Genomic DNA, 47490 nt, shown 5'->3' with positions numbered 1-47490 from the left:
GGTAAATCACTGCCATTTTCAACTGGGTTAGTTTCGTGATGCCTTTTTTCCTGACTCGTAGGAGGTTATCCTCAAAACTTTTTCCAATTTACACGAATCAGGGACTTGACATCATACCGCTGGACTTTATATTTGCATGCACATGCATACATTATAAGATTTGCAATTATACTTGTCAAATGCTCACTATGTTTCAACTAAGACGGGATTCGATTGTGCAGGAGTAGCTATCTGACCTCTTGTGATTGATGATTCAACTAACGGGATACGATAGTGCAATCACCACCCGTATAAGAGGCGGTTTCTTTTGCTCGAAAATCAGCATTAAACAATAACAGATCCTAAATAATAATAGAAGACACCTTGGAGTGATTTCATCACTCCAAGGTGTCTTCATTTTACGCAATGTGGGCAAAATGTGGGCAATCAGTGTTGCCCCGAGGAGGAACCCTTGCTACGCAAGGGCTCAGCCCTCAGTTTACATCATGCCGCCCATACCGCCCATGCCGCCCATGTCAGGCATCGCTGCGCCGCCTTTGTTTTCTTCTGGCTTGTCGGCAACGACTGCTTCCGTTGTTAAGAACATCGAAGCGACGGAAGCGGAGTTTTGCAGTGCGGAACGAGTTACTTTCGCAGGGTCCACGATACCTGTTGCGATCATGTCTACCCACTCGCCCGTTGCTGCATTGTAACCTGTACCAGCTTTTTCTGTTTTCAGACGCTCTACGATAACGGATCCTTCAACGCCTGCGTTGAAAGCAATCGTGCGAACTGGTGCTTCCAGAGCTTTCAGGATAATGTTCACGCCTGTTTTCTCGTCGCCTTCAGCGGAGACGGAAGCTACCGCGTTGTATACGTTCATCAGCGCCGTACCACCGCCGGCTACAATACCTTCTTCTACAGCTGCGCGTGTGGAGTTGAGCGCATCCTCAATGCGAAGCTTGCGTTCTTTCAATTCGGTTTCAGTCGCAGCACCTACACGAATAACCGCTACGCCGCCGGACAATTTAGCCAGACGCTCTTGCAGCTTTTCTTTGTCGAATTCGGAAGTGGTTTCTTCCAATTGTGTACGGATTTGAGTGACGCGAGCGGAAATATCTTGAGGATCTCCGGAACCGTCAACGATAATCGTATTTTCTTTCGTAATACGAACTTGACGAGCGTTACCCAATTGCTCTACTGTCGTAGATTTCAATTCCAATCCTAACTCTTCGGTGATCACTTGACCGCCAGTTAAAGCGGCAATGTCGCCAAGCATTGCTTTTCTGCGATCGCCAAAACCAGGAGCTTTAACAGCTACGCAGTTGAACGTACCGCGAAGTTTATTCAGCACGAGTGTTGGCAATGCTTCACCATCCACATCTTCAGCGATGATCAGAAGCGCTCTACCTTGTTGAACGACTTTCTCCAATACAGGAAGAATGTCTTGGATGCTGGAAATCTTCTTATCCGTAATCAGGATATATGGATTTTCCAATACAGCTTCCATCTTATCGGAATCTGTCACCATGTAAGGAGAGATATATCCGCGATCGAACTGCATTCCTTCAACGACTTCAAGCTCCGTAACGAAGCCTTTGGATTCTTCTACCGTGATGACACCGTCGTTGCCAACCTTCTCCATGGCTTCTGCGATCAGCTCGCCAACTTCCTCATCCGCAGCAGAGATTGCAGCAACTTGAGCGATGCTTTGCTTGCCTTCGATCGGCTTGGCGATTTTTTGCAGCTCTTCTACAGCAGCTCTTACCGCTTTTTCAATCCCTTTGCGGATTACCATTGGATTCGCGCCAGCCGTTACGTTTTTCAAGCCTTCACGAATCATCGCTTGAGCTAATACGGTAGCCGTTGTTGTTCCGTCCCCAGCTACATCGTTCGTTTTCGTCGCTACTTCTTTAACAAGCTGTGCACCCATGTTTTCGAATGCATCTTCCAGCTCGATTTCCTTCGCGATCGTTACACCGTCATTCGTGATCAGCGGGCTGCCGAATTTCTTTTCCAGCACCACGTTGCGTCCTTTAGGACCCAGTGTTACTTTAACGGCATCTGCCAAAGCATCTACACCGCGCAGCATAGATCTACGAGCTTCTTCACTAAACTTAATTACTTTTGCCATGAATTTGAACCTCCCTGTATATTTAACGTTACGAATTCAATTCACTTGGTTGAAGCGTCTTTTCTTACGCAAGTACTGCTAGAATATCACTTTCGCGCATGATCAAAAGCTCTTTGCCTTCGTATTTCACTTCAGTTCCGGCATACTTAGAGAAAATCACGCGGTCTCCTTCTTTCACTTCAAGAGCAATACGTTCTCCGTCTTTCAGAGTACCGCTCCCTACGGCAACTACTTTCCCTTCTTGAGGTTTTTCTTTTGCCGTATCTGGAAGTACGATTCCGCTTGCGGTCGTTTCCTCCTTAGCAATAGGCTCGATGACTACGCGATCGCCCAAAGGTTTGATCATTGAAAATGCGCCTCCTTAGTGGATTTGTTATTATTATAGGTTGTAGGTAAATATGTGTTGTTAGCACTATCATCACTTGAGTGCTAACAACAATTATTATATTACTGATTTTACAAGTAGAATGCAAGAGGTTCACTCGCATTTTGGACAATTTTTTATACATTTTTTTCTTCTTTTTTTGCACGCCTCCATCATTGTATCCACCCGCAGCGCAAACCATTCATTGAATTAAAAAAAACCCCCTCCCTTATGCCGCAATCATGACATCTGAGAAAGAGCCTATTCAACTTATTCAGCCAGCTCCCGCTGGGCATCCATCGCAAGCTGCTTCCGGTACAGCCTCGCGGACAGCCAGATGCTTAATTCATACAGCAGAATCAGCGGGACGGCAACCGATAATGCAGAAATAAAATCAGGCGGCGTAATCACGGTGCCTAAAATCACCATGAGCAAATAAGCGATTCTGCGAAATTTTCTAAGCACGAACGGATTTAATATGCGAATCTTCGTCAAAAACAAAATCACAATCGGAAGCTCGAACACGATGGTAATCGGAATTAATATGTTGAACATAAATGAAAAATACTGCGATATCCCATACGTCTCCGTCAGCCCCATACTCTCCGTAATAGACGAAGAGAAATAAAAGGCCATCGGAAAAACAATGAAATACCCAAAAGCTATGCCAAGCAAACAAAGAACGACAGCTGCCGGAATATAGCCTACGGTCGCCTTCCGTTCATGAGGTTCCAATCCTGGTTTGGCAAACCCCCAAAGCTGATATAATGCGAAAGGAAGCGTGATCAGCAGCGCAAACAAAAAAGAAACGTTCATATAGATACGCAGCGAATCCCAGGGAGAGAATACGTTCCACTCAATCTTAGACGCCGGCTCAACACTTTTCAAATAGGTGATGATCGGATTTGCCAACAGCAGACCCGCAACCATCGTAATGACTAACACGATCACGATGCGTACGATTCTCTTCCTCAATTCGGTCAAATGCTCCACAAACGACATACCTTGCGGATGTTCCATACTTTCAACACCAACCTGACGAAAAATCGACTCCCTTATTCAGGGAGTCTTCTAGATTCTTGTTTGGATTCCATTTGCCCAGCCGGCTGAGCTTCCTGAACTTGTGCCTGCTGCGGCTTCACCTTAGCTGCATCATCGTCATCTTCAAATACGTCTTTTGCGCCTTTTTTGAATTCTTTGATTGTCTTTCCGAATGCTTTTCCCAGTTCGGGTAATTTATTCGGTCCGAACAGCAAGAGCGCCACAATCAAAATCAATATTAATCCAGGTACGCCAATACTGCCTAATCCCATACGTCTTCTTTCCTTTCTGATTATATATTTTATGTGTGATTTTCAGGTTAAGCCGAGTACTCCTGTCCTCTGCTGCTAATCGCCGACATCGCAAGCGGCAGCTGCGGCAGTATAACATTTAAGCTTTCGTGCACGGATTTGGGGCTTCCCGGTAAATTAATTATCAATGTTTTCCCCCGAATCCCCGATATCCCTCGATTAAACATCGGATGAAAGCTGGATTGGTCCGTCCGAGCCCGAATCAATTCGGAAAAGCCTGGGGCCAACCGATCCACCACCTTGGCTGTCGCTTCAGGCGTCACTTCCCTTGGGGTCAATCCAATGCCACCGGATGTCAAGATGAGGTCGGCTTTATAATAATCGCTCATCTCAATCAGCGCTGCCATAATTTCATCCATCGCCTGCGGCACCACTCTGTAATCTACAACTTCCCCGCTCATCTCTTCTTCTATCAATTCGCGAATGACTTGAGCGCTGGTGTCTTCCGCTTCTCCTTTAGAAACAAAATCACTAATACTCAGTATGGCCACATTCCACATCATTCGCACTCCTCCATCTCTACAATTTTGGGCTTGGTTTCAGCAGGATGCAAGACATCGGAAATATTCTTTTAAAATGCTTCTCTCACAACTGGCTTGGTTTTATTTTTTCTTCAGCTGGACACGGCTGCTTTTTGTTATGACAGCTTTATATATTGTACTTGATTTTGTCAAGCGATACTACATGATCTCGCACGTGATCCAACAATATTGTGAATTTTTCGCATACTGAAAGACTTGCCAGTCATGCGGCGACAGCAGACCCCTAAAACAATTGGCCCAGCTCCGTCCACAAATGTGATACACGCGTATCATGCTTTTCCGAAGGTACTTCATCAACAATCTGACACCTGAAAGCAGCCGCGACAGAAATCGCATTCGGTTTCTTTCCCCGTTCCTTACAATAAGACACATACTTGTCCCACCAGCGATCGTAGAAGCCTTTTCCATAACCTAATCTTCTGCCGGCATGGTCAAAGCCTAACCCGGGAAACAATATGAGGTTCAGCCGGTCAAGACTTGTCCACTCTGCAAGATTTGGAGAAGGCTCCCGAAGCCCCCAAGGGCCGGGTACGAGCTGATTTTCACTGGATACCGCATGCAGCATCATTTCCAAAGTCTGTGGCTCTGTTCTCGGAAGCAGGACGATGTGGTTCCTGCTCCATGCCCATTCCATATATGGAATCAAGTTTACCTCTTGCCGGTACGGCCAATACATAAAAAGATGCAATCCCGATTCCCCGAGCTGTGAAGTAAACTCGATCAAATGTCTGCAAATTTCCCGGGAAAAACGCTCTCTTCGAGAATTGTCTAATTGGCCGATTGTCTCCTGCAGCTGTTTTCTTAATTGATTTTTTCTCACAGCGATCTGTTCGTTCATGGTTCTATTCTAACACAAATAGAACCGAAACGAATATAACCTCGCTCACTTGCTCACGGGGTGGGAAGCGGTCACCACGCGCTTGGGAATGATGAGTTCAGCGACGACCGGATTATGATCCGATGAATACGTAGGCAGTGTGAACGCGTCCCTTGTCCAAAAATGCCCTTTTAATAAAATATGGTCGATTTCCAAGCCGCTGAGTACTGTAGCCGCCAAGCCCTGCGGCTGCACCTTCTCCCAGTCCCTCAGAAGCTCCTCCATCAGCGGATGATCGCCCAGCATATTGAAATCCCCAAGCAATATCGTCGGCATAGTACGCTCTTTCGGTTCCACCGTCTTGAGAATTTGCAAAAGCAGCGGCATTTGCTTTCTTCGATCGGCCTCTGAAACACCCAAATGTGTATTCCAGACGTCCAGCAGCTCATCACCATAACGTATTTGAACTCTCAATAGCGTTCGATTTTCTCTTTTGCCGGGTAGTTCATATTGGTCTGCGGCTTCAATCGGATATTTGCTAAGCACTGCATTGCCATATTGGATGATTCCAAACTTTAGTGCCGGTGCATAAGCCCAGGCCATGCCAAGTTCGGCACCAAGCGCTTCGATTTGATCCTTAAAGCCGCTCCGGATATTGTAACGATCCACCTCCTGCAGCCCAATAATATCTGCTCCTTCTTCGCGAAGCTCCTCCGCAATCCGCCTGATATCGACTTGATCGTCTAGCCCGCGCCCATGGTGAATGTTATAGGTTACAACCTTCAGTGATTGTTCTCCCCATGCTGCCATGACATCCATCACGGCATTCGCCTCCCCTATTGGAATGGTGCTGTCGATTTCCATCTTAAAGTCCACCATGCTTGAAACCAGCATGGTCAGCAATGCAATATGTACAAGAGGATTTTTCAATAAACTCCTCCCATTGAAATATAAGCGATGAGGCTTGCTCCTAGCGATCGAATAGCTTTCCGTTCCTATTGCCAACAGATTTGCCTTCTTTTGATTTGGCGTAATTTCTTGATCAGGCCTATCATTTGAGGTTATTAAGGAGGTTAACCTTTTCATTTTGTTAAACCCAACAAGCCGTCCCATCAATGCAGTCCTCCTCTACCCGAAAAGCACTTGACTATGCAGCTTAAGGATCTGCCGCAGCTTTATTTCCATTATACAATGGAATCGTTTTCAGATTGGACCTATAAATTCTTCCAATCATGCTGACAGGTCCTGCTTTTCTTTACCCGCGCCTTCCGTTAAACTTAATGTTGAACTGGCTGGACAGGAGGAACAATCATGCTGCTTCAAGCAACAGGAATTCATAAAAGCTATGGAACCGAACCGATTCTAACCAATATATATTTTCAGATTCAGGAAAAAGAACGCATCGGGCTCGTCGGCGTCAACGGTGCCGGCAAATCGACTCTCATGAAAATTTTAGCCGGCGTCTTAACACCTGACAGCGGGGAAATTCATAAACCGAAAGATATGGTTCTCGGCTACTTAGCTCAAAACTCGGGGCTGGAAACACAACGCAGCATCTGGGACGAGATGATGGAGGTTTTTCGCCGTCTGCTTGACGTTGAGCAATCGATGAGAGCACTGGAACAGAAAATATCCGAAAAAGCAGCGGCTGGAGAACAGGACCAATACGAAGCGCTGCTGCAAAAATATGATGAAAAAGCGGAATATTTCAGACTGCATCACGGATATGAAATTGAAGCCAAAGTACGCGGATTACTGCATGGCATGGGTTTCGGCGATATCCCATTCGACACGCCGATTCATTATTTGAGCGGCGGCCAGAAGACCCGCCTCGCTTTATGTAAATTGCTGCTGCAGGAGCCGGACCTGTTGATGCTCGACGAACCTACCAACTATTTGGATATCGACACGCTGACTTGGCTTGAGGATTATTTACGACATTATTCAGGGGCTATTCTTGTCGTTTCTCATGACCGTTATTTCCTCGATGCTTTGGTCGACACCATCTACGAAATTGAAAGACACCAAGCGAAAAGATATACCGGCAATTATTCGAAATACTTAGAGCTTAAACAGGCTGATTACGAGACTGCCCTGAAGCAGTACGAACAGCAGCAGGGGGAGATTGCCAAGCTGGAAGATTTCGTTCGCAAAAATTTGGCACGAGCATCCACCACCAAAAGAGCCCAAAGCCGCAGAAAGGCTCTCGAGCGAATGGAGCGGTTGGATCGGCCGGGAGGCGAGCTGAAAAAAGCACATTTTACTTTCGAAATCGAGAAGATGACGGGACAGGAAGTCCTTAAAGTCGATCAGCTCGGATTCGGCTACACCGAAGGTACATTGTTGTTCGACAACGTTACTTTCGCACTCAATCGCGGCGAGATGGTTGCGTTGGTCGGACCTAACGGTACAGGCAAATCGACACTGCTCCATATTTTAACCGGACAATATGTACCAACGCACGGAAATGTTCATTGGGGATCGAACGTCAAGTTAGGCTATTACGATCAGGAACAGGAAGACTTAAACCTGCAAAATACGATTCTGGAGGAACTATGGAGCACGTATCCACACTTGGACGAGCTGACAATTCGAACTGTGCTTGGAAATTTCCTCTTCAGTGGAGACGATGTCCTTAAAAGAATTAAGGATTTAAGCGGCGGCGAGAAAGCAAGAGTCTGTTTGGCAAAACTCATGCTTCTCAGAGCCAACGTATTAATTCTCGATGAGCCGACCAACCATCTTGATTTGTTCAGCAAAGAAATATTAGAATCCGCTCTAATGGATTACGAAGGGACGGTATTGTTTATCTCTCATGACCGCTATTTTTTGAATAAAATGGCGGAAAGAGTTGTCGAACTTTCCTCAGACGGCATACAACATTTCCTGGGAAATTATGACGACTACATGGAAAAGAAACGCGAACTGTCGGAACTTGAACAGCCAGCAACCGACAATCCGCCTCATTCCGCAGACCGAACGCAGGAGACAACAAATTATGAGCAATCCAAACAGCAAAAGAAGGAAGAGCGAATCCGCCAAAGAAAAATTGAAAAGCTCGAAGAGGATATAAGCGAACTGGAGGGCATCATCGCAAATATAGAAAACACTTTATCTGACCCGGATCTGGCGGCCGATTATATCAAGCTGCAGGAAACGAATGATCAGCTGGAAACGCATAAAAAGCAGCTTGAGAAGCTCTATGAACAATGGGAGGCACTGTCCTCGTAAAATTTCAGCATCAGCATCGGAACGGCTGCGAAAACAATCATTGTCGCTGCTGCTACAATGCCGGAATCGTTCACAAGCAGCGCGATGACCGAGCCAATCGCAGTTGCTGTAAATCCTCCCATCAAGTAAGGATACCGGTGCTGCCATTGTTTCAGTTTCCCTTTCGGCCGCAGCAGCAGCAATGGAACAATCAACACGCTTGCAACAAGTACCTTGCTCCAGGATGACACCCCTAATAAGTGGAGATTCATTTGGATTTTACGCAGGATCAGTTTGGAAATATAACCGATATTCCCTGACTCGATCTGCGTCATCGCTTTTCCAATATGACTTTGCTCCGATATGGATAAAAGCTGATTGGCTAACCACAGCAGAATCAATGCCGCGGCTGCTCCCGCAGATAACCAGAGCGCCAGTGATCTCCACCTCATCATGCCCGGCTGCGGCCGAGCCATTCGCTGCCAAGCGACAATAAAGGTGACTGCGGCAGTGATCGCTCCACCGGCATTCGTCCCGAAATTCGGCAGCACTAAGTATATTAAGAGGATGACATAGATTGCGGCAGTCAGAATGGCAATACTTTTCCCCTTTTTATGTTTTTCTGTCATAAATTGAAGAAGCGCTGTCGTACATAAAACGGCCGAGCCGATCAGCACCCCCATATATTCATTGCCAATTCCGTAATACCGGGCACCAATCATCGCATCGTATCCTAGTACCGAATGCTGGATCGCATGCGCCCCTGTAAAACCATCAAATAATAGGAAGAAGAGGGTTGTACCGGATACTCCTGCCAGCCCGATATAAAAAGGAGCACTCGTCCATAAGGCAGCACTGAGCAGCGTCATCGCAATGAGTAGAATGCCCATCACATCTTCTCCTTGCTTATAAAACCATCCTTCCCACAGCATACAAACCGGTGCCGTCAGCAAGCTGTAAAGAAAGAACATCTTCCATTTTCGATAAGCGGTCCTCTTGTTCAAGATGAGAACGAAAGCGATCAGCATCACCGTTACTTCATAGGTAACGAACGGATAAAGCTGTTTCGGTCTCATTCGGTAAACATCGGCCGCTCCTTTGATCTCTTCAGATAGCTGCCTAAAATGGCCGTTTTCCGGCACGACTGCAGCTGGTGTCCCAATCCATCGATTATTGTCGTCAATATTTAATGCCATTAACAATGTCGGAGCGATGTCATAGTTTGATATCATGCCGTCTCTTCGTGTCGTTTCAGAGGTTAGCAGACCGGGTTGTATACTTTTACCATACAAAGCAAGCGGGACAAGTAAATATTTTTGCCTGATCGCTGTACTGTGCGGCAAGGGTGAAATCAGCCATAACTGATCCTCTGACTCCATACGAAGCATCAGCTCCGCGATGAATTCATCGATTTCCTTCATAATCTGATGCTTTACGATAGAAAACTGCTCTTCGTCATATTGCGACTTCCACGCGTATAGACGATCTAAATCTCCCAACTCGATCATCACCACTTGTGATCGATTGCTTGCACCCTCCATGACTTCTTGATCGATCATATTCCATATCGTTTCAATATTCGTCTGCAGCCCAAACGGCCTGCTCACATTCGTTTTCAAGGTTTCCGTACCGATATTGCCGCCATCTACTTCTCCCCGGTCATTCATCACCATCATCGGAGCTTGCCGTAAGGCCAAACCTTCATTGGCTGCAAGGCCCTGATCTCGATTCCCGTAAACATACACATCCACTCCATTTGCGGCAAGCACATTACCTAACAAACCGGGCCTGCCTTCGTACAAGGAAGCCCGATTGGAGGAAAGGAGTGCAGGGAGCGATGGTAAAATCATCTTCCCTCTCGGTATCGAACCCGTCATCATTTCATAATAGCTGCTCGCTGTAAATCCATAATCCATAGGTTCGTCCTGCATATAGAAGGAAAAAGTGGAGCGAGCGATTACCGAATGGCCCGCTCCCATTGTCAAATAACTGTCTTCCACGCCCCGTTCCGGTGTGCGTACGTTTACTCCCCCAATCGCACCAGACGTGAACAGCTGCTCTAGATGTGGATAAGATCTCAGACGGTCCGGGTGTATCTCCAAAAAGGACAATCCAGGCACAGAAACGATCCAGATGGTCTTCTTCCCCATGGATATACCTGAACCCGTATTGTGGATAACTTCTTCAGCCATAGCTTGGTATGGAATCGTGAGTGTGAATAGAATGTAAAGAATCCAAACGATGAAAACCTTGATTCGGATAAACGCTTTGATATCGATCACTTCCCCAACGTACATTTCGCGTCTTATCCATCCTTTCCAGTTCCATCGATCAGCATACTTCCGTCGAGTCCATCGAGTTTAGATCATGCCTTCAATTAAATCATAGAAAATCGATTTATCCAGAAAGTTATTCACACTATCCACAATATCCACAATCGGACATAAAAAGTTATTCGATAGTTATTCAATTGTTTTACACAGGTAGAGGCATGTATGGGCGCGGATCTAAGTTAGTTATTCACAGTACTCACATATCCTGTGGATATCTTTTATTCACAGCATATTCTGAAATATGTGGATAACGAGTCAAGTTATACACAAAACAGTAATCTATATCCTTGCATAAATTCCTCATTCCGCTCAACATAAAATAACGCTTGGGAAACGAACTGCACCCCCAATAGTTAGACACAAACTAACCGTTGGGGGTGCAGTTTTAAGAATACGACATTATCTATTACAAAGGTGACATAAGCCGTTTAGCGTGCTCCCCATTTCTCTAAAGAAAGGAGCGGCTCTGCCTTCAAGTCCAATGAGCTGAACTGCTGCTTTTCCCATTTTAGAAACGCTGCAGCTCCGATCATGGCTGCATTGTCGGTGCATAGAGACATCGATGGATAGAGCAAAGGAATCCCCTGCTCCTCACACTTTGCAGACAGCTGCTGACGAAGTCCACGATTCGCGGCTACGCCTCCAGCCAGCAGCAGCTGCTTTGCACCATACTGCCGTACAGCCTTAAGTGCCTTCTCGCTAAGTACATCAATCACCGAATCCTGAAATCCATGCGCAAGATGCGCCGGATTCAAATCGGTTCCTTTCATTTTCGCTTGATTGAGCACCGACAACACGGCGGATTTAAGCCCGCTAAAGCTGAAATCGTACGAGTCCGGCTCAAGCCACGCTCTTGGAAGATGAATCGTTCCGTCCGCATCACCAGCCATACGGTCGATATGCGGGCCGCCTGGATAAGGAAGGCTCAGCGCCCTCGCGACCTTATCATAGGCTTCTCCCACCGCGTCATCCCGTGTTTGGCCGATAATTTCAAACGAACCCCGTTCCTTCATATAAACGAGCTCCGTATGGCCGCCAGAGACAACGAGGGCAATGAGCGGATATTGTAACGTATGCTCCAGCTCATTCGCATAAATATGTCCGGCAATATGATGGACACCGATAAAAGGAAGCTCGGCTGCACAAGCAAGCCCCTTCGCTGCAACGAGACCCACGAGCAGGGATCCGACAAGCCCCGGACCCTGCGTTACTGCAACGGCAGACAAGTCCTGCAGCGATACATTCGCCTTCTCCAGCGCCTGCTCCACAATATAGGTGATACTTTCCACATGCTTGCGAGAAGCAATTTCTGGTACGACCCCGCCATATTGCTGATGTGTTTTGATTTGACTTGAAACGACGTTGGATAAAATGACTTTTCCGTCCGCGATGACCGCTGCTGCAGTTTCATCGCAGCTCGTTTCGATGGCCAATATATTCACTGAATTATTTTTCATTGGTTTTTCACGATCCCTGTATATTCAATTCCGCCCACATGATGAGAGCGTCCTCTTGATTGTCAGAATAATAGTTTTTACGAATGCCCGCTTCCCTGAAACCTAATTTCCGATATAGATTTTGCGCCACTTCATTCGACACTCGGACTTCGAGCGTCATTCGTACGGAACCCAAAGCTACAGCGGATTGTTGAAGCTTGCGGAGCAGCAATTCACCACAGCCTTTTCCGCGGTACTTGCCGCGAACGGCGATATTGGTGACATGAGCTTCATCCATAATGATCCACATTCCGCCATAGCCTGCGATAGCTCCGTTCACTTCTAAAATATAATAATGGGCGAAATGATTTTGAATTAATTCATGATGAAATGCTTCCGCGCTCCAAGGTGCTGTAAAACACTCCTGTTCTATTTCACAGATGACGGGGATATCTTCCAGCTTCATTTTACGAATCCCAACCTGTTGTTCCTCCGGCATAGCAGCTAACATATTAGGAATCCTCCTGAGCTTTTTTAGCCAGCAGCTTTTGTTCCGCCTCCGCTAATTGGGTATAATTCGGTACAAAGGAATGAACTTCTCCCGTCTTCCCCTGACTCCATACTTTCGATGCTAAAAGGCCGACGTAATAGGCGTCCATATGACTTTCCTCTACCCATACTTGAGTTCCGGCTGTGATCCTGCTTTGAAACTGCTGAATCAAATCTATAAACAGCTTCGTTTCACCGACGAACCTGATCCATGCAGGCTTCCGATCCTCTTGTTCCAAGCGCTCCTGAAGATAATCCAGCCAATCGTTCACGGGCCGAATTCCATCCGTCTCGCTGCCTTCTGGGACCGCCGCTTCATAGAGCGCGGTATAAGCTTGTCCGCGTCTACCGTCCATTAACGGAACAACCCAGCCTTTCTGCTCCTCCTTAAAAAAAGGAGCGGCCATCGCAGCTAAACTAGAGACCCCGATGACCGGAAGCTTCAATGCCCAAGCCATCGTCTTGGCTACGGTTGCACCGATCCGAATGCCCGTGTAGGACCCGGGACCGCTGCCCACCGCTACGGCATTCAACTGCTTCATCGACCATCCCGTATCCGTTAGCAGCTGCTGAATCGTCGGAACTAACTGTATGGAATGATTTCGAATCGCTTGGATTTGGACCGATGCTGCTGCTTGGTCTCCTTCCAGCAAGCAAACCGTCATCGTTCCGGTCGACGTATCCATTGCAAGAATTTTCGAATCTGATACGTTACTCATAACTTCCATCCTTCCAAATCCTCTAGTTGCGCGCAGACTTCCTCATAACGTTTACCCACCGGTTCCATGCGAAACTGCCTTTGGTCGCCTTCACCATGTTCAATCGTAATATGCAGCCGTTCCTCAGGAAGCAGCTCCTCAATCAGCTTTGCCCATTCCACGAGCGTAATGCCTTCACCATAAAAATATTCATCCAACCCGAGATCCTCCGCTTCGGCTGGGGAAATCCGATATACGTCCATATGAAAGAACGGACGAGTTCTTCCTTCGTACTCCTTAATAATCGTAAAAGTAGGACTATTGATAATTCCCTCAACTCCCATAGCTTTGCCGAAGGCTTTGGAGAATGTCGTTTTGCCGGCTCCCAAGTCTCCGTCTAAAGCCACCACAGAACCGGATGGCAGCCGCTCGGCAAGTGCCCGTGCTAAATGTTCCGTATCGTCCTGATTCCTCGCCATAAATTCATATCGGCTCATGGTCATTCCCCATTCCTCACATTGCTTTGCATTGTTACTTATTATATCCATCGTCAGGAATGCAAGCAACATGAAGGACTCAAAAATAATACCCTTGAGAAAGAACAGATTTTCGTTCTCCCCAAGGGCTTCCATTCGATTAATGGACTTCCTTTAACTGCGATGCAGGAACGACCTGCGAATGTTCCGGGCTGTCCGTTCTATGTACTGTAGCTTCACCCGTCTCCAAATCCACACTGTCTATCCATACGGATTGGCCTTCTAATTGAACCCCTATATTGTCGGGACTCTGCAAAATTTGGACTGCTCTTTCTGCCTGCACCAGCAAATCATCCTTTCATTACAAACTTATTGTTCATCTTTGGGAACCCAATGGGAACGATTGATTTGCTCCAAGATGGATTCCGGTCCATCCATCGTATCCGTTGTCGTATTTTCGATTAAACCGTTATCCATCGTCACGTTTCCTCCGCCTAATCCTTCGTTCACCATACGGTCAATATCCATAAACTCGTCTTCTCTGCCTTGATTTAAGCCGTCTGACATGACTGCTCTCCTCCTTTCTAAATCCAATCAGTTATGCTTGCGACTGATGTAGTTTCCCTCCTTTGTCCTAGTTTTAATCTTGAATCTATAGTCAAATCATGTCGAAATCGCTTAAATTTATATTTATCACTTCCATATACCTATGTTATAATAGAAAAAAATCACGCCATTCTGCCTATATATCATAACTTTTTTTTCATACATATCAGATCATAACATTGATCCAGGAACAAATAGGTGGTTGGTCCGTGACCCGGGAGTGATAAGCTTGCAACAAGCCCAGCATATTAATCCTTTCCTGCAATCCGCTACACAAGTACTCGAGCAAATGGTAGCGGTTCGTCCAATGAGAGGAGAACTCACGATCAAAAATATCGAATTCAGCGGTGAATATGTCTGGCTAAAAATCAGCATTTTCGGCCAATTGAAAGGCGATATTGTGTTTGGCTTCCCAGAGCAAGTTGCACTCAAGATCGTGTCCGGCATGATGGGCGGTTATGCGATTACGGAATTTGACGAGATGAGTCAGAGCGCTATCGCAGAATTAGGCAATATGATCAGCGGCAATGCCAGCAGCTTGCTGTACAACGAAGGTATCCAAATCGATATTACGCCCCCTAAGATTGTTCAGGATCAGGATCGTGGTGACTTGTCTGCACAAAACGCGCTGGCGATACCACTTACCTTAGAGGGAATTGGTGAATTCGAGATCTTCGTCATTATTTTGAATTAAACATCGTTTCAGTATGAAACACAAAAGCCTTTCGCGCCTAATGCGAAAGGCTTTTTTACGATCATGTTCTGAAAGAGAATGCACGAGGACAGGGTTATCGGTGCCCTGATTAGTGAATACTAACCTTAATATGTATTCTGAGGAGGAATGGCCGATGCACACCCTTTGGAAGGGAGCGATCAGCTTCGGATTAGTTAATGTCCCCATTCGGATGTTCGCTGCGACGGAGGATAAAGATATTTCCATGCGATATATTCATACCAAATGCGGTACACCGATCTCATATGTAAGACAGTGTCTGCATTGCGAGAGCGATGTAGAGTGGGAAGAGATTGCTCGTGGATATGAATATGAGAAAGGCAGCTTCGTTTTATTTGACAAAGAGGAATTGGACACGCTCGGAGGAGAAAAAACGAAAGAAATTAAAATTGTCGACTTTGTTGATCTTGAGGAAATCGATCCTATTTATTTTCAAAAAACATACTACCTTGCCCCAGGCGATACAGGAGCGAATGCTTACAGCCTGTTAATGGTGGCGATGAAGAACTCCGGTAAAATCGGCATCGCCAAAGTCACGATTCGTTCCAAGTCATCCCTTGCCGCGATTCGGGTATACAACGGCTGCTTATGTATGGAAACAATATTTTACCCGGATGAGGTTCGTGCCGTTCAGCAAGTGCCGAATTTGCCGGAAAATGTAAAGGTGAGCGAAAAAGAGCTTGAAATGGCTCAGATGCTGATCGACCAATTATCCGTACCATTCGACCCGACAAAATACACCGATGATTATCGTGAGAACCTGCTAGAGCTCATTCAGAAGAAAGTGGCAGGCGAAGAGGTCAAAGTTACACCTCAGCAGCCTACGGCCAATGTTATTGATCTGATGGCCGCACTGCAGGCCAGTCTAGAAGCGGTTAAGCCGAAGAACGAGAAGGAGAAGCCGGCGGCAAAAACGAAGACGACCAAAAAGAAAACAAAGGAAAAAGTCAAAGAAACCGTCTAACATCATGCTGAACGCATGAAAAAAAGGCTCACCGTTCGGCCGGTGAGCCTTCTTCTGTTAATGACCGGATACCGTGTACCCGACTTTATCGACTAGCATCTGACTTTCTTCATTGAGACCGAGTACTTCTACATGCTTGCCAGCCTGCTCATATTTAGCTTTCACTTTAGCCACACCAACGACCGCTGACTGATCCCATAAGTGTGAATGGCTAAAATCGATTCGAATCCGTTCGGGATCCTTGTCAACTTCAAATCCATTTACAAAATGGGACATGGTACCGAAGAACATTTGGCCCTTTACTTCATACGTTTTGATCCCGTTGCCTTCGGTTTTCGCCGTTAAAGAGATTCTCGCCATCTTCCAAGCGAAGATCACAGCGCTAAGCACGACACCCGCAAGCACGCCTTTGGACAAATCGTGTGTGGCAACGACGATTCCAACGGTTACGATCATGACGAGTGTGTCCGCACGTGGAACCCGAACGATCGATTTTAACGATCCCCAATCAAACGTACCGACAGATACCATGAACATTACCCCGACCAGTGCAGCCATTGGGATTTCCTTCACTATCGGACTTGCCGCTATGATCAAGAACAAAAGAAACGATCCCGCCACCAAGGTCGATAAGCGCGTTCTGGCACCAGAGCTGACGTTGATGACTGATTGACCAATCATCGCACATCCAGCCATGCCGCCGAAAAATCCGGTTACGAAATTGGCAATTCCTTGACCTTTGACTTCACGATTTTTATCGCTTTTCGTATCCGTCATTTCATCGACAATGGTTGCCGTCAATAATGATTCAAGCAAGCCAACGACGGCGAGTGACAACGAATACGGAAAAATAATTTTCAATGTTTCGAAGTTCAGAGGAATATCCGGCAAATGGAACACCGGCAATTCGCTAGCAATATTCCCCATGCTGCCCACGGTCATGACATCCCATCCGAGCAACCAAGTTAAGATATAAACCACAAAAATGGCTGCCAGCGCCGAAGGGATCGCCTTCGTCAGCCTAGGAAGGAAAATAATAATGAGCAGCGTAATCGCAACCAATACATACATCTGCCAGTTTTGCCCTTCAAAATGCGGGAGCTGGGCCGTAAAGATGAGAATCGCCAGCGCATTCACGAATCCTGTCATAACGGAATGCGGAACGAACGTAATCAACCGGCCCACTTTGAGAAAGCCTAGAATGACTTGAATGATCCCCGTCAAAATGGTTGCTGCGAACAAGTACTCCACACCATGATCCTTGACCAAGCTGACAACGACCAGCGCCATGGCCCCCGTCGCCGCCGAAATCATCGCCGGACGGCCTCCGGCAAAAGCAATAATAACAGCAATCCAAAACGAAGCATACAAACCGACCATTGGATCAACGCCGGCGATAATCGAGAAAGCAATCGCTTCGGGAATGAGAGCAAAAGCGACTGTTATGCCCGCCAAAAGATCCGCCCGCGTATTAGAAAACCAATTTTTTGTTAATGATAATGACAAACTATTTCCCCCTATTCACTATTTCTTTTTTTTGTTTAGCTGTTCTCTCTCATAACAGCTGGGTCCGTTTCACACATTTTGAGATTATACACGACGATGGAAGGTTTGGCGAACGATAAAAAGTGACCGAAATCCGGTTGTTTTGCAATTAGACCTTTTAAATTCTTTGAAATGCTGTACCATGTGAATTTTGAGTATAACAGTTTTTGGATTCTGTAAATTGTTGGAGCGAGAAAATGATCGACTTTAGTAGCGGAGGGATGAACAATAGAATTCAAACCAATCCTGCCTTTTGAACCGATCGTCACAGACGATATGCCGAGAGGAAGCACTTGGATCTCTCAAATCAAGTGGGATGGCGTCCGCATGCTGACGTATTATGACGGCAATGAAGTAAAGCTCATCAATCGGAGGCTGAATGAACGGACAAGCCAGTACCCTGAACTAACGAATATTTCCGCCTACTGCAGTGCTAAATCCGTCATTTTGGATGGAGAAATTATCGCACTTGATGAAGGAAGACCTTCGTTCTATCAGGTCATGCGCCGGGACGGCATCAAGAAGCAGCAAAATATCGAGCGGGCGGTTAAACAAATTCCGATTACGTATATGATCTTCGATATTCTCTATTGCGATGGAGATTGGGTGCTAGAGAAATCGCTCGAAATGCGACAGCATCTGCTGCGTAAAATCATTACGCCTTCCATGGCGGTACAGTTGGTTGACAACTACCCTGAATCCGAGAATCTGCTTGAGGTCATGAGGCAGCATCAGATGGAAGGAATCGTCTTAAAGGACTTGTCCAGCAGCTATTCCATTGGCGGCAAAGATCAGCGCTGGCAGAAGAAGAAAGTATTTAAAGATTTGAATGCTGCCGTCGGCGGCGTGACGTTTCGGGGAAAAACCGTCAATTCGCTGATCCTTGGCCTGTATGACGACGATGGGCGCTTTTGGTATATCGGACATGCTGGATCCGGCAAATTATCCGTACAAGATTGGCGTGAGGTTACGGCGGTCGTCCCGGCACTGCAGATGCAAAGCAGACCGTTCGAAAACCTGCCGGAACGTTGGAAGGGAGCCGTCTGGTTAAAGCCCGCACTCACGGTGAAGGTCCAGTATTTGGAATGGACCCCGCATCAAACTTTAAGACACCCCACCATTCAAGCCTTCGTCAGCTTTCCGCCGGACAGCTGTACTTTTCGGCTAGCTCGCGAAACTTGAATCCCACAACCCAAGACGGAAGCTGTCCGTAAGTGGAAATAACTGTGACACGACTTGCTGAGTAAATGCAGCCAAAATTCGGCTTATTGCGAAAGGATGGATGAAGATGCCCGTGAAAGAAAAGCTGACCGTACGGATCGGAGATACGGATATTCCCGTCACGAACCCGGATAAATACCTTTGGCCCGATGAAAACATCAGCAAGCTGGATTATGTGAAAAAGCTAGCGTTCCTTTCTCCATTTCTGCTGAAATATTGCGGAAATCGCTATCTGACCACCATCCGGTATCCGAACGGCATCACGGGCAAATCATTTTATCAAAAAAGCTGTCCTGAGCCAAAGCCAGATTATATTCAGACGGGCCAGCTGGAGTCCACGCACTATGTCATTCCAAAGTCTCCAGCGGATATATTATGGCTTGGAAATCTAGCTTGTTTGGAATTTCACCCCTCCCTGCATGTTGTAGACTCCATGCAGCCCGCAGAGTGGATCATTGACATGGACCCGACAAGTCCTGACGGTCCCGACATGGCCGAGGCTGCTTGTCTCGTCGGAGAACTCTTGACACAGCTGCAGATCCATTCCATCCCGAAAACATCCGGAGCGACAGGCATTCAGATCTACATTCCTATCGAACAGGGCCCCTCTTTCGAACAGTTAAGGGTATTAGGTCAATTCATTGCTGAATTTATGGTCACCAAACACCCCAGGATATTCACAATTGAACGAATGACGAAAGATCGAGGAGATAAAATTTACTTGGATTACCTCCAGCACTGGTACGGTAAAACATTAGCCTCCCCCTATACACCGAGAGCCAAGCCGGGTGCACCGGTTTCAACTCCGCTTGCGTGGGACGAATTAGCATTGGGATTTGATCCCAAGCGGTACAACTTGTTTACGATAGAAGAAAGGCTGACCCAGCTCGGGGATCTGATCGATGATGTGCCGAAGCAGTCCTTGTCGGAAGTGATTCGCTTCGTCTCAAGGCATAAAAGTTAAGAGGTTAAAGAAGCGGTGAGAGTATTCTTCCCACCGCTTCTTTTATTTTATCGGGGAAGCTCCGAGCGACGAAACGATCATAAAGCACTTCCTCGCAGTCCAGAAGATCCCCTTGAAAATCGCTTTCCAACCTGCGGATCGTCGCCGCATCAAACAGTACCGCATTGATTTCAAAATTGCTAAAAAAGCTTCGCATATCCATATTCGCCGTACCGACCATCGCGATACTCCCATCGATCACAATGCATTTCGAATGCACAAATCCGCGGGTATATTGATAGAACTTCACGCCTGCCTGCATCAATTCCTCCAAATAAGACAGCGCTGCCCAACGAACAAGTACAGAATCGGGAATCTTCGGAAAAATAATCTTAACTTCAACCCCGCTGAGCGCGGCTGTTTTCAATGCCATCAATATGCTGGGGTCCGGGATAAAATAAGGTGTCGTCACCCAAACGTACTTTCGGGCAGTCGAAATGGCGGAGAAATATACCTCCAATATCGTATCCCACTCCGTATCCGGTCCACTGAATATGATTTGTACCGATTGAGAACCCTTCTGCGCTGGATGAGAGAAGTAAGCAGGCCGCATGACCGCTTCACCGGTAGATATCAGCCAATCATTTAAAAAAATATACTGCAGCGATTTTACAGCGTCGCCTTCAATCTTCAAATGGGTATCACGCCAATAACCAAGCTTCGGATGCGCCCCCAAATATTCATCCCCGATATTGATTCCGCCGACAAATCCGATTCGACTATCAATGACCACAACTTTGCGATGATTTCGATAATTAATCCGTTTATCCAGCAGTGCAATCCATGGAGGTAAAAAAAACGATACATATACTCCCGCTTCTCTTAAAGCAGAGATATCTCCTTTTTTCATCTGGCGGCTCCCGACACCATCGCACAAAAGGCGCACCTCCACCCCCTGAGAAGCCTTCCGCTTCATCATTTCGATAAAGCGCTGTCCTGCATGATCCGAACGAATCGTATAGTATTCGATATGTATATGCTCCTGCGCTTCCTCCATCGCAGCCAAAATCGAATCATAGGTCTCAGCCCCGTTATACAACACTCTCACCCGGTTCCGCATCGTAATGGGGGAATCCGGAATACTCTCCAGCAATCTCCCTAATCTATTCGGAAGCGGTTCTGCAGTAAGTGAATCCGTTATGTCAGATGAGGTGAGTTTGAAGCTCTTGATCTGTTCATACCATACCTGCTTCATCTCAGCCCGCAGCTGAGGTCCTTTTCTCCTCACGGTTTTTCGTCTTGTATATTTCCCTGCTACGAAATAGTAAATAAGGGCACCGATCACCGGGGTCATATATAGAATGAATATCCAGGCAACCGCTCTCGATGGCATTCGATATTCCAGCAGCAATATGGTCAGCATTTGTATGAGAATGACCATAAGCAGGAATGCAATCCATGACACAGGCAAATCCCCCCAAAAAACGCAGGTAATGTAACGATTTCATTAGCATATACAAATCGCAGTACTTCGTATACATGCGCTTTGCTCTCGATGTAAGCTTCTTTTTTCGACAACTTTTAGGCCTATGGAAGGATTTTCTTGGGGGTCTGAAGAATAATATTTCCAGTGATCGGAACACATTAAGGTTTGAAGAAAAATGAATTAACCATTTTCAAAGGAGAAGCCATGAAAATCGTTCGTAAGCCGGAGCGAGTGACAATCGTCGTCATCCCGGATGCCGACCAATCTGTACATCGTTTCACCGTTCAAAGACGACTGCTGGTTTCGATACCGTTTTTGGCCATCCTTCTCCTATTATTGTGCGCTTTGTTCTTTGGGCTGTATACCAACAACCATATCGTGAAAAACGAGCTGCAGGCTGAACTGTCAGCGAAGCAAGCGCATTATGCCCAATTGATCGGCGAGAAGGAACAAACCATTCGGAAGCTTCAAGCCGACATTGCCGGCTTATCGGAGCAGACCGGTGAAGTCATGGATAAGATGGAACAGCTTGAACAGTTGGAGGATGAACTTCGGGGAATGACAGGAAAGATCGAAGCCGAATCGGAGCCAGATCCTTTAAAGACCGCATCTTCTTCCCCATACATACATAACCGTTTTGTCGGAGGGGATCCCTATCCCCTACTTGAGAAAGACACTCCGGCCCTAACCTCGACGACGAAACAAACGCTGCTCTCGTTACAAAGCGAGATGGACGCGCTGTATACGGATCTTTCAGATATGAAGAAGGAAGTAGTCGCCCTTCAGCACCTTCAGGAGATCACCCCAACGATTTGGCCGGTGAGTTCAAGAACGGTCACTTCACGGTATGGTTTCCGCAAGGATCCCTTTACAGGGATTGCCAGCTTCCATTCTGGGATCGACATTGGTGCAACAACAGATACTGCCGTCCACAGTGCAGCAGCAGGTACGGTTGAAACGGCAAATTATCATGATGCCAGAGGCTACAACATTGTAATTAAGCACGGCAACGGAATCAAAACGTGGTATATGCATTTAAGCAAAATGCTCGTCGAAGAAGGAGATCAGGTGACGAAAGGCCAGGAGATCGGTTATGTCGGCTCGACTGGTCGCAGCACAGGTCCCCATCTTCATTACGAAGTATTAATAAACGGCGAGAAGGTAGACCCTGCGCCTTACATGAATTCATCATCCTAATTCGGAGGAATCACATTGTTTAAAAATAAAGTAAAACAATCGATCGATCCTTCCACGACCGACACACTGATCGGAGAAGGTTCTTGTTTCGAAGGGAATTTAACATCCCAAGCGACGATACGTATCGAAGGGCAGATGAAAGGAGATATACAGTGCGAGGGTGACGTCATTATCGGCGAAAATGGGGACGTGCATTCGAACATCCGAGCACGCAATCTCATCGTTGCCGGCAAGCTGACTGGCGATGCCCATGCTGCTGAACTGCTGAAGATTACATCGAAGGGCCAAATTTTCGGAAATGTACGCTGCAAATCCATCGTCATCGAGGAAGGAGGAACGTTCTCCGGCAGCAGCGATATGGCCGCTCTGGGTACAGATGTTTCGAGCCAAATTTCTCAAGACACGCCCGTTGTCTCTAACCCTGAGCAGCAAGCGGCCGGTTTATGATCTTCTGCCTCCAGAGATAAAGCTGCGTTCCACATGTCGTTTCATAAAAAAATCGGGCATCTCCGCTGCTGCCGGCTGAGTATGCCCGATTTTTTTATTCATATCTTTTCGAAGGTTTATGCCGCTACATCCCGCTTTTTGAAGACATACCATGATATGGCGTTGAAGAGAATGAAATATCCAAGCAGCACGAGCAGAGAGAATCCTAACGTCATGCCTTCTACTAACGGCTCGCCGTACAAATATTGCGTCAAGTCCATATTGCTGAACAGGAAAAACTTGCTCCACTCGTAACGTGACAGGAATACCGCAATACTCGTGCCGGCGAAATAAATAAACATGGAAATACCGATCGCCAAAGAACTGCTGCGGAATACCGATGAGATAAGGAACGACAAGGTGACAATCATGACCAGTGAACCGAGCGAATAGGCGTAATATTTTAAGACGTAGGCAATGACGCTGCCTTCTTCAATCGTGCCGCTCGTGTTCATCGTCACAATGTTTGTATCCGCCCCGCCAAATCCGTACAAGAAGCCGTTCACGATGAAGGAAATGACAAACAAGAACACCAGCATCATCAACGCGAAAAGGAAAGAACTGAAAAACTTCGATAATAGTATTTTCGTGCGGTTCACAGGCCGAATAAGCAGCAGCTTAATGGTTCCCCACGTAAATTCGGCTGCTACAGCGTCTGCTGCGATAATGACCGTAAAAATCGTAATTAGACTGATTAATGCGGACATATTGCGGACGCCGCCCCACAGCGTATCGTCGATCGGCGCAATGCCATGCTCAAGTTGGTATTTCGCAATCTCGACTTCCTCTTGAATTTCCTGTTTAACCGAATCAGGCATCGCTTCCTCGAGCGCCCTTTCATTCGCTGTTATATCATTTTGCAGTGACGTTCTCCAGTCCGTATCGTTATTTGATACATTGTAGAATATCACAGAAACCAAAATCGTTAAGGCCGCCAATATCGCGTACATAATCCATGTCCGTGGCCTGCGGTAAATTTTCATGTTTTCATTTTGAACCAGATTAAGCAATTTGATCACTTCCCGTGATTTCTAAGAATTGGTCTTCCAGCGATTTCGTCGCCACCCGGATACCATATACCTTAAAGCCGTTCTCTACAGCCCATCGATTCAAATCCGGAATTTGTTCCTTCTCCAAGCTGAGCTCCACTTGCGTATCAGAAACCTGTGTTCCCTTCCACTTATCCGTCTGCGCAAGCTTCTCAACGAATGAAGCGGCTTGATCGATTTCGAAAATGACCTGCAGCTCCTTGTTCTCGGTGCTCTCGCCGCGAATTTGACGCACATCAATCAGCTTGCCTTGTTGAATAATGGCGACCCGATCGCACATCAGCTCCATCTCAGATAATAAGTGGCTTGAAACGCAGACGGAAATTCCCTCGCTCTTGGCTAACCCGCGAAGATAATCCCGGAGTTCGCGAATCCCTGCCGGATCGAGACCGTTCGTCGGCTCGTCCAATATGAGAAGCGAAGGCTTATGAAGCAGCGCTTGCGCGACACCGAGTCTTTGCCTCATTCCGAGAGAATAGGTTTTGACCTTTTCGTGAATCCGTTTTTTCAGACCGACGAGCTCCACAACTTCTTCGATCCGATGCTTCGTAATCCCAGGAATCATTCTAGCGTAGTGGATCAGATTTTGATATCCTGTCAAAAATTTATACATTTCAGGATTTTCGACGATGGCACCCACATGTCTGATTGCCTTCTCAAATTCAGTACGAATGCTGTGTCCGTGAATGAGGACTTCCCCTTCGGTAATGGACATCAACCCGACCATCATACGAATCGTTGTCGTTTTCCCTGCCCCGTTGGGACCGAGAAATCCAAATACTTCCCCCTTCGGAATGTCAAAGGTGAGGTGATCCACGATCGTTTTGCTGCCAATCCGTTTCGTCACGTTTTTCAATTGAACAATAGGTTCGCTCATACAACGTTCTCCTTTCCGAGTAACCATTCATAAATATATCCGACTAGGAAGATATATCCTAGTGCAAAAAGTCATATCTAAGTCATATTTTCACAATGTGACTCATTTCATCATGACTTTAAGCAAAAAGTCTTATAAACTATGCTTATGTAAAATTTATTTTGAAAGCATAGGTGCAGATATGGTAGAACGCAGAAAATGGTACTGGCTCGATTGGGGCCTGTTTTGTATTCATACGATCTGGCATTTGCTCGGCGTATATTTCTTGATCATTACACCGGAATCCATCGGTTATGTGCCTCAGCTTCCTTTTTCTCTCATGCTCTTTGCTTCATATTTTGTGCCTCTCTTTTTTTGGAGACAGGGTTACGTCCATCGGGCTTTATTTCCACTAGCTGTTTTGCTGACGACCGGATTTTTTCATATTTATATGCTATTTGAAATGCGGGAAGAGGTTGGCCTAATCGTCCTTCCTACTCTCATTGTAGGCTATATTGCGCATCGTAAAACATTATGGTGGGTTCTTCCAATATATCTTATTGGTTTTCCAATGCTGGATTCCATTGTCATTACGGATGGAGATTTCTGGATCAATCCCGCCAGTTTCGTCAATACACTGCTTATCTTTGGCATTGGATTTTCGTTCGCCCGGATTACAGAGTCCAATTATAAAATGAAAAGCATATTAGAGGAAAATAAAGAACAATTCCAATTCATCAACTACCAAAATGAAGTGCTTCAGCAATATATTAAGGAAGTGGAAGCGCTCAGCAAACTGGAGGAAAGAAACCGTCTAGCCCGGGAGCTACATGATACCGTCGGCCATACGTTCACATCCGTCATCATGGGGATGGATGCGATTTATTATTTAATCGACAGCCATCCGGAGCAGGCCAAACAAAAGCTGGAGGTGCTTCGCAACGTCACCAGAGTCGGACTCGAAGAAGTGCGCCAAAACATTCATCAAATCGCGCCTGAGGAAGAAGATATACGCATTATCGAATACCTGCACCGATTGGTAAGTGAATTTGCCGCCCATACCAATTCGGTTGTAAATCTTCATATCAAAGGTGAATGCTGCGAGCTTCCTAGACAAATAAAAATCAATGCGATTCGCTGTATCCAAGAATCGTTAACGAATGCGATCAAGCACGGCTTGGCCACGCGAATCGAAGTGTCTTTATGCTTTGAGCCGACCAAACTAATCGTCATTATTGAGGATAATGGCCAAGGAACGGATCAACTCGTATTCGGCTTCGGTCTGAAGGCGATGAAGGAAAGACTAGAGGCCTTGAACGGCACCCTGCATGTAAGCTCCAAGGGCCAGCAAGGAACGATCGTCTCCTGCATTTTTCCTATATAAAACGTCTCATCCGGCTTCACGAACCGAAGAGCAAACCTACCCGAGAGGAATGAATGAAAATGGAACCGATAAAGCTGCTCCTGGTCGATGATCAGGACCTCATACGCGAGAGCTTATATATTGTACTGGACATGGATCCGGATATTCAGGTCATTGGGATGGCGGAGAACGGGAAAAAAGCAGTGGAATGCTGTGAGGCACAGCAGCCCGATGTCGTATTAATGGATATTCATATGCCGGTCATGGACGGTGTGGATGCAACAAAAGAAATCAAATCGAGATGGCCGGATACGAAGGTCATTATTTTGACGACATTCCAAGAGGTCGATTTCGTCGTTGGCGCGATTAGCGCCGGAGCGGAAGGATACTTGCTGAAAGCGATTCATCCGAAGGATTTAGCGGCCGGTGTCAAATGGGTCCACCAAGGCAATACACTCATTCCGCAGGACATCGCGAAAATTCTGGTGAATGAACTGAGAGGAAATCCAGATGACGCGAAAGATACTTCCTTCTCGGTCTCCAAAGTGAATCGTTCCGGCAGCTCTGCATCGTCCCATTATGGCTTGAGCGAACGGGAGTTTCAAGTGCTTCATGGCATTGCTGACGGACTCAACAATAAAGAAATTGCGGAGAAGTTGTTTTTATCCGAGGGAACCGTGAAAAACTATATCTCCAACATTTATTCCAAAATGGATGTGCGTGATCGCATACAAGCAGCGAAAAAAGCCCAAAATGAAGGAATACTCTAACGAATATAATGCTCTCGTGATAACAGCCTCCATCTGATCCACAGAGGAGGCTGAACTGCAGGAAAGCTGCTTTTTACACAATAAGGCCCGCACTAAGAATAATGACAAGCAAGATGTACAAAACCAATACAATGGCGAATCCCGATCCGTATCCTGCCGACATCGATTTCACCCCCTGTATGAAAGCTAATTCATTTTATGCCGGAGGAAAAATCGATGATTGGTCCATCGTCTTGCAGAGAATGTTATTTTCGGGTATTCCAACGTGAAAGCAGTCGCTGACCATCCCAGATTTGCTGCGAAGGTACCTCCTTCTCTTGAAGTTCCGGATTGTCCAGCATGGTATAGAAATTTTCCATGCCCAGTGTACCGAGCTGGTGCTTTTCGCAGAGATACTCTAAAAACTTATTGCGGGCAGGCGTGAACGTGGCCGATAAATTCTGTCCGCTATCCGCGTTGAATGCATACAAAGTAGAAGCTACCGGAATTCGTTTGACCCGGCATGCACTCGTCACTCTAAGGAAAAAATCCCAGTCCCAATAATTCCCGACTTGTTCATCGAACGGACCAATCGTGTCATGAACTTCACGACGGTATAATGTGCCCGAAGGAATCATAATTAAATATTTTCGAAGCAAGGCCGGATCCTGCTCGTAGGCAAACAATCGTCTCTTCGTCGGCACTCTGCCTGACTCATCCTGTACATAAGAGAATATTTCCGCATCGCTGTAAAGAACGTCTCCTTCTTGTGCTGCAGCGAGCATGCGTTCCATATGACCAGGCAAGATCAAGTCGTCATCATCCAGCAGCAAAATATATTCGCCTTGGACATGGTTTAAAGCCTCATTTCTTGCTTTCACATGCCCTCCGTTGGACTTCATGTTCAAAAGCTGGATGTTCAGTTCCGGATAACTTTCCAGCACCGAATTTACGGGATCGCCTGCATCGTTCACCACAATCACTTCAAAATCGGAAAACGTCTGACGCGACAGCGATTCCAGCCCTTCTGCCAGTACAGGCAGACGGTTGTAAGTCGGCATAATGACGGAAATAAGCGGTTTACTCATTCAATCCCTCCAACTCCCATATTTCATCCGTTTCTTCAGCTGATGCTTCTAAAATATACCACCCTCCCCTCATACTTGTCTAACGGATGATCGTAAAAGCTTAACATCGAATTAAAACGTCACGATTCGATTTTTTATGAGGATCTGTGATAAAATAAGAATTACTGATTTGTAAAGGTGGTACATCGTGAGCTTAGTGGATCAACTCAAACAGATCGATATGCAGGACGTGGAACAGCTGCTGGATCAATATGAAGCACTTGGACCGCTGCCTGGTATCGGAGCCGCACTGCTAGAATCTTTTTTTCCAGTTCTTCCCTTAATTGCAATCATTGTCGCTAACGTCAATGCTTACGGTGCGATTGAAGGATTCCTTCTATCATGGGCCGGTGTCGTCATCGGAGCCATGTGCGTGTTCTATATCAGCCGAAAATTCGGAAAAAGGTTTCGCTCGATGCTGGAACGAAAATTTACGAAGAGCCAAGGATTGTTCCGTTGGATTGAACAAAAAGGATTTACGCCGATATTCCTGTTGTCCTGCTTCCCTTTTACACCGTCATCATTGATTAATATTTTTTCCGGTATGTCCAACATTTCGACCAAGGCTTTCTTCATCGCGATCCTGCTCGGCAAAGGGATCATGATTCTGATGGTCACATTTGTCGGATATGATATTGCTGCACTGATCCGCAAACCGTTAAAGCTCATCATCGGATTGATCGTATTATTTATCCTTTGGTTGATCGGTAGAAAAATGGAGAGCCGCATTCAAAATTAAAAGGATCACATATAAATCATAAAAATACCCGGCCCGCGAATGGCTCATCGCGGCCGGGTATTTTTCATGAATTGATTTATCTCACATCATCTTCAATGTTGTTCAGCCATGTCTCACTGCCGTCGCTATTGCGTACAGCCTCGTGAGAAATCGTTGCTTCCTGAATGTCTCCAAACGCCCAGTGGTCTTCAGACACATCCGGGAATAAAGGCTCCAATCCTTGGAGAGGTCCTCTAAACAGCATTCGATTAATGAGCGTGACGGCTTCGGATCTTAGAATGTGTTCGTTCGGTTTAAACGTACCATCCGCATAGCCTGCCAAAAATTTTCCTCGATACAATGCTTCAATCGCATCTCCCGCCCAATGCCCTTCGGTGTCGATAAAGTGCGGCTCGCTGGATTTACTGGTGTTCAGCTCAAGGAAACGTGCCATGACCGCTGCCAATTCCCCTCTTGTAATGGCTTCATTCGAACGGAAAGTACCATCTTCAAACCCGCTGAAGTAGCCATGCTTGGTCACAATTTTAATATAGTTCGCAGCCCAGTAGCTTTCGGATACATCGGAATATGCCAGCTCGTCTTCCAATTCGGAATTTTCCGTCAAACGAGCAATGATCGCCGCCAATTCAGCCCGGATCAAATGATTATTCGGCTTGAACTCTCCATCGGGATATCCGATAATGTAGCGCTGATGCTGCAGATGATCAAAGCGTATAGAGAACACTTGCACCTTCACGCCGGATTTCGCCTGCAGCGTGCCGTTGGCATGTGAATCTGAAATAAATTCACCGCGCACGTCGAATCCTGCCTCTTTCGCATCCAATGACGGCCACTTTACGATGAGATCGTAAAAGCCAGATTCTCCGGCAGCCACATCAGCGACTTGCCAAGTGACGGTTTGACCGTCTACCACTCCTTCTCCGGCATCCACCACTTGCACCCCTTCAGGAAGGGTTATAACAATGTGACCCGTTCGCAGGTTCACATACGTATCGTTTTTGTAATCAATCCGGATACTTGATTGCTCGCCTTCCTGAACGATGTTCTTATCGATCGAAAGGTTCAAGGCAAGCTCTGAAAGCGAAGGAGGCGTTACGGCAGTCCGAACCGGCGACAGCTCAAGATCGTGCCTTACAATATCCCATTCCACGTGAAGCGTCGGGCTTGTATAGGTTTGATATCCGCTTTTCGTTACGACCAAATAATAATCGGTTTCCGGATAAACCATATAAGCGTAAAAACCATGCTCATCACTGAATTGCTGCGGGCTCGCATTATGATTCGGCGCAAATCCCACTAACTCAGGAAGTGAAACTTCCGTATTCGGTACGATCCCCTTGCCTTCGTTCCTATCCGTACCCGCGTAATACAAAGTCACTTGTGCATCTTCAATAGGTTCCCCTGTGACAGCATCTGTAATGGTACCATACGGATCTACTAGCTCTTGAGTAATATTCATTTCACCGTTCGACTTCACGTTTACGGTATTGCGGTTGATGGTCAGTTCTTTACCCGGTTCAAATTCATAACGGATTTCCAGTTCATACGTTCCGACAGTCAGTCCATCCGCATGGAATACCCCTTTGTCCTGTACATTGAAAGCTTTGGGCTTCCCATCCTCAACGAGATAGTTGCCTGCCGAATCTTTCAAATAAACACGCGTTTTGCTCAGTATGTCATTGCTGAACAGACTGGATTGGCCGTCTGGCTTTTTAAACAACACTAAACCCGTAACTGTCTCTTCCGAATCGACAACTTCATTACCGGTGCCGGCCACATCGCCGACCTCTGCTTTCTGCTTGTAAGTGATCGGTGTTTGCACACCTCCGATGAGAACATTTTGTGTCACCTCTAGGTCATACGTTGCGTCTCCTTTAGGCACGGGCAGCGAATACGCACCGTTCTCGTCGGTCACAACCGTCTCGTCAAAATCATTTTCATCGATCACTCTATTGCCATCCAAATCCAGAGTCACTCGGACCGTCGCGCCCGAAACAGGCACGTTGGTATCCCCCTTCGTAATGATCCCCTGAATCGTCGCTGGCTGGAATGTTAAGGTAATCTCATCCTCACCGTACAAGCCTTTCGCAGCATCGTCGACCGTCACCGTAACGTCAATCGTTTGATGATTCGTGCCTGTGATCGTAGGTGCTTTGTAAGTTACCACTGCTTTGCCTTCCGAATCTGTGACAACCTTGCTTGGTCCGACAAATTCCCCTTGTCCAGACGGAGCTGTAAATACGACTTCCACACCTTCCACCGGATTACCTTTTCCATCCTTGACATACGCGGTCAATTGCGTCGTCGCCTTGCCATCGCCTGGAATTTTGTCAGGGTTAGCTGATACGGACAGAGACGTACCTACCACAGTGAAATGATTATCTTCAAGCTTGGTTTCCTGCCCATGTGAAGCTTTAAAACGGACCGTATAATCGTCTGCTTGCGTCGTGAGCGGCAGTATGTAGTCTGTTTTTGCCCACAGCTTATACCCTCTAGCCGAGGCCAGATCGGCATCCACTTCCATGAGCGGCACAGGGATACCATTGACTTCTGCAATCAGATCTTGAGCTTGAAGGGAACTAACCGCGGAAAGCTTTAGTACTTTACCGGGGATTCCTGTTACCGCGATATTATCACCTTGCTGCTGCTCTCCGACCCACCCGTCAAGCGCGCGATGCAATATGATCTGTACCTGTGCAGGCTCACTGACTTGCTCATATACATGGTCTGTCACTGTGAACAAGAATGAATCTGTTCCACCTAGAAAATCCGAATTAGGCGAATAAATCCATTCGCTTCCACCAGGTACAAGTGGTTTCAGGGTTCCGTTAGCAGGTTGTCCGATGATGTTATACTGTAAATCCATATCTTCTGCATCTTCACCGATGAGAATGATTGAAATGGACGGTGTTCCCTCTTCCATCTCGATCGATTGCGGTGAAGCAGTCGGTCTTCCGTCATACGTGATTGTAATTTTTGCTGTGTTCTCTGACTCTTGTTTGCCATCGAATGCCTTCCAGCCAATGACGATCGGTGTGAGAACGTCTAGATTGGGTTCCGGCGTGAAGATCAGACTGCGCAGTTCATCCGCATCCAGCGAGCCGGTAATAGGTCGATAGGTTGCGTCTGTAACCGTATTGTATTGTAACGTCCCTGGCAGCCCGCCTAGATTATGAATCCGAATTTCATCCAGCGCATCGCCATCAGGATCCTCAATCTGGAACGCGCTTGCCGGAATCACAACAGGCTTTCCATCCAAGCCCGGCTTGGCGATATTCAGTGCCACGGGCGGTGTATTGATATGAATCGTTGCCGACCCAGGCTGCTTGGCAGACTGCAATCCGTCCGAGACGTTCCAAGTGAATGTAACCGGTCCGGTTTGTTCTTCATCAGCTGGAACATAGGTCAACGTTGCTAGTTCTGTCAAAGACAATATAGCTCCATCCGCTGCAGCTTTTACCTCGCCGCTTCCATCTTCCTTATACTCCAAATATCCTGTAGCTGGTACCTGTGTCAAGACCACTTCTGCCAAAGAATTCGATTCCGGATCGGTATAAGCATTCAATAGCTGGTCCCCGACCGATACTGCGGCCACCCCTTTATTAGCCGAAACTTGAACATCTCGCAATGTCGGAGCCAGATTCGGTTGAATCGTGACAGTTGCATCGAACTGAGCATATTGCCCTTTCACAGGATCATAACCGTTCCACTTGAACGAAACCGGCTCTTTCAAGCCTGTGTCTGGATCTGGAATAAACTGCAGCGAACGAATATCATCAGCTGAGATTTCCATCCCTGCCTCTACCTCTACTGGTCCACCGTCTGAAGCCAACATTAGATTCCCCGAAGCCGGCAATGTTACAATCTTTACTTTTTGTAATGTATTGTCCGTCGCTCCGTTGATCTTCGAAAAATGATTTTCGAAATCAGTCAGGTTGAAGTCCGTTGGCTCGTATTGCTTACCGGTTAATTCGATATTTGAGACCTTTGGATCGGAGCTGGAAAGCGTGTAAACATGCTGGACTCCTAACGGATCAATTTCGATAGCTATGTCCCCTACGTCCGTGGGACTTTCCTTCGTGGCTTCACCATTTTCATACAGAATAATGTTCAGTACATATTCTTTATTTGGGTCCATCGACACATTATTCCCTTTTATATCCTTAAATACAATTTGATTTAGCTTTATGGTTTCGCCTGCTGTTTTATTATTCAGCTCCTGCTGATAAATGGCTATACTGGTATCTACATCTTCAGGATCAAGCGGATCCGCTTTCTCAATCAAGCTGATTTCCACAGCGAAGTCTCCGCTTGTTTTAGCTAAAATATCCGCGGATACTGCAGCTGCGCCTTCCACTTCGGTCAGATCTGCACCTTGAATTTCCCCCGATACTCTTGATCCACCGTCAATGACAAGCTGTGCCCAGTCCAGGGTCATCTGCCAGTTCGTGTTTAACACCCCACCGTCATTCGTATATGGAATGTTAGGATTTTGATGAATGGTTACTCCCGCATAATACTCTCCTATTTCAATGGTTGAAATATCGAGCGGCAGCACGGTTGTATTCCATTTATTATTCTGTCCGGATAATGTACCAATGAGTGCATCCTCATTCATTTCTAACAAATATCCAGAACCATCACTACCTATACTTGACTCTTGTTTAGCTTCAGTAACGTATTCATTCGGCCAAACCGTATATGGTCCACCGAGCTGAATGTCTTCTGGATTGGAAGAAAAGTATACTCTATCCCATTCACCCGTTAATTCGTCCACGTCATAACCGCGAATCAGCAAATATGCGTTCGTGACCGGCTTTCGAGTGACATCGAATTTGAATTCTACCGGAAATCTACTGTAATTATCTGGAGTATCCCCATCCTGATTTTTAAGACCGATATCGAGATCGCCATCTGCAACTGTCGCATTCGGTCCGCCCCAATTATCACAATCTACAAAGTAGGTTGCTCCAGATTCAGAAACTCCTCCTCCGTTACCACAACCGTCATAAGAATCTTGAACAGCTGCGACCTGAGCAAATGAACTCATAAAAAGTACAAGTGCCATAAAAGAGGCCCATAAACGTTTATTCCATGCATGCATTAACCTAAAACTCAAATCTATCTACTCCTTCTTTTCATTTCCCGCATTTCTTCACCTGCTATGAATCACAACAAGGCTCTTCTCTTCACCCACATGTTCATGGGGTAGAACCAGCTCTTTGCTCTCCCCTCCATTCGCTTATGAATATCGTCCTATTATCTTGAATGTGATCCAATAAAAATGTCCCAAAATGCTGCTTTACTAACAGGTTAAACGAATCATCTCTACACTTTCTCAACAAAATAACAATCCATTCGACATCGTTGTCGGATACAGCCAGTTGCAAACATAAAAAAACAGTCCCGATATGCAAATCGAGAACTGTTTTCGATGGGATGATGTCATATATTTGAATCTGACGAACTGGCAGCGCTTTGCTTTTGGTTCACCCATGTCATAATGATATCTTGTTTCATCGGCTTGCCGTAATAATATCCCTGCATCACAAAACATCCTAGCTGAGTTAAAAATGCGATGTGCTCCTCATGCTCTACTCCCTCTGCGATCACATCCAGGTGAAGCTGTTCCGCCATTAAAACGATCGCATGAATTATCGCACGTTTGCTCGGACTATCCAAATCATAAGTAAATAAACGATCCAGTTTCAGCGTATCGATAGGCAGCCTATCTAGTAAACCAATCGAGGAATAACCGGTACCGAAATCATCCATCGAGACTTTGATCCCCATTTCACGCAAGCATTGGAGCTGTCTAACGATATCTTGAATATCATAGATCACCATGGATTCCGTAATTTCAAGCTCCAATAAGCAAGGCTCCAATCCTACCTTTTCGAGTGCATCTTGAACCCAATCGATGAGATGATCGGTCTGAAACAGCCGGGTCGATAAATTGACGGATACAGACTGAGCAATGCCGGCCGTATTCCATACCTTACACTGACGGCAGGCCTCCTCTAATGTCCACCTCGTCAAAGGAATGATAAAGCCGGTCTCTTCCGCAATCGGAATGAATTCGTTCGGAGATACGATACCCATCCGAGGATGCTTCCAACGCAGCAGCGCTTCAAATCCCCATAGACTATTTGTTTTCACATTCCACTTTGGCTGATATTCTATAAAAAATTGTTGATCCTCGAGTGCTCGCTGCAGGTCTTTTTCCAGTTCCAGCTTGCGAACCTCATGAAACCCCATCTCCTCTTTATACACGCAATATTGGTTCTTTCCTAAACTTTTCGCCTTATACCTTGCCGTATCCGCCGTTTTTAACAAGATGGATCGGTCATTCTCTTGAATTGTACCGAGGCTGATCCCTATGCTGCCTGTTACATAAAGCTCATTTCCTTCGATACGATATACCTTTTTAATGCTTTCCAGGATTTGCACCGCCAGCTTCTCCGCCCGATCCTGATCACAGTGCTGTATAATGATTAAAAATTCATCCCCGCCGATTCGATAGGCTTGCAGATCTTTTTGAACAAATTCTTGCAGACGAAGACCAACCTCCCGCACAAGTAAATCTCCTGTATGATGGCCCAGCGTGTCGTTGATTGCTTTAAACTGATCCAAATCTAGAAACAGTACACCCATCTTTTCGTGACCACTGTACGTATCAAAAAAACGATTCATTTCATTTCGGTTCGGCAAGCCGGTAATCGAATCCTGAAAAGCCATTTTTTCAAGAACGTGCCGGTCAAAGAACATCGCGGTCCAAGTGACGAACAGGATGAGAAAAACCGTCACAGTCACTCCATAAAGCAGAAACAAATCTACAGACGGCGACTCTGCCCCCATCTCTGTATGGCTGTGAAATTTTGCAGCTTTCATCCCCGTATAGTGCATGCCGCAAATCGCAAATCCCATCACAATGGCGGAAACCGCCTTTAACCAGCTGGCCGATGACTGTGTACGGAATCGCAAGAACATGAATAGAGCAGCGAAGGATGCCGCAAGCGCAATAATAACCGACAAAATCCAAATCGTCTTATCATATGTGAGCTTTGCCGGCATGACCATCGCTTCCATTCCAATGTAATGCATCATGACAATTCCGCTGCCCATGATGATGCCGCCGGAAACAATTTTATACCAATTAATGTTTTGCGGGGCTGTGATATAAAACGCGATAAATGAAGATATAACGCTGGCACCCATCGAAACAATGGTTAATCCCACATCATATTTCACTTCCATGTGCAGATGAAATGCAAGCATGCCGATAAAATGCATAGACCATACTCCGCTGCCCATGACTAAAGCTCCTGCAAAGACCCAGAAAAACTTTACCGTTCCTTTCGAACTCGAAATTTTTGCAGCTATCATTAATGCAGAATAAGAAGCTAAAACCGCAATTAATATTGAGAGCGCAACGAGGTACCCATTATAGCTTCCTTCTATGTTCATCTATACCATCCTTTAAGTCTCACGCTGTCATTTTTTGACGTTTTATCTTGTCCGAAACCCCTTTATTCCCTGGCATGGAATGATATCAGACGCTCAGCGTGTGGAAATAAATAACATGAATATAACGATCAAGTCCCATTCTATATTTTCTCTCTCTACATTTTCTCAACAAATTAGATAAATCTACCTATTCCACTCCAAAATGGATGCAATGTATAGAAGTTGTTGAGTTGAATGCAGTGTAATTGGAATGGAAGTTTTTGATTGATTTAAAAAATGATTCGAAATACAAAATGGGAGACAAAGGAATTATGGCAGCATTGTCGAATTTGTTTGGAATTATGCGAAAATATAACAAAACGATTTGGATGGTTGTCCTTTTTATTTTCATCATCACCGGCATCCGGCTTTCGTGGTTAAACTTCATAAAACCCATAGAACATCCGAAAGCAGAACAAGGGATTCTTGATCTAAGAGGCTGGACATTTCCCGAAAATGAAACGATTCGGTTAAACGGGGAATGGGAATTTTATCCTAGTCGGTTGTTAAGCCCTGGAGAGGATCAAGGATTTTCAATCCCAAACACGATTCAAGTTCCGGGAACATGGGAGGATGCTTTCTCGAACGAGGAGAAGGATTCTTACTATTTTGGGACATACCGATTGCGTATCCTGCTGGATGAGGAGCTTAAACAGACATACCGACTGCGCGTAAAGGATATTGTCGCGGCATCGGCTGTTTATATTAACGGTCAGTTCGCTGCGGGTACAGGTCATCCTTCAGAGCACAAGGACGGGTACCAAGCGAGGGACATTCCCTATTCTGTTGATGTCCTCCCTGGCGAGAAGAACATCGACATCCTGATTCACGTCTCTTCCCATATTAAGAAGGGAGGCATCATCGATTCTATCGAATTCGGGACCTATGAATCTGTCAATCGCTATACGCTGCTGTCGCAAAGTTTGCAAATCCTATTGTGCATCGTTCTTCTTATACATGGATTGTATGCTTTGATTTTGTATTTCTTAGGAACCTTCAATAAAGCACTGTATTATTTTGCTTTACTGATGCTTTCGGCCATCGTGAGTGTACTTGTCGTTGACGACAGACAGCTTCTCGTATGGGTCGAAATGCCGTTCGAGGTATCAACCAAAATTTCATTGCTTTCATACATATTCGTTGCATCCTTCATTCCTGCAGTTCTTTACTACCTGCTTCCCGAGTTCGGAAACCGGAAGATCATGCAATGGTTTGCCTTTTATTGCACCTTGTACAGTATACTGATTATTATTTCACCTTCCAGTTACATACGTACACCGAGCATTATGCTGCTGCTGAGCATCGTCTTGGTAAGCAGCATCATAATCTCTATAAGCCTCCTTCGAAATACGCTGAAGAAGCACAAGGACGCGATATATTTACTGCTCGGGTGCGTAAGCATTGCCGTAAATATCGCGTGGACAGCTATCGAAGGTCGGACCGCATTCGAAACGATGCATTACCCATTCGACCTGATTATCGCTGTCTTGTGTTTCGCCACTTTCTGGTTCAAACGCTTCTTTCGTATGAACGAGGAAACGAAACAGCTCGCCAACAGACTGCAGCTGGCGAATCAACGGAAGGACGAGTTTTTGGTTAATACGTCGCATGAACTGAGAAATCCGCTTCACGGTATTATGAATATTACACAAAGCGTGCTGGATGACACTGTCCAACCGATCCATGAACACCATCGCAAAAAGTTGGAGATGCAGATTGCCGTATCCAGGCGTCTGTCTCTGATGCTGAACGATTTGTTAGATGTCGCCAGGCTAAAGGAAAGCACCATACAGCTTAAGCTCCAACATATTCGGATCCAAAATGTGGCCGCGGGCGTCCGTGAGATGTTAACTTATATGTTGAACGGCAAGCACATACAGCTGCATATCAATATTCCAGATGATTTTCCTGCCGTGAAAGCGGATGAGAATCGAGTTATTCAAATATTGTTCAATCTATTTCATAATGCGATCAAATTTACAGACGAAGGGTATATTTCCCTAAGCTGTGAAATTTCACAAGGGATGGCTGCAATTCGGATTCAAGACACTGGGATCGGAATGGATGAAAATACGCTGCGCCGAATCTTTCTTCCTTATGAGCAAGGGGAATCCAATATGACCAGGGCCGGCGGTGGATTTGGCCTCGGACTAAGTATCTGCAAGGAGCTCGTTGAGCTTCACGGCGGAATGCTCCAAGCCACCTCCATGATAGGACAAGGCTCGGTATTCACCTTCACCCTGCCATTAGCAGATACAGATACAGATACAGACTCTTCGTTCGTGGAAATGGCAAGTCTCACCAATCTATCCGCTCTTGAAACGGCTGCTGCATCGACTTTCGAAGAAGCAGGCGCAATTGTCGCAGATATGGCATCGAGTAAGCCTAGAATACTTGTTGTAGATGATGATCCGATTAACTTGCAAATATTGACCGATATGATCGGCACAGCTCAATACGATATCGCTGCATCGACGAATGCAGCAGAAGCGTTAGCCTTATTAGAGAATCAACATTTTGATTTAGTCATATCCGATGTCATGATGCCAAATATCTCCGGTTATGAATTTACGAAAGCCATTCGTAAGCGATTCACCCTTTCGGAGCTGCCCGTCTTGCTCCTGACAGCAAGGAGTCGTTCCGAAGACATATATGCCGGATTCCAGGCCGGCGCGAATGATTACGTCACAAAGCCGGTCGAACCTTTGGAGCTCAGGTCCCGTGTCCGTGCCTTAACTGAGCTGCAGCTGTCGATTGAAGAGCGGCTCCGTATCGAGGCCGCATGGCTGCAAGCTCAGATGAGGCCGCATTTCTTATTTAATACGATGAATGCCATCGCCGCACTTGGAGCGATGGATATCGAAAAAATGCAAAAACTGCTCGAGGAATTCAGCAACTATTTGCGCATGAGCTTTGATTTTCATAACACCGACAAAGTGGTTCCGCTTGAAAGGGAGCTTTCCCGCGTACGTTCTTATTTATATATCGAAAAGGAGCGTTTCGTGGACTTGATTGAAGTTAGCTGGAAGGTTGACGCCGGCACTTCTGTCATGCTGCCGCCTTTAAGCATCCAAACGCTGGTCGAGAATGCAGTGAACCACGGCCTGCTACCTCGCAGGGGAGGCCGCATCGAAATCCGAATCATGGATGCGGGGGATCACGTCCATATCAGCATCAGCGATAACGGTATCGGGATGAGCGAGGAGAAGCTGAATCAATTATTTACAGCGGCAGGTATCGATAAAGGCATCGGTGTTCGCAATACGGATCGAAGACTTAGACAGCTGTACGGCAAAGGTCTGTATATCGAGAGCACCCCTAACGGAGGTACCCAGGTCGCTTTTCAAATTCCAAAAATAAAGGAATGATCCTTAGGGGATCATTCCTTTATTGCTGTTCTTTCCAACGATCGTACCATTCCGTAATGTATGTACTAGGTTGTTCAGCGATCTCCTCCAACAAGATGTTCTGGAGCAAATCGTACTGACGTTGTACCGATATGCGATTGTTCATTTCAGCAAATAATTTCATCAGCGCGAAGTGCGCCTCCTCCGCAAGCGGATATCGATTGCAGATCTCATCATACTTGCCTATCGCCTTATCCTGTTCGCCTCTAGTTACATACCATGCCGCCATCTGAAGTGATGTTCGGAGCCACAGCATCTTCAATCGATGACGTTCGCTTTCCGCCCACCAATAGTCATATTGCTTCAAATAGTCTCCCACATATAAATCCATCAATTGCTCGAGACTACCTATCGTTTCTTCTGTCATCGCCGGTGCGGATTTGATCTTTTGCTCCCATTCTTCCACATCCAGCCAAACGTTCTCCGTACTCAGCCGATACCCATCTGTCTCATTCACTATTTGAATTGCATTGGAAAAGGGCTCGATCGTTTTGCGGATATGGTAAATAGCCGTGTACATCTGCGAATAAGCCCTGCTCAATTCATATTCCGGCCACATCAGATCAATGATGGTTGACTTCCGTACAATCTGCCCGCGATGCTGCAGTAAATAAAGAAACAGCTCTTGCGCTCGTGCAGTTCTCCATCGAATCGGAGACGGTTCTTCAATTTCAAACCCGATAGATAATTGATCGAACAGTCGGATTCGAACTTGCTGTATCTGCACTAAGTTAGACTGGGGAGCTTGATTCAGACGATCCATCATTCGCTGAACCGTCTTGCGGAGCCGCTCCGCTCCTACTGGCTTTAATATGTAATCCAACGCGTTGAGTTCAAACGCCTTAATCGCATATTCGTCATATGCCGTTATAAATACAATATTGAGCATAGGTTTGATCTCAAGAAACTGCTCCGCGACTTCAATACCGTTCGCCCCAAGCAGATTAATATCGAGAAATACAACATCTACATCCTCGCGGAGGAGATGCTCTCGTGCTGAGATGGGATCTACATACTTCCCTTTCATCTCTATGCCGCCGATTTTCATCAGCTGATGTTCTAGATAATTGAGCGCAAGCCGCTCATCGTCTATCAGGATTACTCTCATCAATAAAGCTCCTCAAATGACCTTATCGTTATCTTTACCCTCATATCATTCTAAACTTAGACCCTATCAGGAACAACTAAAAATACGAAATTCGTACCTTAGTCGGAATTGTTCATGCTGATCCTTCTCTTCGTATCATTCAAACAACTCCGCTGTCTCATGCACCCAACCTAAATTTTTCATGCCTAGAAGTCTATCTTTTAACGAAAGCTCATACATTGAAAACAAAGATTCAAATACAGGCTGGGGAGATGGGATGAACAAAAAAAGATGGAAGGACCGCTTTACCTTCGTTCTGATTCCAGATGCCAATCGTTCCATCAAAAGTATCCGATTCGCAGCATATTGGATCATCATTGCGCCTCTGTTGCTCCTGATTTGTATCATCGCCTTATTCGTTTGGCAGTTATGGGTGCAGCGTCATTTTACACAAACGATTTCCGGCCTTCATCAGGATGTCTCACATCACAAGGAGGAATATGCAGAGCTTGAGCACCGCAAAGACCAGACCATAAAAATATTAGAGCAAGAGATGATAAAAATGGCTGAGCAGGCCGAAGAACTCCGAACCCAAATGCTTCAAATCGAACAATTGGAACAGGAAATTCGAAGCCATGCGGCCAGCACCAGCCGCAAAGACAATCCGGTAACCATTCAAGCACTGAAAGCACTAGAAGTGCCTCCAGCTCATGAAGAGCTGCAATCCTCTTCCTACTCCGCAAAAGATGGGAACGATTCGGACTTCTTAGCCTATATACGACAGGAACAAGAGGGATTAGCTTCGGCAGAGCAGCAAGCTGAGCAGTTAACCGGCAGGTTGATGGAGGTAAAACAGATGCTCGATGAAAAGTGGGATCGCATGGAAGCCACGCCTTCTATTTGGCCGGTACAAACAAAATTGGTCACTTCGGATTACGGGTATCGATCCGATCCGTTTACAGGGATCATCTCGTTTCATGACGGCATGGACATGGACGGAAGCTTGAACGATCCTGTTTTCGCCGCTGCCCGAGGTACAGTGGAAGAAACCGGAACCGATTCAGGGATGGGGAAATACATACGAATTCGTCACGGTTACGGTCTCCAAACCGTCTATATGCATCTAAACCGCATTTTGGTAAGTGAAGGCGAGGAAGTGGAAAAAGGCGAAAACATTGGGTTGGTCGGTTCTACAGGGCGAAGCACCGGCACGCATCTCCACTATACGGTGCTGAAGAACGGTGCCGCTGTGGATCCCTCGAGCTATTTACCTTAAATCCTGTTTGAATTTTGAAGGAAAGGAAGAGGAAATATGCTGAGTAAAAAAAACAAAGAAATGAATCCGAATCAGACGGATACGCTGATCGGGGAAGGCAGCACAGTAGAAGGAAACATTAAATCACAGGCAGGCTTGCGTATTGAAGGGAAGGTCACCGGAGACATCGAGTGTACGGGAGATGTAACGATTGGTGAAAAGGGCAGCGCTCACTCCAATATTAAAGCGCGTAATGTGATCAACGCTGGTACGATTGAAGGCTCTGTGGAATCGAAGGGAACACTTAATGTCACGAGCACGGGTAAAGTCATCGGCGACATCAACGTCAGTTCCTTAATTATTGCACAGGGAGGAATCTTTCAAGGCAGCAGCACAATGGAGCTTAAAGCATATTCTCCACAAAAGCTTGAAGAGGATTCATCGGCAAAGAAAAACGGCAAAGAAAAATCGGCTGCTTCGATGCAAAAGGCTTCGTCTGGATAAAACATTCATCCACCTGCAGCGCAGCCGATGATCAGCCGTTTCTAATCGCGGCGGGATAAGGGGCGGGCCATCTCGATCCCTTATCCTCCGTATGAGCTGCATTATATGGAAAGGCGGATAGATGCAGCAGCATGTGCCATCAACAAATACCCGTCCTCGTTCGGATGTACATAATCGGGCCCAAGCAGCGAAGCCGATCTTGCCTCGAATGCTTGCTGGGCGGGGACGACTTGCACGCTTTCTGATTGAAAGCTGTGAATAATGGAATTAAACTTTTGAATAAAAAAACGCGCGTCATCCATCTCCGGTACCGGATTATACAGCTCCAGGAGCAAAATCACATAATGGTCCGGCTTGCCTTGTTTCAAATCCTCAATGAGGCGAAGCAGCTTCTTCAGATGTTTTCGGACCGAAGCCAATGCTCGATTCAGCGGCCAGTAGCTCTCAGATGATAAAAATCTTTTCGCTCCTTGGATCAAATCGTTGCCTCCTGCTGTGATGGAGATGACGTGCGCTTGTTTCAGCACCCCCTGGATATTCGAATCCCCTTGCACATGCTCAAATATTTCTTTGGTTGTGGCTCCGCTGACTCCAAAATTATGCGTGTTCACTGTACATGACATTCTCTTCTGCAGCAGCTTGGCATACTGCGACACAAAGCTTTTTTCTGCAGGTACACCGTAGCCGGCAGTTAATGAATCTCCAATGGCAGCATATTCAATTGTCTTCATTTCATCAACCACCTTGTCAGGTTGTAAAGTTGCGCGGGAGGTCCCCATCTCTTCTTTCTAAATATATTCACAATCCCTGCAATCATGATTGGTTTACATTTCCATAAAAAAGCGCCTGACGGCGTCCTTTGTTTTTTTGAGCATAAGTTCTTTTTTCAAAAAAAGCACTGGCCTTATTCACGGCCAGTGCGAAACTGTTATATTGGTTTTACTTGTTTGATTGAAAGTAAGCCCTTAACGGCTGCTGAAGCGCTTTATATCCATTCATATACAGCGTTTGATATACCGCATGACGCTGTCCGTTCGGCTCAATCGTATTCATTTCGCCCGGCGCAAGCGCCGCGGCCGCCTCTTCTGCATCCTTATACATACCTGCGCCAATTCCTGCCGCGAGCGCAGCACCAAGCAGTGATGCTTCCGGAATCGGAGGAATATGAAGCCTGCAGTTCAAGACATCTGCTTTCACCTGCAGCCAATGCGGGTTTCGCGTTCCTCCGCCGACAACAACGAGAGAATGAATGTCTCTTCCCGTGATTTCCTCCGCCTCTTCACGGATCGCCTGCAGCTGATAAGCCGTACCTTCCAGAACCGCTTTAATCAAGTCCGGCTTGCCATGAGCCTTACCCAGCCCAATGAAGGAGGCTCTTGTGAGCGCGTCTGGATTCGGCGCTCCGCTTCCCGCTAAATAAGGATAGTATAAAATTCCCGTCGGTGCTTCTTTAACCTGCGTCAGCAGCTGCAGCAGCTTCTCATAAGTGAGCTGATCATCCGCAAGCAGTGTACGCAGCCATTCTACCGAGCCTCCAGAGGACGTATTGCCTCCCATCCAGAACATCCGATTTTTGGCGATATGTACTCCGAACGACATACCGGCTGCGTATTCCTTCGCACCCAGCGTCTTCTCTTCCAGCGTACCAACTAACGTTTCTGCGGTTCCCATTGAATCGTATACCACTTCCGGTCTGATTGCCCCTACGGACAGCGCTGCCGCTACATGATCATGACCTGCAATAGATACCGGGGTTCCCGCTGCTAAACCAAGCGAACTGGCGGCATCACCGGTATGGCCCATAATATCCCCCGCTGGATATGCCGGAGGGAACAAATTCGGATCTATATTGAAATGGCGAATCCATTCCTCATCCCAGCGCTTCTCGTCAATCCGAAACGCCAAAGTTCTGGCTGCTAAGGAATAATCGAATGCGAACGCCCCGGTAAGCTTGTAAAGCACATAACTGGATGCCGAAAGCCAGTAGGCATTCTCTAAAGACTCAGGAAATTTCTCCTTTAACCATAAAATTTTGGCCAGGCCTAATTTAAAGCTGATATGCAGTCCAGAACGGCTGAAGCGCTCAAGCAAATCCGTCTCCTTCTTAATATGCTCCGCTTGGTCCTGCGAGCATGTATCAAACCATGGCATAAAGATCGATTTCGGCTTGCCGCTGTCGCGGTCAACGAGCAGCCCCGCTTCCGCCATACTCGTAATGCCGATCGCCTTGATCTCACCAGCTTGAACTGAACCCGTCACTTCCTGAATAGCAGAAGCAATCAATCCCCAAATCTCCTCGGGATCGTAAAATGCGTAGCCCTCTTCATGCCTGTGAGTCATCGTCTCCCGGCTCGCAACCTTTATCGTCGCCCCTTGTTCGTCGAACAATCCGACCTTGCTGTGAGTTGTACCGATATCAATTCCTAATAAATACATAGGATCCATCCCCTCCTGAAGGTGTTCATCGCACCGTATCTATATGGTTTGTTCTTATTTCGTTCTAAAATACACTTTAGCAAGAATTCTAAAGATGTTCCAGCGGACGATGTATAAAAAAATTCGATCCTGCAAATGATATATATTGTCGATGCGATTAGGAAGGTGTTGGTTCCGTTGAACTTAACAGCGCAGCCTGACGTGTTTAGCCTCATCCGTTTGATGCAAGGAATTATGGTGTAAACCGTTCTGACTGCATCAATATCGTCTCATATGTTGAGCTTGTGATGAAGGAAAAAAAACACCGCATCGATAAAGAACCCTTCGGGGTTCTTTTCCTCTTTACTGCTATTCGATCATTCTCCATGCCGCTTGTTCAGCCATCCTTGGGAGGACTGCATATGTCAAATGACCAAAACAAAGAACGAATGAATCCGATATCTCACGAAATCGTTGAAGTGGACGGCGTCTACCGTAATGAGTGGGGACGCGAAGTGACGTTGAAAAGAGGTCAAGAGTTTCCTGCCGACGTACAGTTAGGCACTGCAACTTGGGAGCTCATCGGTTTAGAGCCTGCTGAAAATGTATTCGATCAGGAGTCTCCACATCGCCAGAAACCTAGACTCCATGTAGACCGCGGAGATAAATAACCGAATTTTCGACGAAAAACCAGATAAATCTACATTGTTTTATTCCCTTACAGCTAACGGTGCCCAATAAAAGGCACCGTTTATTTTTTGATCATGTCGAAAGTTCTGCTGTGATAGTGCCATAGATTCATTTTTGTATTAAAAAAAGGAATTCCAGCATTTATTTCGAAAACATTATAGTACAACTTTTGACGAAAAGAGAAATCCAAGCGACAATTAACAGCATATGAGGTGCAAACAGATGCGAAAGGGATTTCTAGATTCCGCGATTTTTCAACAAGAGCTGAAAGCTACCAAGCTTTTTCTATTCTTTTACTTTTTACTTTACTTGTTTATTGATGTCATTTTCGCACAGATTGTCGATCTGTTTGACGGTGGTCAGTGGACTTGGATTGAATCGAGTCTTCTCGTTTCCGAATGTTTGCTTCAAGTGGCTTTGCTGATTGCAGCCTATGTGCTGTTGAAAAAGGGAAAACCGAGATTAATTAAATATGTATTTTTAATCAGCTATATTGTTTTTTCAACGTTGAGCGATATGATTATATACTACCAGCTGGACGAAACGTTGAACCGAGGCGGCATCATCGAATTATTCTTTATTCTTTTCTCTCCGATCTTCGTCAACCGTCGTTTTTATTGGTTCGCCTGTTCAGCTTGTTTGGCGAAATACTTATACATGGGAATGATTTTTCAGACTACAGAGGTTTTGATTCCGCTTGGAATCATCATCGTCCTCACAGTCATTTCCTATATTCTGCTTATGCGCTTCATTACCTATGTCGACGCCATTGGAAGTTCTTACAGCAGTCAATTAGAAGCCGTTGTGAAAGGCGCTGTCGCTTCTTTAGAGCTGAAAGACCGTTATACGAAAGGTCACAGTGATCGCGTTGCTGCTTATTCCGTTATTATCGCGAAGGAACTTCAGAAATTTTCTCAGCATGAGCTTAATATTTTCTACTACTCTTGTCTGCTGCATGACGTTGGAAAGGTTCAAATTCCAGACCACATTCTTTGCAAGGAAGGTCCTCTCACGAAAGAAGAGTATGAAATCATTCAGACACACCCGGCCATCGGAGCGGATACCATGGAAAGTATTGAAGGTCTGGTTATGAATTTCGAAGTCATTAGGTACCACCATGAACGATGGGACGGACAAGGGTATCCGGAAGGATTAGTACGGGATGAAACGCCGCTTCTCGCACGCATTACTTCCATCGCCGATGCTTTCGACGCCATGACCTCCATTCGCTCTTACAGACATGCCTTGCCTCCGGAGGAAGCCTACCGAAGAATCGTAGAGCAGAGCGGCAAGCAGTTCGATCCTGCACTCGTTCATGTATTTCAAAGATGCTTTCCGAAGATTATTGAACATTATCAAACATGCAATCCTCATTTCCCAGAAACGATTTGATTGAAAGGAGGTGAAGGAGTTATGTTGGCAAGCTTACTCGGACTTTGCTGGTATTGCTGGTGGTTAGGAAAATAAGATGTGACACCTCGAAACTACATAATGAAAAGCTCCGCATGATGCGGAGCTTTTTTCATTTTATGACCAAATACCCTATACCCGAGTTCGACAGTAAATCACTCAAAATAGGTACACAAGGGATCGAAAATCCCATAAGATCAAGGTTTTTTCTCGGAATGCATAGAAAAACACCGAGAATTTCATAGGCACACGCTAACTAAGA

At 46.1% G+C, this 47490-nt stretch carries 40 protein-coding genes; 15 read left to right on the top strand and 25 right to left on the bottom strand.

Annotated elements, in window-relative coordinates; translation table 11 throughout:
* Positions 1-478: 478 nt before the first annotated feature.
* From groL to ACFPXP_RS14610, 7 genes are all read right to left on the bottom strand, one after another.
* On the bottom strand, positions 479-2113 hold the full coding sequence (gene groL / locus ACFPXP_RS14640) for a chaperonin GroEL (RefSeq protein WP_379895052.1): 1635 nt from the start codon (positions 2111-2113) through the stop codon (positions 479-481).
* A gap of 64 nt (positions 2114-2177) precedes the next feature.
* Positions 2178-2459 carry a co-chaperone GroES gene (groES, locus tag ACFPXP_RS14635; protein WP_379895051.1) on the bottom strand — a complete coding sequence of 94 codons (282 nt, stop codon included), beginning with the start codon at positions 2457-2459 and terminating at the stop codon, positions 2178-2180.
* A 288-nt stretch (positions 2460-2747) separates the two neighbouring features.
* Positions 2748-3497 carry a twin-arginine translocase subunit TatC gene (gene tatC, locus ACFPXP_RS14630; RefSeq protein WP_379895050.1) on the bottom strand — a complete coding sequence of 250 codons (750 nt, stop codon included), beginning with the start codon at positions 3495-3497 and terminating at the stop codon, positions 2748-2750.
* Positions 3498-3532: 35 nt separating this feature from the next.
* A complete protein-coding gene (tatA, locus tag ACFPXP_RS14625) occupies positions 3533-3790 on the bottom strand; it encodes a twin-arginine translocase TatA/TatE family subunit (protein ID WP_379895049.1) in 258 nt (85 codons plus the stop codon).
* Positions 3791-3837: 47 nt separating this feature from the next.
* On the bottom strand, positions 3838-4332 hold the full coding sequence (locus tag ACFPXP_RS14620) for a MogA/MoaB family molybdenum cofactor biosynthesis protein (RefSeq protein WP_379895048.1): 495 nt from the start codon (positions 4330-4332) through the stop codon (positions 3838-3840).
* Positions 4333-4594: 262 nt separating this feature from the next.
* Positions 4595-5209: a 5-formyltetrahydrofolate cyclo-ligase gene (locus ACFPXP_RS14615; RefSeq protein ID WP_379895047.1), complete on the bottom strand. Its 615-nt coding sequence runs from the start codon at positions 5207-5209 to the stop codon at positions 4595-4597.
* A 45-nt stretch (positions 5210-5254) separates the two neighbouring features.
* Positions 5255-6118: an endonuclease/exonuclease/phosphatase family protein gene (locus ACFPXP_RS14610; protein ID WP_379895046.1), complete on the bottom strand. Its 864-nt coding sequence runs from the start codon at positions 6116-6118 to the stop codon at positions 5255-5257.
* A gap of 381 nt (positions 6119-6499) precedes the next feature.
* Here ACFPXP_RS14610 and ACFPXP_RS14605 point away from each other — a divergent pair, with 381 nt between their 5' ends.
* The gene (locus ACFPXP_RS14605) at positions 6500-8419 is read left to right on the top strand and encodes an ABC-F family ATP-binding cassette domain-containing protein (RefSeq protein ID WP_379895045.1); all 1920 of its coding nucleotides are present in this window, start codon (positions 6500-6502) and stop codon (positions 8417-8419) included.
* Here ACFPXP_RS14605 and ACFPXP_RS14600 read toward each other — a convergent pair.
* The 7 genes from ACFPXP_RS14600 to ACFPXP_RS14570 form a co-directional block, all read right to left on the bottom strand.
* On the bottom strand, positions 8389-10695 hold the full coding sequence (locus ACFPXP_RS14600) for a hypothetical protein (RefSeq protein WP_379895044.1): 2307 nt from the start codon (positions 10693-10695) through the stop codon (positions 8389-8391). The two genes, ACFPXP_RS14605 and ACFPXP_RS14600, sit on opposite strands and share 31 nt — an antisense overlap.
* A gap of 464 nt (positions 10696-11159) precedes the next feature.
* Positions 11160-12188, bottom strand: coding sequence for a tRNA (adenosine(37)-N6)-threonylcarbamoyltransferase complex transferase subunit TsaD (gene tsaD / locus ACFPXP_RS14595; protein ID WP_379895043.1), 1029 nt, complete (start codon positions 12186-12188; stop codon positions 11160-11162).
* A 7-nt stretch (positions 12189-12195) separates the two neighbouring features.
* The gene (gene rimI, locus ACFPXP_RS14590; RefSeq protein WP_379895042.1) at positions 12196-12678 is read right to left on the bottom strand and encodes a ribosomal protein S18-alanine N-acetyltransferase; all 483 of its coding nucleotides are present in this window, start codon (positions 12676-12678) and stop codon (positions 12196-12198) included.
* Position 12679: 1 nt separating this feature from the next.
* Complete coding sequence (gene tsaB, locus ACFPXP_RS14585; protein WP_379895041.1) at positions 12680-13435, bottom strand: tRNA (adenosine(37)-N6)-threonylcarbamoyltransferase complex dimerization subunit type 1 TsaB; 756 nt, start codon at positions 13433-13435, stop codon at positions 12680-12682.
* Entirely contained in the window at positions 13432-13911 is a 480-nt protein-coding gene (gene tsaE, locus ACFPXP_RS14580; RefSeq protein ID WP_379895040.1) for a tRNA (adenosine(37)-N6)-threonylcarbamoyltransferase complex ATPase subunit type 1 TsaE, read from the bottom strand. Before tsaE ends, tsaB begins: the two co-directional genes overlap by 4 nt.
* Before the next feature lie 139 nt (positions 13912-14050).
* A complete protein-coding gene (locus ACFPXP_RS14575; RefSeq protein WP_379895039.1) occupies positions 14051-14233 on the bottom strand; it encodes an H-type small acid-soluble spore protein in 183 nt (60 codons plus the stop codon).
* A 26-nt stretch (positions 14234-14259) separates the two neighbouring features.
* Complete coding sequence (locus ACFPXP_RS14570) at positions 14260-14457, bottom strand: hypothetical protein (RefSeq protein WP_379895038.1); 198 nt, start codon at positions 14455-14457, stop codon at positions 14260-14262.
* A gap of 328 nt (positions 14458-14785) precedes the next feature.
* Between ACFPXP_RS14570 and ACFPXP_RS14565 the strand changes: the two genes are divergently transcribed.
* Both ACFPXP_RS14565 and ku read left to right on the top strand, forming a co-directional pair.
* The gene (locus ACFPXP_RS14565; RefSeq protein WP_379895054.1) at positions 14786-15190 is read left to right on the top strand and encodes a chemotaxis protein CheX; all 405 of its coding nucleotides are present in this window, start codon (positions 14786-14788) and stop codon (positions 15188-15190) included.
* Between the two features lie 154 nt (positions 15191-15344).
* On the top strand, positions 15345-16193 hold the full coding sequence (gene ku / locus ACFPXP_RS14560) for a non-homologous end joining protein Ku (RefSeq protein WP_379895037.1): 849 nt from the start codon (positions 15345-15347) through the stop codon (positions 16191-16193).
* A 57-nt stretch (positions 16194-16250) separates the two neighbouring features.
* Here the strand turns inward: ku and ACFPXP_RS14555 are convergent, their stop codons facing one another.
* Positions 16251-17699: a SulP family inorganic anion transporter gene (locus ACFPXP_RS14555; RefSeq protein ID WP_379895036.1), complete on the bottom strand. Its 1449-nt coding sequence runs from the start codon at positions 17697-17699 to the stop codon at positions 16251-16253.
* Positions 17700-17966: 267 nt separating this feature from the next.
* Between ACFPXP_RS14555 and ACFPXP_RS14550 the strand changes: the two genes are divergently transcribed.
* The gene (locus ACFPXP_RS14550) at positions 17967-18920 is read left to right on the top strand and encodes an ATP-dependent DNA ligase (protein ID WP_379895053.1); all 954 of its coding nucleotides are present in this window, start codon (positions 17967-17969) and stop codon (positions 18918-18920) included.
* Between the two features lie 100 nt (positions 18921-19020).
* A complete protein-coding gene (gene ligD / locus ACFPXP_RS14545; protein ID WP_379895035.1) occupies positions 19021-19923 on the top strand; it encodes a non-homologous end-joining DNA ligase in 903 nt (300 codons plus the stop codon).
* 4 nt (positions 19924-19927) lie between these two features.
* On the opposite strand, the gene cls is transcribed toward ligD, so the two are convergent.
* Positions 19928-21367, bottom strand: a complete 1440-nt coding sequence (gene cls, locus ACFPXP_RS14540; RefSeq protein WP_379895034.1) for a cardiolipin synthase — start codon at positions 21365-21367, stop codon at positions 19928-19930.
* A gap of 225 nt (positions 21368-21592) precedes the next feature.
* Here cls and ACFPXP_RS14535 point away from each other — a divergent pair, with 225 nt between their 5' ends.
* Positions 21593-22585, top strand: a complete 993-nt coding sequence (locus ACFPXP_RS14535) for a peptidoglycan DD-metalloendopeptidase family protein (RefSeq protein WP_379895033.1) — start codon at positions 21593-21595, stop codon at positions 22583-22585.
* Positions 22586-22600: 15 nt separating this feature from the next.
* Positions 22601-23032: a bactofilin family protein gene (locus ACFPXP_RS14530; RefSeq protein ID WP_379895032.1), complete on the top strand. Its 432-nt coding sequence runs from the start codon at positions 22601-22603 to the stop codon at positions 23030-23032.
* Positions 23033-23148: 116 nt separating this feature from the next.
* On the opposite strand, the gene ACFPXP_RS14525 is transcribed toward ACFPXP_RS14530, so the two are convergent.
* Both ACFPXP_RS14525 and ACFPXP_RS14520 read right to left on the bottom strand, forming a co-directional pair.
* Positions 23149-24081: an ABC transporter permease gene (locus tag ACFPXP_RS14525; RefSeq protein WP_379895031.1), complete on the bottom strand. Its 933-nt coding sequence runs from the start codon at positions 24079-24081 to the stop codon at positions 23149-23151.
* Entirely contained in the window at positions 24074-24997 is a 924-nt protein-coding gene (locus tag ACFPXP_RS14520) for an ABC transporter ATP-binding protein (RefSeq protein WP_379895030.1), read from the bottom strand. The genes ACFPXP_RS14525 and ACFPXP_RS14520 overlap by 8 nt, the downstream gene beginning before the upstream one ends.
* A gap of 181 nt (positions 24998-25178) precedes the next feature.
* On the opposite strand from ACFPXP_RS14520, the gene ACFPXP_RS14515 reads away from it, so the two are divergent.
* Entirely contained in the window at positions 25179-26360 is a 1182-nt protein-coding gene (locus tag ACFPXP_RS14515; protein WP_379895029.1) for a sensor histidine kinase, read from the top strand.
* Between the two features lie 59 nt (positions 26361-26419).
* Positions 26420-27109 carry a response regulator gene (locus ACFPXP_RS14510; protein ID WP_379895028.1) on the top strand — a complete coding sequence of 230 codons (690 nt, stop codon included), beginning with the start codon at positions 26420-26422 and terminating at the stop codon, positions 27107-27109.
* Between the two features lie 73 nt (positions 27110-27182).
* Here ACFPXP_RS14510 and ACFPXP_RS14505 read toward each other — a convergent pair whose 3' ends face one another.
* Positions 27183-27272, bottom strand: a complete 90-nt coding sequence (locus ACFPXP_RS14505) for a YjcZ family sporulation protein (RefSeq protein ID WP_379895026.1) — start codon at positions 27270-27272, stop codon at positions 27183-27185.
* A gap of 82 nt (positions 27273-27354) precedes the next feature.
* Positions 27355-28176 (bottom strand): glycosyltransferase family 2 protein, encoded by an 822-nt coding sequence (locus ACFPXP_RS14500; protein WP_379895025.1) that lies wholly within the window; start codon positions 28174-28176, stop codon positions 27355-27357.
* 187 nt (positions 28177-28363) lie between these two features.
* Here ACFPXP_RS14500 and ACFPXP_RS14495 point away from each other — a divergent pair, with 187 nt between their 5' ends.
* A complete protein-coding gene (locus tag ACFPXP_RS14495; protein ID WP_379895024.1) occupies positions 28364-28954 on the top strand; it encodes a TVP38/TMEM64 family protein in 591 nt (196 codons plus the stop codon).
* Positions 28955-29030: 76 nt separating this feature from the next.
* On the opposite strand, the gene ACFPXP_RS14490 is transcribed toward ACFPXP_RS14495, so the two are convergent.
* Together ACFPXP_RS14490 and ACFPXP_RS14485 are read right to left on the bottom strand one after the other, a co-directional pair.
* Complete coding sequence (locus ACFPXP_RS14490; RefSeq protein WP_379895023.1) at positions 29031-34073, bottom strand: S-layer homology domain-containing protein; 5043 nt, start codon at positions 34071-34073, stop codon at positions 29031-29033.
* Positions 34074-34399: 326 nt separating this feature from the next.
* The gene (locus ACFPXP_RS14485) at positions 34400-36421 is read right to left on the bottom strand and encodes a bifunctional diguanylate cyclase/phosphodiesterase (RefSeq protein ID WP_379895022.1); all 2022 of its coding nucleotides are present in this window, start codon (positions 36419-36421) and stop codon (positions 34400-34402) included.
* Between the two features lie 311 nt (positions 36422-36732).
* On the opposite strand from ACFPXP_RS14485, the gene ACFPXP_RS14480 reads away from it, so the two are divergent.
* The gene (locus ACFPXP_RS14480) at positions 36733-39828 is read left to right on the top strand and encodes an ATP-binding protein (protein ID WP_379895021.1); all 3096 of its coding nucleotides are present in this window, start codon (positions 36733-36735) and stop codon (positions 39826-39828) included.
* Positions 39829-39847: 19 nt separating this feature from the next.
* On the opposite strand, the gene ACFPXP_RS14475 is transcribed toward ACFPXP_RS14480, so the two are convergent.
* Positions 39848-40975: a response regulator gene (locus ACFPXP_RS14475; RefSeq protein ID WP_379895020.1), complete on the bottom strand. Its 1128-nt coding sequence runs from the start codon at positions 40973-40975 to the stop codon at positions 39848-39850.
* A gap of 256 nt (positions 40976-41231) precedes the next feature.
* Between ACFPXP_RS14475 and ACFPXP_RS14470 the strand changes: the two genes are divergently transcribed.
* Both ACFPXP_RS14470 and ACFPXP_RS14465 read left to right on the top strand, forming a co-directional pair.
* Positions 41232-42230, top strand: coding sequence for a peptidoglycan DD-metalloendopeptidase family protein (locus ACFPXP_RS14470; RefSeq protein ID WP_379895019.1), 999 nt, complete (start codon positions 41232-41234; stop codon positions 42228-42230).
* Positions 42231-42266: 36 nt separating this feature from the next.
* Positions 42267-42713, top strand: coding sequence for a bactofilin family protein (locus tag ACFPXP_RS14465; protein ID WP_379895018.1), 447 nt, complete (start codon positions 42267-42269; stop codon positions 42711-42713).
* Between the two features lie 101 nt (positions 42714-42814).
* On the opposite strand, the gene ACFPXP_RS14460 is transcribed toward ACFPXP_RS14465, so the two are convergent.
* Together ACFPXP_RS14460 and ACFPXP_RS14455 are read right to left on the bottom strand one after the other, a co-directional pair.
* Positions 42815-43444 (bottom strand): SGNH/GDSL hydrolase family protein, encoded by a 630-nt coding sequence (locus ACFPXP_RS14460; RefSeq protein WP_379895017.1) that lies wholly within the window; start codon positions 43442-43444, stop codon positions 42815-42817.
* Positions 43445-43652: 208 nt separating this feature from the next.
* Positions 43653-45149: an FGGY-family carbohydrate kinase gene (locus ACFPXP_RS14455; protein WP_379895016.1), complete on the bottom strand. Its 1497-nt coding sequence runs from the start codon at positions 45147-45149 to the stop codon at positions 43653-43655.
* 401 nt (positions 45150-45550) lie between these two features.
* Between ACFPXP_RS14455 and ACFPXP_RS14450 the strand changes: the two genes are divergently transcribed.
* Together ACFPXP_RS14450 and ACFPXP_RS14445 are read left to right on the top strand one after the other, a co-directional pair.
* Entirely contained in the window at positions 45551-45799 is a 249-nt protein-coding gene (locus ACFPXP_RS14450; protein WP_379895015.1) for a hypothetical protein, read from the top strand.
* A 241-nt stretch (positions 45800-46040) separates the two neighbouring features.
* Positions 46041-47210: an HD-GYP domain-containing protein gene (locus ACFPXP_RS14445; protein ID WP_379895014.1), complete on the top strand. Its 1170-nt coding sequence runs from the start codon at positions 46041-46043 to the stop codon at positions 47208-47210.
* The last annotated feature ends 280 nt before the right edge of the window (positions 47211-47490 follow it).

This window comes from Marinicrinis lubricantis (assembly GCF_042658665.1).
Classification (GTDB): domain Bacteria; phylum Bacillota; class Bacilli; order Paenibacillales; family KCTC-33676; genus Marinicrinis; species Marinicrinis lubricantis.
Note: the sequence above shows the minus strand (reverse complement) of the source record. Positions and strands in the feature narration are given on the sequence as shown.

What these genes read in the sequence shown, in the direction of transcription:
- ACFPXP_RS14475 (WP_379895020.1), bottom strand. Translation starts at nt 40,975, where the DNA reads ATGAGAGTAATCCTGATAGACGATGAGCGGCTTGCGCTCAATTATCTA.
- ACFPXP_RS14480 (WP_379895021.1), top strand. Translation starts at nt 36,733, where the DNA reads ATGGCAGCATTGTCGAATTTGTTTGGAATTATGCGAAAATATAACAAA.
- tsaB (WP_379895041.1), bottom strand. Translation starts at nt 13,435, where the DNA reads ATGAGTAACGTATCAGATTCGAAAATTCTTGCAATGGATACGTCGACC.
- ACFPXP_RS14620 (WP_379895048.1), bottom strand. Translation starts at nt 4,332, where the DNA reads ATGATGTGGAATGTGGCCATACTGAGTATTAGTGATTTTGTTTCTAAA.
- ACFPXP_RS14500 (WP_379895025.1), bottom strand. Translation starts at nt 28,176, where the DNA reads ATGAGTAAACCGCTTATTTCCGTCATTATGCCGACTTACAACCGTCTG.
- ACFPXP_RS14445 (WP_379895014.1), top strand. Translation starts at nt 46,041, where the DNA reads ATGCGAAAGGGATTTCTAGATTCCGCGATTTTTCAACAAGAGCTGAAA.
- tatC (WP_379895050.1), bottom strand. Translation starts at nt 3,497, where the DNA reads ATGGAACATCCGCAAGGTATGTCGTTTGTGGAGCATTTGACCGAATTG.
- ACFPXP_RS14565 (WP_379895054.1), top strand. Translation starts at nt 14,786, where the DNA reads ATGGTAGCGGTTCGTCCAATGAGAGGAGAACTCACGATCAAAAATATC.
- ACFPXP_RS14460 (WP_379895017.1), bottom strand. Translation starts at nt 43,444, where the DNA reads ATGAAGACAATTGAATATGCTGCCATTGGAGATTCATTAACTGCCGGC.
- ACFPXP_RS14510 (WP_379895028.1), top strand. Translation starts at nt 26,420, where the DNA reads ATGGAACCGATAAAGCTGCTCCTGGTCGATGATCAGGACCTCATACGC.
- ligD (WP_379895035.1), top strand. Translation starts at nt 19,021, where the DNA reads ATGAAGATGCCCGTGAAAGAAAAGCTGACCGTACGGATCGGAGATACG.
- ACFPXP_RS14485 (WP_379895022.1), bottom strand. Translation starts at nt 36,421, where the DNA reads ATGAACATAGAAGGAAGCTATAATGGGTACCTCGTTGCGCTCTCAATA.
- ACFPXP_RS14515 (WP_379895029.1), top strand. Translation starts at nt 25,179, where the DNA reads ATGGTAGAACGCAGAAAATGGTACTGGCTCGATTGGGGCCTGTTTTGT.
- ku (WP_379895037.1), top strand. Translation starts at nt 15,345, where the DNA reads ATGCACACCCTTTGGAAGGGAGCGATCAGCTTCGGATTAGTTAATGTC.
- tatA (WP_379895049.1), bottom strand. Translation starts at nt 3,790, where the DNA reads ATGGGATTAGGCAGTATTGGCGTACCTGGATTAATATTGATTTTGATT.
- ACFPXP_RS14535 (WP_379895033.1), top strand. Translation starts at nt 21,593, where the DNA reads ATGAAAATCGTTCGTAAGCCGGAGCGAGTGACAATCGTCGTCATCCCG.
- ACFPXP_RS14470 (WP_379895019.1), top strand. Translation starts at nt 41,232, where the DNA reads ATGAACAAAAAAAGATGGAAGGACCGCTTTACCTTCGTTCTGATTCCA.
- tsaE (WP_379895040.1), bottom strand. Translation starts at nt 13,911, where the DNA reads ATGAGCCGATATGAATTTATGGCGAGGAATCAGGACGATACGGAACAT.
- ACFPXP_RS14605 (WP_379895045.1), top strand. Translation starts at nt 6,500, where the DNA reads ATGCTGCTTCAAGCAACAGGAATTCATAAAAGCTATGGAACCGAACCG.
- ACFPXP_RS14570 (WP_379895038.1), bottom strand. Translation starts at nt 14,457, where the DNA reads ATGTCAGACGGCTTAAATCAAGGCAGAGAAGACGAGTTTATGGATATT.
- ACFPXP_RS14600 (WP_379895044.1), bottom strand. Translation starts at nt 10,695, where the DNA reads ATGTACGTTGGGGAAGTGATCGATATCAAAGCGTTTATCCGAATCAAG.
- ACFPXP_RS14465 (WP_379895018.1), top strand. Translation starts at nt 42,267, where the DNA reads ATGCTGAGTAAAAAAAACAAAGAAATGAATCCGAATCAGACGGATACG.
- rimI (WP_379895042.1), bottom strand. Translation starts at nt 12,678, where the DNA reads ATGTTAGCTGCTATGCCGGAGGAACAACAGGTTGGGATTCGTAAAATG.
- groL (WP_379895052.1), bottom strand. Translation starts at nt 2,113, where the DNA reads ATGGCAAAAGTAATTAAGTTTAGTGAAGAAGCTCGTAGATCTATGCTG.
- ACFPXP_RS14455 (WP_379895016.1), bottom strand. Translation starts at nt 45,149, where the DNA reads ATGTATTTATTAGGAATTGATATCGGTACAACTCACAGCAAGGTCGGA.
- ACFPXP_RS14615 (WP_379895047.1), bottom strand. Translation starts at nt 5,209, where the DNA reads ATGAACGAACAGATCGCTGTGAGAAAAAATCAATTAAGAAAACAGCTG.
- ACFPXP_RS14520 (WP_379895030.1), bottom strand. Translation starts at nt 24,997, where the DNA reads ATGAGCGAACCTATTGTTCAATTGAAAAACGTGACGAAACGGATTGGC.
- ACFPXP_RS14505 (WP_379895026.1), bottom strand. Translation starts at nt 27,272, where the DNA reads ATGTCGGCAGGATACGGATCGGGATTCGCCATTGTATTGGTTTTGTAC.
- ACFPXP_RS14450 (WP_379895015.1), top strand. Translation starts at nt 45,551, where the DNA reads ATGTCAAATGACCAAAACAAAGAACGAATGAATCCGATATCTCACGAA.
- groES (WP_379895051.1), bottom strand. Translation starts at nt 2,459, where the DNA reads ATGATCAAACCTTTGGGCGATCGCGTAGTCATCGAGCCTATTGCTAAG.
- tsaD (WP_379895043.1), bottom strand. Translation starts at nt 12,188, where the DNA reads ATGAAAAATAATTCAGTGAATATATTGGCCATCGAAACGAGCTGCGAT.